The organism is Citrobacter sp. VF227, from assembly GCF_052950715.1.
Map to the genome: position 1 here is coordinate 113,581 of NZ_JBRFVF010000002.1, position 57,671 is coordinate 171,251.

Below are 57,671 nucleotides of genomic sequence, written 5' to 3' on the forward strand. Positions count from 1 at the left end.
TAACCAGCGCGGAGATAATACGCAGAATCCGGCTTTTATCTTCAAAGCGTCCGGTAAAGTAATCCGGTAACGTCAGTGCATTGTTATTGTATTCGGTGTGTACGCGTAAACGTCCGGCCACCAGTTTCCAGTTGATCCATGCGCCCAAAATAAGACCGATAGCGATCCAGCTTTCTGAAATCCCCGACAGGAAAATTGCGCCAGGCAGCCCCATCAGCAGCCAGCCGCTCATGTCAGATGCCCCAGCGGATAACGCGGTCACGAATGGACCCAGACTGCGCCCACCAAGAATGTAATCGTCAAAGTTTTTGGTCGAACGCCATGCAATAAACCCTATCAATATCATGCCGAAAATATAGACACAGAATGTCACTAACATCGGTGTGCTAATAGCCATCAAAACTCTCCAAAATTATGTATCAGCAATGCCGTGGCTTGCCGTTTTATTACCCTGCCGGAACGTGGCAAAGATATCTATGTTTACCAGGCGACCGTATCCTGCCGGAAGCGATGGTTATTCACAATCGATTTAACACACCATTTACATCAAATTTAATCCAGAGTAGATAGCATTTTTCTGTAGGTTGCACTCTCTCACATTTTTTTCGGTTGCACCTTTTAAAAGTGTTAACTACCGCAGAGAAAAAGATTCAGTAACTTTTTCAGTCCCTGGCATAACGATCATATTTATTAACATTTCATTCATTTCCAAGCTTGCAAACCAAGTCACATTTAACATGGTTGCACAAAGTTGCAACATGATGGATATTTCTCGGTAACTATCAGACCCGTATTTAAGTACAACAGGAGTAAATGGCATGGGAACCACCACGATGGGGGTTAAGCTGGATGACGCCACTCGCGAGCGTATTAAAACAGCAGCATCACGAATCGATCGCACACCACACTGGCTGATTAAGCAAGCCATCTTTAATTATCTCGAAAGACTGGAAAATGACGATGCGCTTCCTGAACTGCCAGCTCTGCTGGCGGGCGCTGCGAATGAGGGTGAGGAATCCACCACGCTGCAGAATGAAGCGTATCAGCCTTTCCTGGAGTTCGCCGAACAGATCCTGCCACAGTCTGTTTCACGCGCAGCAATTACCGCCGCGTACCGCCGTGCCGAAACCGACGCAGTGCCAATGCTGATGGAGCAGGCTCGCCTGCCGCAGCCCATCGCCGAGCAGGCGCATAAGCTGGCGTACAGCCTGGCCGATAAACTGCGCAACCAGAAGACCGCCAGCGGGCGCGCCGGGATGGTACAGGGTTTATTGCAGGAGTTCTCTCTTTCTTCGCAGGAAGGTGTCGCGCTAATGTGTCTGGCCGAAGCCTTGTTGCGTATTCCTGATAAGGCAACCCGCGATGCGTTAATCCGCGACAAAATCAGCAACGGTAACTGGCAGTCGCACATTGGACGCAGCCCGTCCCTGTTCGTCAACGCGGCGACCTGGGGGTTGTTGTTTACCGGTCGTTTGGTTTCTACGCATAACGAAGCCAGTCTCTCACGCTCACTGAATCGTATTATCGGCAAGAGCGGTGAACCGCTGGTGCGTAAAGGCGTCGATATGGCAATGCGCTTAATGGGTGAGCAGTTTGTCACCGGGGAGACCATCGCCGAAGCGCTGGCTAATGCGCGTAAACTGGAAGAAAAAGGCTTCCGCTACTCTTATGACATGCTGGGCGAAGCGGCGCTGACCGCCGCTGATGCTCAGGCTTATATGGTTTCATACCAACAGGCGATCCACGCCATTGGTAAAGCCTCGAACGGTCGTGGTATCTATGAAGGACCAGGTATTTCTATCAAACTGTCGGCGCTGCATCCACGTTATAGCCGCGCGCAGTATGACCGCGTCATGGACGAGCTCTATCCTCGACTGAAATCGCTTACTCTGCTGGCACGTCAGTACGATATCGGCATTAACATTGACGCTGAAGAAGCCGACCGACTGGAGATCTCCCTCGATCTGCTGGAAAAACTGTGCTTTGAACCTGAGCTGGCGGGCTGGAACGGGATTGGCTTTGTAATCCAGGCTTACCAGAAGCGCTGCCCGTATGTGATTGATTATCTCATTGATCTGGCTACACGCAGCCGCCGCCGACTGATGATCCGCCTGGTCAAAGGCGCGTACTGGGATAGCGAAATCAAACGCGCTCAGATGGACGGTCTTGAGGGGTATCCGGTCTACACCCGTAAGGTGTACACCGACGTCTCCTATCTGGCCTGTGCGAAAAAACTGCTGGCCGTCCCCAACCTGATCTACCCACAGTTTGCCACCCACAACGCCCATACGCTGGCGGCCATTTATCAGTTAGCGGGTCAAAACTACTACCCAGGGCAGTACGAGTTCCAGTGCCTGCACGGCATGGGTGAGCCGCTATATGAGCAGGTCACCGGCAAAGTCGCTGATGGCAAGTTGAACCGTCCATGCCGCATTTATGCGCCGGTCGGCACGCACGAAACGCTGCTGGCGTACCTGGTGCGTCGTCTGCTGGAAAACGGCGCCAACACCTCATTCGTCAACCGTATTGCAGACACCACCCTGCCGCTGGATGAACTGGTTGCCGATCCTGTTGAAGCCGTTGAAAAACTGGCACAGCAGGAAGGTCAGGCCGGGCTGCCGCATCCGAAGATTGCCCTACCGCGAGACCTGTACGGTAAAGGCCGGGAAAACTCAGGCGGACTGGATTTAGCTAACGAACATCGTCTGGCCTCGCTGTCTTCTGCCCTGCTCAACAGCGCGCTACAAAAATGGCACGCCAAACCAATGCTCGAACAACCGGTCGCTGACGGTGAAATGACGCCAGTCGTCAACCCGGCTGAACCGAAAGACATTGTCGGTTACGTGCGTGAAGCGACACACAGCGAAGTGGAACTGGCGTTGCAGAACGCGGTAAATAACGCGCCGATCTGGTTCGCCACGCCGCCCCAGGAGCGCGCCGCTATTTTGCATCGCGCCGCCGTGCTGATGGAAGGTCAGATGCAGCAGTTGATTGGCATCCTGGTGCGTGAAGCAGGTAAAACCTTCAGCAACGCCATTGCGGAAGTACGCGAAGCGGTCGACTTCCTGCACTATTATGCCGGCCAGGTCCGCGATGACTTTGATAATGAAACTCATCGTCCATTAGGCCCGGTGGTCTGTATCAGCCCATGGAACTTCCCGCTGGCTATTTTCACCGGACAGATTGCCGCCGCGCTGGCAGCGGGCAATAGCGTGCTGGCGAAACCGGCAGAACAAACCCCGCTGATTGCCGCTCAGGGCATCGCAATCTTGCTTGAAGCGGGAGTCCCTCCGGGCGTGGTGCAACTGTTGCCCGGTCAGGGTGAAACCGTTGGGGCGCAGCTCACTTCCGATGAGCGCGTTCGCGGCGTGATGTTTACCGGCTCCACAGAAGTCGCCACGCTGTTACAACGCAATATCGCAACCCGCCTTGATGCTCAGGGGCGCCCAATCCCACTTATCGCCGAAACGGGTGGGATGAACGCAATGATTGTCGACTCCTCCGCCCTGACGGAACAGGTCGTGGTCGACGTCCTGGCCTCTGCATTTGACAGTGCCGGACAGCGCTGCTCCGCGCTGCGCGTCCTGTGTCTGCAGGATGATGTGGCCGACCACACGCTGAAAATGCTGCGCGGCGCGATGGCGGAATGCCGCATGGGCAACCCGGGCCGCCTGACTACCGATATCGGGCCGGTTATCGATGAAGAAGCGAAAAGCAATATTGAGCGCCACATTCAGACTATGCGCGCCAAAGGACGTCCGGTATTCCAGGCCGTGCGTGAAAACAGCGACGATGCCCGTGAATGGCAAACCGGTACCTTTATCGCGCCAACGCTTATCGAGCTGGAAAGCTTCGACGAATTACAAAAGGAGGTGTTCGGCCCGGTACTGCATGTCGTGCGTTTCACCCGTAACAATCTGGGCAGCCTCATTGAGCAAATTAATGCCTCCGGCTACGGCCTGACGTTGGGTGTGCACACCCGTATCGATGAAACCATTGCCCAGGTCACGGGATCGGCACATGTGGGTAACTTGTACGTTAACCGCAATATGGTCGGTGCCGTCGTCGGCGTGCAGCCATTCGGCGGCGAAGGCTTGTCAGGAACCGGGCCAAAAGCAGGTGGACCGCTGTATCTGTATCGCCTGCTGGCTAACCGTCCGGAAAATGCGTTAGGCATCACGCTTGCGCGTCAGGATGCAGACTACCCGGTTGATGCGCAGCTAAAAACTGCACTCATTCAGCCGCTGGAAGCGCTCAGTGAATGGGCAACCGATCGTCCATCGCTGCGTGCGCTCTGCCAGCAGTTTGGCGAACTGGCGCAAGCCGGTACCCAACGTCTGCTGCCAGGCCCCACCGGCGAGCGCAATACCTGGACGCTGTTGCCGCGCGAACGCGTGCTATGTATTGCCGATGACGAACAAGATGCACTGGTACAGGTTGCCGCCGTGGCTTCCGTAGGTAGCTTAATCCTGTGGCCTGATGATGCATTCCATCGCGACCTGGCAAAACGCCTGCCAACTGAGGTTTCCGGGCGCATTCAGTTTGCCAAAGCAGACAACATCATCTCGCAGCCGTTTGATGCCGTTATTTTCCACGGTGATTCCGATCAGCTTCGCGCATTGTGCGAAGCGGTGGCGGCCCGCGAAGGGGCGATTGTCTCGGTCCAGGGCTTTGCCCGCGGCGAAAGCAATATTCTGCTGGAGAGGCTGTACATTGAGCGCTCCCTGAGCGTCAATACCGCCGCTGCCGGGGGGAACGCCAGCCTGATGACAATCGGTTAAGGTTGTGGTTAATTAAGGCTCCGGTAACGGGGCCTTTTTTGTAAAGTCAGAGGGAAACATGAAACGAATTTTACTGACATGTGCAGCGCTGCTGCTTAGCGGCCAGGTACTGGCGGATGACTGCGCCAGCGCGAACACGCAGATTGAAATGAACACCTGTGCGGCAGAACAGTTTAAGACGGCAGATGCCAAACTGAATGAAACCTATCAGAATGCGCTGAAGCGCGCCGCCCCAACTCAGCGCGATTTACTGAAAAAAGCGCAAAACGCATGGATAACCTTGCGCGATGCGGACTGTGCGTTAATCAGTTCCGGTACAGAAGGCGGCAGTGTCCAGGCGATGATATCCAGCCAGTGCCTGACGGATAAAACCAACGAGCGCGAAGCGTTTCTCGCCTCGCTCTTACAGTGCGAAGAAGGTGATTTAAGCTGTCCGTTACCGCCGGCCGGTTAACGCACGCGGATCCCTTCAATAATCATCCGCTGCACGCTCTCAACGGTTTGGTTAAAAAAGGCTTCATCACGCAGCGTTGCGCCCGTCACCGCCTCCACCTGTGGAGCAAAATCGGCGTAATGCTGGGTTGATGCCCAAATCATAAAAATCAGATGGTGCGGATCGACCGGCGCCAGCTTCCCGCTTTTAATCCACCCGGCGATCAGCGCGGACTTCTCATCAATCAGCGTTTTGAGATCGCCCGTTAATTCAGCCATCAACAACGGTGCGCCTGCCAGCATCTCCATACAAAACAGCCGTGACGCCTGAGGGTAATCCCGGGACACTTCCAGCTTAAGACGAATATATTCTTTGATGGCCACCAGCGGCGCAAAGTCTTCGCGAAACGCCTTCAACGGTGCCAGCCAGATGTCGAGGATTTGCCGTAAAACGGCAATATAAAGCACCTCTTTTGACGAGTAGTAATAAAGCAGATTGGTTTTTGACACCCCCGCCTGCTCAGCGACCTGTTCGAGGCGCGTGCCGTGGATCCCATATTGGGAGAAGATATTTAATGCCGCGGTTAATATGGCCTGGCGTTTTGCACTGACGGCCTGCGAGCGCTTACCTGTTTTTTTCTCTGCGCGTTGAACCATGCGCCCTCTCCTTCTTGTGAGGGCGTCAGCATACCAAATCACGCGGTGAATGGTTAAATTAAAGCGACTCCGGCGGTACCTCTTGTACCACCGTTTTTTTCTTTTTGAACTTTAGTTCACTGACCAGCACGCCAACAATAATGAAGGCCGCGCCGAGCAAAGCCAGGAGCGGTAAGCGTTCCCCCGCCAGACGACCAAAGATCCCTGCCCATACCGGCTCGCCGGTATAAATGACCGTCGCGCGCGTCGGCGAAACGCTGCGCTGCGCCCAGTTCATGGTAACCTGGATAATCGCACTGAAAATCCCCAGCCCCAACGCCACAACCAGCAATCCGGTAGACATCGACGGTACGGACTCTCCGGCAGGGGCCATCGCAATAAACGCCACGATAGAAGCAGTTGCCAGTTGTACCACCGTTACCCGCCGCACATCCACTTTCCCCGCCCACGCGCTAATCAGGATAATTTCCGCCGCAATCGCCACCGCGCCAGCGAGCGTTATCCACTCCCCTTCGCCTAAAGCCAACACATTGCCTCCCGGCCCGGCAAGGAAAATCAACCCGATAAAGGCCAGAACAATACCGATACACGGCATCAGTCCGGGCATACGTCCCAGACACAACCATTGTAAAAGCGGTACCAACGGCACGTACATCGCAGTAATAAACGCCGATTTACTGCTGGGAATAAACTGTAGTCCCCATGTTTGCAGACTATAGCCCAGCGCAATGGCGATACCGATTGCCACCCCTGCTTTGAATTCCAGCCACGTTAGCTGATGCAATGTGCGTAACGACAAAAGCGCGACCGCCAGCGCAGCGGTGGCAAAACGTACGCCAACAAAGAAAAAAGGTCCGCTCAGGGTAACGGCATATTGCACCGCCAGAAACGTGCCACCCCAGAACATGGTGATCACAATAAGGATCGCTTCCTGAGGTTTAACAGAGAAGGAATAACGAGAAAGTAATGACATGAGACACCCGATTAACTGAATATCGTTAGTCTGCGTTGCGTTTTGTTACAGTTCAACCTTGCAGATAAAAAAAACCGCCGGAAAAACCCGGCGGCGGTGGCTTCGTAACGTCTGACTCTGATCCTCAGCCGTCACGCTATATCTGACAGATAACCTGGCAATTACGATTTGTTGTTGCCGTGGCTATTTTTGCCCCCTTTTTTGCCTGCCTCTGAAGCGCGTTGCGGGTCATTCTTAAAGTTGCCCCCGCTGTGCTGGCCACCTTTTCGACCTGCTTCTGATGCTCTTTCGCGGTCTTCCGCAAAGTTACCGGAACCGCCCCGATGGTTTGCCATTACTGACCTCCGTCATTGTTTAGACATCATATTGCATAGGTACTGAGGAGTGATACCTCACGCAGCGTTATGGGCGATGCCCTGAAAATAACTGCGTGGGATCAAGCATAGTGAAGCATGGCCTGAACAATGGCTGGCTGTAATATTCTGCAACAGGATAAGTGGCGATATACAAATAATCACCACAAGAAATCAATAAGCCTTTCTTATCATTACTGAAATCAGCCCGTTTAAATATGTATCATTTTGCTACAAAACATGGTTGTGTAAAAATTGTTATAAATCAAAGAAGTGATTGTGAAATTTGCACTCCTGACAGTACGTCATATCTTTAAATGTAGGTAGCGAATCGCTACGGACACGGTTAACTCGAGGAGTAGTGTAAAATGGCAAAAGTTCTGGTGCTTTATTATTCCATGTACGGACACATTGAAACTATGGCCCATGCAGTCGCAGAAGGCGCAAATAAGGTAGATGGTGCGGAAGTGATTATTAAGCGCGTACCAGAGACCATGCAGCCTGAGATTTTCCTCAAGGCTGGCGGCAAAACCCAAAACGCACCAGTCGCAACCCCGCAAGAACTGGCTGATTACGACGCCATTATTTTTGGTACCCCGACACGCTTTGGCAATATGTCCGGCCAGATGCGCACCTTCCTCGACCAGACTGGCGGACTGTGGGCTTCTGGCGGCCTGTACGGCAAACTCGCCAGCGTATTCAGCTCAACGGGCACCGGTGGTGGCCAGGAACAAACCATCACCTCAACCTGGACTACGCTTGCCCACCATGGGATGGTGATTGTGCCCATCGGTTACGCGGCGCAAGAACTGTTTGATGTCTCTCAAGTTCGCGGCGGTACACCTTACGGCGCAACGACCATCGCCGGAGGCGACGGCTCTCGCCAGCCAAGTCAGGAAGAATTATCTATCGCCCGCTATCAGGGTGAATATGTCGCGGGTCTGGCAGTAAAACTCAACGGCTAATCTTCAACAGGAGGATTCGAATGCCAACTCAAGAAGCGAAAGCTCATCACGTCGGTGAATGGGCAAGTCTGCGCAATACATCGCCGGAAATAGCCGAAGCCATTTTTGAAGTCGCGAATTATGACGAGAAACTGGCGGAAAAAATTTGGGAAGAAGGTAGCGACGAAGTACTCATCAAAGCCTTTGAGAAAACAGACAAAGATTCGCTCTTTTGGGGTGAACAGACTATCGAACGCAAAAACGTCTAGCGCTCTGACTCCCCCGCGCTCGCGGGGGAGTTTTTCTTTTACTTCGCCGCCTCATTCAACACGCTGTCGAACTTATCTATCGGACAAAAACCATCCGCATCTATCGGGCAGCCTTTCAGCTCCAGCGTTACGCGCTGCGCCGGAGACTTCAGCGTCAGGGCCTCAGCATTACGCAACTGCTGCGAGCTCTGATACACGTATTCGATCTTCATCAGGTCACGATTCGCGTTACTGTCATGCCAGCGCTGGAAGACTATCTTCCCGCCAATCGGCGTACGCTCGTTCTGATCGTGAAGCTGGTATGGTTTGAAATCCAGCGCAGTGAGCAGCGATGCGATGTTTGAGTCATGGCCCACCAACACGGTAATTTTCGGCGCTTTCACGCGTTCCGTAACCAACGCATTATCAATATATTTCACCAGCGGTTTGGCGACGTTCTGCGCCACTTCAGGGGAGGTGAACAGGCTGTCCTGATAGCCGTTTTTCAGCTTCGACAATACCTTCCATTGTTGATCGGATTTAATCTCGCCCCAGGCGACCTGGTCCATCGGGAAACCTTCGTAATATTGCAACGTGAAGGCATCAACCAGCGAATTCCCCACCTTCAGCGGCCCCGAAACACCAGGCTCCTGCTGATATTTCGCGCTGAACGTATCTTTGGCATCGGTCAGGGAACACTGCTGCTTTTCTTTACAGGACGGTGAGTCCTTGTAGTCGGTCATTTGCTCAAGCAACTGATAGCTGTCGTTGAGCTGCATTTTGCTACGCTCTTTCTCCATTGCCTGAACGGCCTGCTGGCTGAAGGCGGCAGAATCATCGGTGATCACCGGGTTAAAGGTGGGATCCATGGTACCCATTTTTTCCTGATGATGAACCGGAACGTCACAACCAGGGAAAGCGCCGGTGACAAAGAACTGCGCCGTGGCGACCGTACGCTGCAGACTGTTAGCATAGGTATAGACTGTATCCGGTGCCGGACATTCGCCCGATTTCACCATCCCCTGCTCTGCCAGCCACTCCCGCATATAGTGGCCCATATAGATTTCCAGCACACCGCCTTTAGTAGTCAGTTGTCCGCCGGGGACATCCCATTCTGGCCATTGCTTGGGGGTGGACTGTTCAAGAACGCTGCCGTTATTGGCTAAAGGTGCGCGTAAGTTATGCCGACTCATCATCAATACTTGTTGAAGCTGATAGCCTTCCGGCGCGGTCTGAGCCTGCGCGGCGGTAGACAGTAATACAGCCCCTGCCACGGCTGCGGCGATTAACGATTTATTCATCCCTACGACCTCTTGTTGTTATCAATCACAACAGAGTGTGACAGAAATATGACATTTTTCCGGGAACGCTTTCGCAAAACGAATCATCTACCGCGTTGTTTTAACGCCGAACTCACTTTCAATTTTCCTGAAAAGCGAAGATAACCTGTTCTGGACGTTGAACGCCGTGCCAGCTTCGCCAGGCAACGAAATATGTCTTCCCATTTACGGGGAATGATAAAAAAATGCCGGGTTTCCCCGGCACGAATATCAGAACGTTTTCGCCCACCACAACCGAAGCTTCATGCCCCAGTAGCTGGTCCAACCGCTGGTTGTTGATACTACCCGTCCTTGTGACATCACCACCAATGTCGGTGTGACGCTAATATCCCAACTACGGGAGATGGCTCCGTTCGCATCATTGATCACCGGAAACTCCACGCCTTTATGCAACAGCCAGCGAGATACCTCGGCTTCACTTCCGGAGCGTAACGCAATGGTCATCACGTTTTCCCCTTCTGAACGCAGTCTGGCAACTTCCGGCGTTGTAAAGCGACATACACCGCACCAGCTCGCCCAGAAATAGAGCAACACCGGTTTGTCTTTACTGAGCGTCGCCAGGGTGACGGTTTCCCCCTCCAGCGTTTGCAAATGCGTGCTGTCAAAAGAGGCAGGGACCTGCGGCGCGCGCCAGACATCCATCAGTAGCATCGTCCCTGCCAACAGCGCCAGTAAAATCAGTCCTTCGCGCAGCCAGCGGCGCAGCTTACTGAGCATTGGCCGCCGCCAGCTTTTCTTTTACCACTTCCTCAAGAGTTTCCCACGGCACTACACCGGGAATAAGTTCATCGCCAATAATCGTTGCGGGAGTTCCCTGCACACCCACCAGCCGCGCCAATTGCAGGTTAGTGCTCAGCGTTTCCGCACTTTGGGCGTCCAACGTCACCGGATTGACACCCGCTCTTTCCTGCGCCTGTTTGATGCTGACGTCGGTATGGTAACCTTTCTTCTGCATCAGTTTTTCATGTAGCGCCGGAAACTGCTGCGGATGCTCACGCCAGGTAGTCAGCACGGTCCGCGCCGCAAGTTCCGAACTTTCCCCTTTAAACGGTAACGGTTTAATCACTACCGCCACGTCAGGGTATTTCTGCACTATTTTTTCCAGCATCGGATCCAGTTGCTTGCAGTATGGGCAGTTGTAATCAGTGAAGTTTATCAGGGTCAGTTTTGCCTGCTTTGCGCCAATCCGCGGGCTGTTGGGATCGTTGAACAGGGCTTCCTGAATTAATGCTTCAATTTGCTTTTCCTGTTCCGGAGTAAACGGTGCTGGCTCTTTCGCTACGCTGACGGCAGAAAACAGGGTTAACAGCAGAACAATCATCATCTTCATGGAGTGACTCCTTGGGCATTGGTCAGCGTTTGCAGTACCGCATCGCGGGTTAACAACGTGGGTAACGCCTGGCCTTCCGGCAGACCGGGGCCATAAATTTGGTTATACGGCACAGCAACCTGGCCGCGTTTTTTGAGAAATTCGGTGATGGCTTCAGAAGGGAGTGTCCAGTCGCCGCGCAACGCCACCACATCCGGTTGTTGTAAAGCGGCTTGTACGTCATCTGTATTCAAGACGTTGTATTTATTTACTTTACAGGTAATGCACCAGTCGGCAGTCACGTCAATGAACACGCGCTTATGTTGCGCCAGTGCATCCTCTATCGCCTGCTCGCTTAGCGGTTGCCAGTTCACGCTTTCTTTCGCGCCACTTTGCCCACCAAACCCTAAATGCGGGAGCAGCAGTGTCGCAAGCCAGATAGCCGAACCCAGCATCATCACACCGAGCAGACGCCGCAAAATATTCATCCAGCGCCCTGGACGCGGCAAACGCAGCGCCAGACCGGGACGCAGGGCCACGAGCAGCCACGGCAAGCTCATCCCCACCCCAAGTGCGATAAACAGCCCCCACAATGTTGGCAGCGAAGCGGTTAAAGCTACCGCCACCGCTGTTCCCAGAAACGGGGCGCTGCACGGCGTAGCAAGCAGCGTCGCAAATGCGCCTTGCCAGAAATGTCCCGACAGGCCGTTGCCGCCGTGAGTCGCCAGCGTCGTGGTCATCGCCGACGGCAGGCGGAATTCAAACCAACCAAACAGGCTGGCACTGAACGTCAGCATCACCAATACCATCACGCCAATGAACCACGGATTCTGAAACTGGATCCCCCAGCCGAGCGCCTGATTGGTTAAACGCAACACCGTCATCAATAGCGCCAGGGCCATAAAGGAAACCAGTATTCCGGCTACCGATGCCAGAAACTGACGGCGGATCTGGCGACGGCTTTTTTCCTCAACAAGCAAAATTGAGCCCAGCTTCATGCCCAGAACCGGTAACACACAGGGCATCAGGTTGAGAATCAAACCGCCCAATAACGCCATTAACACCACCTGCCACAACGGGAGTGAGGCGTTTTCAATAACCGGGGCTTCGCCAATCGTAAGACGACTTTCCTGGGCAACACCGTTATCCGCCAGAACCAGCGTGACTGACTTACCGCGTAAATCCGGCGCGCCTTCCCCCCAACCGTCATGAACAGGTACCGTAGCGCGTAGGGTCTCACCTTCGACGTGAATTTGCGGCATACCAAAATCCGCATCATCAACGGTATCCAGAAAAAGTTCAGGCTGAGTCCAGCCGCCCTGGCGATGAGCTTCGACGACTAACTCTCCCGCCCGCGCGCCGGCGCTCAGAGCATCGGTCAGGCCGCTGGCCAGCGGAACCTGCCCCATCGCCTGAGCATAGTCATGCGCAAAAGCCGGGTCCTGAGCTGTGGGCGTCACGGAAAAGGGAAAATCCGTCAGCAGGCATACGTTGCTACAGGTAGATAGCGTCAAAATACCGTTGAGCGTGGCAGGTGATCTGCCGCGCACAACCATTGGGAACGTCACCTGATCGTGATACCCCTGGGTAGTAATGTTTGCAACTTCAAAGCGTGCAGGGGTTGGCCAGAACCAGTCGACCACGGGCATTTCCCCTTGCCAGGCGACAGAAGGTGCGACCCCGCCCTCACCCGGCGAACGCCAGTAAGTTTTCCAGCCATCTTCCAGTTTAACATCCAGCAACAGACGGGTTTCGCCACCAGCGGACGTATCAGCGCGTAACCGTACGCTGGCGTGATCGTTATCGGGTGAACGCAGCCAGCCGGGTTCAGCCGCCCAGGATACGGGCAGCCATAGCAATAACAGACAGAACAGCGCCTGCCTGAAAACAGTCATCATAAATTTTCTCCGTGAATAATTATCTAACAGTCAGCAACAGCTGTTCTGTCATTCACGGAAGACACAAAATCGCAGATGTACCCTGAGAGTGGGGGGCGAGATGGCTCGCGGTGGGAAAAAAGGCAAACGAAATGCCCGCACTGGCGCCAGCAGCGACAAAAGCAGACACAGCACCAGAATAGCGCCTTCAAACAGTACAGGAGGTGCGGCAAGTAACGACTTCGCGCTCAGTTCACACGGGGTAACGGGTGAGGCCTCATCGGTCTGCGCGGGTGCGCTTACGACAATGCTGGCGGCAACAGTGTTCATCTGCAACGCATGCAGAACTGCCATGCGTTGTGCGGTGCAAACCATCACCACAACACATGCCAGACAGAGGAACCACCATCCCATCCGTTGACGTTTCGCCATTATACCCTCACTGATTGATGCGAGTTATCTTAACCACTCGCCAGGTTTTGGCAACCTTTGTGCTGTAAAGTTATGTCCTGCTGTCGGCTGGATATACCGCAATTTCAATCAGATTAAGATCGGGATCTCTGATGTAAACCGAGCGAATCACTCCTGTCGCGCCAGTGCGCGCCACCGGTCCCTCAACGATATCGATCCCATGCGTTTGAAACGTTGCCATCACTTCATCCAGCGTACGCGTGGTGATAAAACACAGATCCAGCGCCCCCGGTGTAGGCAGATAAGCTTTGGGTTCAAACTCTTTTCCCCGAATGTGGAGGTTAATCTTTTGATTACCAAAGACGAAGGCTTTGCGCCCTTGCGCGAAAGTTTCCAGCCTCATCCCTAATAGTTCGACATAAAAACGTACGCAAGCCTCTTCATTATTGGTGGTCAGTACCAGGTGATCCAGGCGGTCAATCATAACGATATCCATTTGGTTGCTCGTCTCTGACACTTACCCTATTCATTCCTGTGCGACAAGAAAATCTTTCAGATACTTTGGCATAATGTATGCGCAACGCCTTACCACTCACGTTTTACAAGCGAAATGATAATGACTCTATTTTCGCCTTTATTCATTACACTATAACATTGCTAAAAATAACCACATAAATATCACGGAAGTTATTATTCACTATTTGCGAAGAATACCCGTGAGTATTTCTATGACTGCACATAAATAATGACCACAACTTACGAATGCGTAAATGAAAGTAAGGGTCAGCGCATTTTCAGGTCATTATCGTATTATAGCCAGACGCAATGAATGGTGTATTCATTCGCCGAAATTTGTTTGTTAAATGTTATTTAGAGTATATGGAAATGAAAAAATATTTATTACCCCTGATTGCGTTACTTTTTACAATGAGCGCCCAGGCAGCATCATTTACCGACGGCAAAGAGTTCATCTCACTGGAAAAACCTGTCGCTTCCGCACCAGCTGCATTGAAGTTTTTCTCATTCTATTGCCCTTCCTGTTATCAGTACGATGAAGTTTTTGAAATCACCGATAACGTGAAAAAAGTCTTGCCTGCTGATGTAAAACTCACCGAATACCATGTCGACTTTTTAGGCCCGTTGGGGCAAGACATGACGCATGCCTGGTCCGTCGCCATGCTGTTGAATGTACAAGATAAAGTTAAACCGTTGCTTTTTGATGCCGTGCAGAAAAAACAAACCATTAAAACAGCGGACGATATTCGTAACGTATTTATCAGCGCGGGCGTCAGCGCCAGTGATTATGATGCCGCATGGAACAGTTTTGCCGTGAAATCACTAACCGCAAAACAGCAAGAAATGGCTAAAGCTGTAGATTTAACCGGTGTGCCCGCCATTTTTATCAACGGTAAATATATGATCAATCCGAAAGGACTGAAATCGGATGACCTGAACTCTTTTGTGAAGAGCTACGCAGATACGGTCCGCTATCTGATCACCAAATCCTGACCTTTCGCTAATCTCACTTTTCGCACCACACAACTGGCAAAAAGCGCTGTTGGTGGTGCGCAATCACATCATTTATACCAATATCCTTTCTTCCCGGTTGGCATTCGCCGTTATCAGGATTACCCTAAACTTAGCGGTGTTACCTGTTGTCGGGGTACACCTTCTTCAAGTGTTGATTTACACGAGAGAACGCTATGGAATTAAAGGATTATTACGCCATTATGGGCGTGAAACCGACAGACGATCTCAAGACAATCAAGACCGCCTATCGTCGACTCGCCCGTAAATATCATCCTGATGTCAGCAAAGAGACTGACGCTGAGGCCCGGTTTAAAGAGGTTGCTGAAGCCTGGGAAGTCCTGAGTGATGAACAGCGACGTGCCGAGTACGACCAGCTGTGGCAGCATCGCAACGACCCACAGTTCAACCGTCAATTCCAGCAAGGTGAGGGGCAAAGCTACAGCGCCGAAGATTTCGACGATATCTTCTCCTCCATTTTTGGTCAGCATGCACACCAGCCGCGCCAGCGTCATGCCAGCCGCGGACACGATATTGAAATTGAAGTTGCGGTGTTCCTGGAAGAAACGCTTACTGAGCATAGCCGCACGATCAGTTACAACCTGCCGGTCTACAACGCATTCGGCATGGTAGAACGTGAAATTCCCAAAACGCTGAATGTGAAAATTCCGGCTGGCGTCGGCAACGGTCAGCGTATCCGTCTTAAAGGCCAGGGCACCCCAGGTGAAAACGATGGGCCGAACGGTGACTTGTGGCTGGTAATTCATATTGCACCGCATCCGCTGTTCGACATCGTTAATCAGGATCTTGAAGTGGTGGTTCCTCTGGCACCATGGGAAGCCGCATTGGGCGCGAAAGTAACGGTTCCTACGCTAAAAGAGAGCATCCTGCTGACCATTCCAGCGGGTAGCCAGGCCGGGCAGCGGTTACGCATTAAGGGCAAGGGCCTGGTAAGTAAAAAACACACTGGCGATTTGTATGCAGTGATCAAAATCGTCATGCCGCCAAAACCAGACGACACCAGCGCCGCCCTGTGGCAGCAACTGGCGGATGCACAAAAGTCCTTTGATCCGCGCAAAGAGTGGGGGAAAGCATAATGGCTAACGTCACCGTCACCTTTACTATTACCGAATTTTGTCTGTACACCGGGGTATCAGAAGAGGAGCTGCATGAGATTGTCGGCTTAGGAGTGATAGAACCCCATGAAGACGAAACGTTCGACGATCATGCGCTAACCATAATGCGTCGCGCGGTGCGCCTGCGTCAGGAACTGGAGCTTGACTGGCCAGGAATAGCCGTTGCGTTGACGTTGCTGGAAGAGAACGTTCAACTGCGGCAGGAAAATCGCCTCCTGCGCCAGCGGTTGTCTCGTTTTATCAGTCATCCTTAAATTCTCAGGGCCGACATGGGGCTGGCCCTTTTATTGTCCGAAACCTGCTCTTAATGACATTAAGCAGTAGATAGCATACAGTCAGTGATAAGAATTTTCGCAAACACTAAGACGTTGAGTCATGCAGCTTAAGCCCCTCACAAAAGGTCGTTTTCACAATATCTGGCAGCAGGATGATGCCTTAATTGAGAAGATATTCCAGGAGCTACTCTCTGAAACGCAGATTATCCACGAAGATGAGTATCTCTATCACCAGGGACAGGTAGTCGATCGACTTATCATGGTGCAATCAGGGAGAATTTCCCTGCGTTACAGTGCGGAAAATGGTCGCCGTTTTCAGCTTGGCGCAATGGAATGCGATGAGCAACTGTTTGGTGAAATGGAGTTTTTTACCGGGTATCGCTGCCAGCTCGATATCGTGGCCGAAGAGCCGCTGACCGTGGCGGTGTGTAGCTGCGAACGTCTGGAAGAAGCGCTGAACCAACATCCCAGACTGGCGATATTTTTTGCCAGTGCGATGGCGATTGATTATCAGGATATGCTGGAAATCTTCCTGCACCGGATGCTCTACCCTATCGTTCATAACGTGGCGTATGACCTGTATCGCCAGCATCAGAACAAACAACCGATGGATGGTTTCCATAAAAAATATCAGGAAGCAGAACGATTCGGTACCACCGATCGGGTCTATCGGCGGGCGGTTAAAGCCCTGACGGATGCCGGGTTGGTAACGCGCACGAAACAAGGACTGGAAATTAAGGATCTGGATGGGCTACGAAAATTCCTCGGCAATGACATCATTGACTGACACACCATCCCCGCAAAGAGGGTAAGTGTGTCAGTTCAGCACAATCAGAATTTATAGCTGAGGTTGAAATAGTGACCGAGTCCGGTGGTGCGCCCTGCTCCACCGTGATTTTCCATCAATGCCATGTTACGGAAATACTTAAGGCCATAACCTACCGCATAATGCTCTGAATGCCAGTAGATGCCGTTATACCATTCAATCGCGTTATTGCTGTATAACGGTTGATTAGCAATCTTGTTAGCGGCGAACTGATAGTCAAAGTAACCCTGATAATTCAGGTAGCTGCCGTTGGCAAAGGTATAGAACGGCGTCGACCAGTTGGTCGAGAACATATAGCCATCCCACTTGCCTTCATTATCCGCACCGTAGTTTTCTCGCACATAATGCGCATAGATGTTCATTCCCACAAGGCCAAACCACGGAACCTTAACATCCGTGCCCAGACCGACATAATGCTCAAATAACTCCCGGTCGCCAATGTTATTTACCGTTGCGATATAGAATTCGTTAAACGGCCCAACGGATAAATCCTTATTAAAAAGAGCATCCAGGGAAAACCGTGGGGATATCTTGGCGAAGAAGTTATCGCCGCCGTGGCGGTCATCCTGCTTGCGGTCCAAAATATCGAAGAAATCGACATAACCATACAGATCGATAATTCCGGAACGTGCCCCAAACTCCAGTTCCAGATAAGTGTCATTACGAATACCATATGGCACTTTCGCATCCACACTTTGCATTAAGTTGATCTGCATCCAGTTAAAATCATTTTTTCGGATGTTGCCATCGGTATAATCAGCAGCAAGCGCTTGCGTACAGCTCATAGCAACGACTGCGCCCAGAACAGCTTTTTTAATCATTAATTTATTCTTCAGCATTTTCAATTCCTTTGAGCAAGGTTGAGTGCCACCCCACCAAATAAATGGTGTGGCGACTGACTATCTAATTAGAGAGGTAAGTGTTATTACTGCACTTTGTTACGTTTAAGTCTTAATGTACCTATCAACATGATAAAGATAATTAAATATAATACTGGTATTGCGTACATGATTTTCTGCAATCCCATTGTTTTTTCCATTAACGCACTGATCGCTGGACTAAACATGGCCCCGGCGCTACCGCTAATTAAAATATAAGAAACGTTCTGACTACTTGCGCGCTTCACAAATGAAACTCCATAGGCGATGAAGGAGTTATACAGCGCCGCACAAACAAATCCGTAACTATATGCCAGATAATCAAGTCCGGAGATATTTTCTTTCGATACAATAATGGTAGTAATTACGCAAGCGAGCAATATAATACTCAACAGGAAATAATGTATCCTTACACGAGAAACAATGACGGTTGATACTAACGCCCCAACCAACGCCGCTCCCCAGTATTGCGTAATAATATTGCCAGCTTCTTCAAAAGGAATGCCAAATTTGTTCTTCACAAATAATGGTGCCCAGGTCAGGAAGGTATACAACGCCAACATACCTAAGAACAGACCAATTCCTCCGCTGATAATCCCTGGGTTCCACTCAGATTTCACCGCGTCTGTCCGATCCTCCGCAGGTGCGGTTTCACAGGCAGTAAAACGAGTGAGCGCCACAACACCTAACGTAAGTAAGGCCACCATACCAACGCTCAGATAGCTGTAACTCCATGACATATTGTGCGTCAGGGCGAAGGTGGTGATCAGCGGGAAAACAACGCCTGCGACGTTAAAGGTGGCGTCTTGCACCACCAGCATCGTACTTTGAATGCGATCCTGCCACACCGAAACGACAATCGTTCCCGCCACGCACAGACCAATCCCACCGCAGAATCCCACCAGAGTCATGGCGACCATCACTGGCCATAAGCCAGGGCTTAAGTGCATTGCCAGAGCGCAAAGGAACACTATCGAATAGATAATAAACGTCATTCGCTTGACGCCAATTTTTTCTATCAGGAAAAAGGCAGCAATGGTCCCAGCTAACGCCCCACCGTTAAGCAGCGAAAATATCGAAGCAACGGTATTCACATCAGCACTGTAACGTACCGCAATCGGTTCAATCAGCATTCCAAACTGACTGGCAAACCCCGCCATAATAAAATTTGCCAGAAAACTAATCAGTGTAAGCGCTATTTTATTCTTCATATAATGACATCCCTGATTGGTTCAATTAAAAGCCTCTGCTAAGCCGTAACGGCTGTATTTAGCGCCAGCTCAATCATATTTTTAAAGGTTAATTGTCGTTCCTCTGCCGTGGTTTCTTCGCCTGTCAGGCAATGATCGGACACCGTTAAAATAGCCAGTGCTTCAATATTAAATTGGTGTGCTAAGGCGTATAAGCCGGCCACTTCCATATCCACACCCAGTACACCAAACTTTTCCAGTGCCGGAATGAGGTTTTCGTCAGGATCGTAATAGAGATCGCCACTAAAAATATTGCCGACTTTAATGTCAATCCCGGCCTTCTGCGCCAGCATCCACGCTTGTTGTAGTAATGGGAAGTGAGCGGATGTCGCCATCGTGTAGCCCGCGCTACGTTTTAAATTTGTGACAGAGTCCGTTCCGGCAGCAAGAGCCAGGATAATGTCGCGCATTTTTACATGCTGTTGTGTTGCCCCCAGGCTACCAACGCGAATAATTCTCTTCACATCAAAATCATGTACCAACTCATGGGCGTATAGCGTCATAGACGGAATACCCATGCCGTGTCCCATCACCGAAACAGGTTGCCCAAAATAAAGACCGGTATAGCCCAGCATATTGCGCACGTTGGTAACTTCGCGGTAATCCATAAGATAATTTTCGGCAATAAATTTAGCGCGCAGCGGATCGCCCGGCATAATCACGGTTGGCGCAAAATCACCCGCTTTAGCATTAATATGTGCAGTCATAACAATTCCTGAATTATGAGTATTGGAGATATGCAGGGATTGTAACCAGACGTTTGAAGAGGATTGAGGACAAAAGTCCTGCTCAGAGGATCGGCCTCTCATTTCTGAGAGTTAGATGCGGGGGGTTGCACAGGGAGCTTGTTTTCCCCTCCTGCGCATAAGCAGAGCATTTTATCCGATATGCCACTCACCTCATTTTTACGAAAAGTAAATGCGAAAAGTGATCTTCCTGGCCGGATAGATGAAAGCTACAACGCAAAACAAAATTCTGTACGTACAAAACGGGGAGTCCATAGATGTAGAAAGTGGGCTCAGAAATTTTCTTCTTTCTGCAGACTTCCCCGATGCAAGACTGATTCTAACTCGTAATCATCAATGCCGCTCAATGCGGTGGTTGCTGGAAATTTAGCTACCTTACCGTCACTGCCAATCTTTTTCTCAGAAGAACACATAATCAGAAAAAAGTGTCGTGGTATTGGGTACAACTTTTTCTCATCTTTGTGATTATCAACTTTCTATTTATTGCCGAATGATGATGCTAAATTTTTTTCATACAGTTCCTTCCAGACTTTTATATACGACTCAGTCATTTTCCCAAGAGTAAACTCAGAGCGGTTGACGCTATTTCGAAAAGTATTCTCAGCTTGATCGCTACGCAGTTTTTTCACATTTGATAAATAGCCTATAATCTTATTCTGTATCGCGGAAACCGTTGGTTCACAGCTATATTCAGATTTCATATAGCTATCCATACCTAACCCTGGTGTAGCGATAAGCGCGCAGTTTGATAGTAATGCTTCCAGCCCCACTATTCCGTAGCTTTCTTGTATACTTGGGAAAACGACAATATCAGTTTCAGCCAGCGCTTGTTTTTTATCTTCTCCCTGAACGAATGTCAGTCCTTTAAACCCCTCATTTACCAAATAATCAGGGATTTTTTCAGGGCCATAGACTCTTGCTTCCACGCGATTTCGATATGACGAAGGTAATGTGTTGATAGCATCGCGAAAAACATAAAAGTTTTTAACAATATCAGTAAAACGTCCAAAAAAGCTAATGACAATCTTCCCTTCAGGATGATGTATTTTCTTTGTCGGGTAGTGAGTGAAGTCAACGCCGATAGGAAAGATATTGGGTGTAATACTATCAGCGGATACAAAATCAATAACTGAACGATGAGCCCAATTACTATGCAATATGAGAGCACCACTTTGCCTGACGGCGATTCGTTGTTCCCAATAATTCTGCATACCTTTTTGCGTCCGGGTTAGATAATGCTGCATGCCTATATAGCTTGAATGCAGAGTGAACTGAACACGTTCCAATTCGAAATAGAACGGAAGCAATGGAGTATTCTCGTGTACAGAGATAACATCTGGATTGAATTCCTTCAAAATTGGAGCGATTTTCTGTGATGTACTCCATGCTACGTTTAATACAAGAGACTCAAACGATGAATCAAAAGGTAAAGCAGGCTCAACTATTACCTCATAGTCAGCCAATTGGGATGGTCGTGTTTTTTGGTTATTCAGATATAAAACTTTAAAAGGATAGTTGCGACGTTTTAACTCCGCCCAAAACTCTTGATTAAAGAAGCTAAGGCCACTGAAAAATATATCAGGAGCTTCAGTTGTAACAATTAAAACCCGAGGTTGCATAGTTGTTCCTGTTGTACAATCTGAGATGCATGTAGCAATATCAATAGGTTAATCATGAAATCAGTCAACTATAACAAGCTTGACTGATTTCCTTTGTGGTCAGAAACGGTATTTAAGGCTCAACATAGCCTGGGTGTCGCTGTAACCATTATCTCCCAGCTGTTGTGCCACATTGCCCCACAAATCCACGTTTTTGGACAGTTGTCCTTCGACCCCCACCTTCAATTCAGCAATGTTTTTAGTTCCATCAATATTGTTATAGTCGTTATTGACAGTTACACCAAAAGCTCGGGTGTTATGGATCCAGTTCGTTTCAACAAACGGCTGGAATTGGCGATCTTTCCCGTTATCAATCGTGTTGTGACCATTGATATAAGCCCGGACACCAACTCTGCTCTGAATATTACCATCGCCTTCAAATGAGATTCGCGAACCGTTGCGCTCTGTGTGCTCGTCAGCTCTGACATTCATCCACACAAGCTGAATTTTGGGCTGAAGAAAGTATTTATCACCATTACTGTATCTTTCTCCTAGCTTGTAAGTATAGCCCGCTTCAAGTGAGGCAGTGATCCCACGGGATTTGTATTTTTCCGTTGCGAGTTGCTCACCTTTAACCTCGTTATCAAACCAGTTATAAAGTGCCCATGTATCAATATAGCTACCTGTTTTATCCTTATTATTGGCATACCACGTACCGTAAAGACCCACACTGTACCCTTCAACGGAGCCGCTGGATGTATATTCAGAGTATTCAGATACTGTATTGCTATTTTGTCTCGCATATCCCGACATCAGGCCGAGATGCCAGCGATCCAGGCCATCGCTACTCCATTGAGCGATATCTCCCCCAATCTGAGTGACATAGCGATTCCCCTGATTTTTCAACTGCTGGCTGTTGTCACTGGCTCGGTTGTGTCCACCAGTTTGGCGTAACCACAAACTGGTTACTTTGTCCTCTCCTGTCAGGATATCTGTATATTGAGTCTCCCCTGAGCGGTCGTGTAGACGTAGCAAAAAGAGAGTATTTGTTGCCATATGATTAAACATATAACTGCCAGGTTCGGGCCTGTTAATAGGGGTAAGTGGTACTGGGTCAGTAGTTGGCGGTACTGGGTCAGTAATAGGTGGTACTGGGTCCGTAGTCGGCGGTATTATTGCAGGAAGTTGCGATCGCAAGTACCAATCTCCATTTTGGTCGTTCACACCATTTTTATGCAGATAGTACTCGTATGCACCACCGACAATACGGCCTTGCTGTACAAATTCACCTAATGAGGCCCCCTGGACTTCAATAACCTTGATGCCTTCAACTGTCTGAGCACCTTTCCCGCCAATATTATTAACCGATAGATAGGTTTGACCTGATGTCGAGCCATTAATAATCACTCTGTCTGACGGAGAGTCGTCGCTTCCAAGATGAGTATCAAGTTCAATTACACCTTGATCGCCAATGTAATCACCTCCAATTATGAACCGATCGCCTGCAACACCGTTGGCCAATGTCAATCGACCCTGGTTTTTAAATGTATTCAGATTTTGAAAGAGTGCATCGTTAGGGGTTCCATCACTGTTGGCCGCCAGTATAATTTGTCCACGATTGATTAACTCTGTTGTTCCACCACCAAAGTCACTTGTTGCCACAGGTGCAATGGTATCCCTGATGCCATCACGATCAGAATCTGACCACTCTCTAACATTCCAGACACCAGTCACTTCATTAATGAAGGTATCTTTTCCGCTAGTCAGTTGAATAACACCATTCAGACTTCCTGCATTCGTGATGTTTGTCTCCGCGCCCGTATAATGACGCGATACAAATTCACCATAATCATTATAACCATAATGTTCATAACCATCAGCGCTAATAGCAATGTCTGATAGAGCCCCCAATGTTGCACCTGCATCAATAATAATATTAGAGGTAGCGCCACCGATAATTTTCAGACCAGCCCCTTCAGCTCCCCCCTCAACGACGCTACCAGCCTGAAGTTTAACGTCAAAAATATTTTCTGGGTCGTGAATGACATATCCCCCGCTGCTATAATTATAAACGGGGCCTGTATCTTGTAGTCGTACTGCATCGCCAACCTGAGAACGAATAATACCGGAGGTTGTAACGCGGGATTCGAGAGCCTTAATATAAACAGCCGCAGTATCCTTGCTGGCGCTTTTATTGATAATCTGACTATCTACGTTCTGATGTACAACACCCAAACCTAAGAGCATACCAGAAGCCCCCGCCATATAAATACCCGAATGTTGTGTCTCTCGAATATTATTCTCGGCAAAGATCATAGAGCCAGAAGGCCCTACAATTGGTTCTTGTGGTGCAGAACCATCAATATCGGTGGATCTACCAGTATATATATTCCCTGAAACATTAATTTCAATTTGCTCTGCATTTACATATGGCTCTCCATGAGAGTCATATGACGCCAAAGGAAACCCTAAAGCCATAATGCCTGTAACATCTGACGTAATTGTTTTCCCATCTTCCAGATTAATAACTGTTTTGTAAGTAATGTTATCGGCATGGTAAGACTCAAAATGATAAGCAGGGGCAAGGTTATCACTTTTAAGAATATCATTGTTAATATTAATATTCCTCCAGTCATCGACTAATGAACAGGTTACTCCAGGAACAGGAGCCACTGGTGAGATATAGTCACATGCTCCTGCAGCATAGGCCGGACTAACAAAAAGAGTAATCAAACTGGCAAGCAGTTTTTTATTAAATATTACTGAGTTAATGTTGCGCATACGTGAAATGTTCATATGTTCAGTCATCTCCCGGAAGGAATTAAATGTTGTAAAAATGTAACTCTTAAAATTCACCATTTGATGAATAAAAGGTTTCTATATTTCGGATATATGAATTGCCTGCATCCTGTCTCATGGCGCTATTCTTAAAAAAATGCCAGGTTAGTTTTTATATCAATGAGTTATGTCTTCGGTTATTGTTTATAATAACGTTATTAAATATCCCTATTTTATTTTTGTTATTATCTTTTATTGTTATTGTCTTATATATAAGAAAACACCCATTTGTTCTGGGCGCTTTCTTATATAACGGTCTAACCTTATAAAAAAATTATATTTTTTGAAGCATCGGATGAGTGTAACTGGAGCGCCTGAAGCTAAATTTACATTACGTGAGAAGGATCACAGATCACGTTGGCGGTAACAGATGAACCCGTGGTTGGTATTGAGCTTGTCTCATCACAGTAATAATTATTGTCACCTTATAGTTCAGTATGTTGGATAATGAACATGTAATCACAGAAAGGTTGTTATAAAAATACAAATGATAATTTTCGAGCGAATTACTGGATAAGTTGACACCGAGTAAATGTTTCTTCCATATTATCTGAACTTAATAAAAACTCAGGAGGAGTTTAGATTGTTAATTTATGACGTGGTTAGACCATTGTAAAAGTTATTTTCTTATAAAACATTTTCATTAATATAACAGTAAAAATTATGATGAAATAAATAATCCTTATCCCCTCAGTTAGAAAAAATAACTTTCACTAACTTCATTTAAAATGTAATATTTATTGCGTAACGAAATTTCTATGCATTATTTAGGATTTAACACTTTTGTACTTCGCGGCTTAACAGCAAAATAGTTACACATTAGGCGCAATACGAGTTATGAGAACAATAGTTAGCCAGCTTCCCACTGGTTAACACGGTGCGATATGAATGAGTATTCGTCGCGAGATTCGAATATTGGATTTTATATCCATGATCTCTGTCGTAAACGCACTATCTCTAACTGTCACTTTTTATAGATAATGTAAACAGTGATGACATGAAAAGACCGAAGTAAAGACGATTACACAGGAACACAGATGCGTCGATTGCCGTCGTATATAACTGCTCCTCTGGCGTGGGGAAATGGAACCACACCACAAAGAATTTGCAATAGAGCATCTGCTATTAGTCAATGTTGCAACCTCTTCTAACGTAGTTAGAAGTATTTTGTTATAAATGTGTTAAATAACAATCATTATATTAAGTGGCTGGCCTGAGTGTGGGTAATCTATTAAGAATTATCTGGGTAATCAGTAGTTATAGCGTTGTTTTTTGGTTATCCGACAACTAGCAGAACCGTTGAGGCGCTGAACCAAAGAGTTTTAATGGGCGTTACGAGATGAATACTGGAACATAGATAGGCGTCTGCTACAGAAAAAAGTCGACAACTGTCACAAAGAATATACTCATTAAAGAGCATGTTCATCATTAAATAGCATAGGTTCTGTCTGAGTTTATCTGGAGTATACAAAAGGCCTCTGATTTAGCATTGCATTGATTTTAGGATAAAACCATTTTATAAAAGCCTACTGGTTCCTGGCTCAACATAGACTACATAACAAGAACTTTATACATCTCATCCTGGTGGATGAGATGATTCCTAGTTCAAATGGGTATTTTCTTATATACGCAGACTTAATCAAAATAAGATAATTACATATACAAAGTGAGGATATTAATGACATTACCGATAACTGGTGATAGGACGCATTATTTGTCAAATTTGAACATTAATTTCATCGTGTTTAGTGAAGATAATCTCCTGAAATTTGCGCTGAGTAATCTACTATCAGAAATCAGGAAGCTTCCAACTTATCAGAAGGTAAACTTTATTCTTACAGATGTCATAGACCTGAATGAGGTTTTCAGGAGCCTATTGAAAAATGAAAACAGTTCATTGATCATATTTGATTTTGATGCCGTTTTTTTTTCGGAAAAAATTAGGGTAATTGAGAAAATAGCAAAGCTTCATCGAACTGTAAAAACTGTGGCGATATGCAGTCACTGGGACTATAAGCATAATGCTTATTTTTATAATACCTTCTGCGATATTGTACTAAAAAGAAATGATCCAGTAGAGATCTACTCAAGCATTATAAATCACGAACTTAACATATTGTTAGCAAAAGAATCGAATGAAAGCTATAGAAGGAAAGAAAAGAATGCGCTTCATTACCTTTCACTTTCAAGTCGAGAGAGTGAAATCCTGAAGCTAATAATGAAAGGAAGAAGTAGCTCAGAAATTTCCGACTTACTATTTATCAGCGTAAAGACGGTATCGACGCATCGTTCTAATATTTATGCAAAATTTAACGTCAGGTCAATTAGTGAGTTATATAAGATACTTGTTGGTGAGAACCTGATTGAATAGGAGGCGTTGCAGTTAAAAATATATCGAATACAAATATTGATCATGTAGTTTCATTAAACACCTTAATAAACATACAGTTACCCATTTCAATAACGGATTTTGCTGGCTCTTTAATTAAGACATTGCATTAATGAGAGAGACGTAAAAGTGTAGTTATATATTGGCAAATAACATTGTTATATGCTTGATTCAGAAATAAGGAAAATTAAATATGAAAAGAATGACGCTAGCTCTCATTTGTACTGTTGCTATCTCGGCTTCAGCAGTGGCGGATAACACTATTCGTTTTCAGGGTGAAGTAGCCGATCAAACGTGCGTTGTTAGTATTAACGGCAATGCCTCTTCACCGCTGGTTCTTTTGCCTACGGTGCCTAAATCTGCCCTGGCTGCTTCCGGTCAGACCGCGGGCCAAACGCCTTTCGCTGTTTCTCTGAGTGGTTGTACAGCTACCACCTCTGCAACCGCGATCAAAACGGTATTTGTCGGAAATAACCTGACCAGTAATGGTCGTATGGGAAACTCCGGTAGCGCAACGAATGTTTCATTACAACTGGTTGATCCTGCAAACCCAACTACACCGTTAGCTCTGACAGGTCAAACTGGCTCTCCTGGCTTAAACCTTGCAGCTAACGCAACTTCAGCATCCTATGACTTTGCAGTTGAATACTATGCCGAAGGCGTTGCTACCGCTGGCTCAGTTCTGGGAAGCGTACAGTACGCTGTGTCTTACCAATAAGCACCAATCCCCTTCCAGTTTATGGAAGGGGTATTTATACACGAGAAATTATAATGCCAAGAAAAATCCTCAACGCGCTATTGTGGGCTGCATTAGTTTTAACAGTAACCACGCCAGTAATGGCTAGTGTGGTAATGCTCAACACCAGGGTCATTTATCCAGGGGATGCTCAATCTGAAACCTTACAATTTACTAATAATGATAACATTCCCTATATAATGCAAATCTGGTCAGATAAAAATAATCCAGCATCTACCCCAGATAATGCCGATGGCCCTTTTATGGCGGTGCCCGCTTTATTTCGTATTGAACCCAGAACAGGTCAATCGGTGCGCCTTTTTTTTACTGGAAAGAATCTACCTCAAGATCGCGAATCTGTTTTTTATCTTAACTTTGTGCAAATTCCACCGAAGAATATGGCCAAAGCACAAAACCAAATGGTCGTCGTTCTGAGAAACAGAAATAAAATATTTTACAGACCAAAAACGATCATTGGCAGTGTTGATGACGTGGTGAATCAGATTCATTTTTCCGTTAAAGAAGAACGTGGAAATGTACAGCTCACCGTGATTAATGATTCAGGTTATTATGCCTCTTTCATTAGTGCAGACGTTATTGCTGGTACACAGAAAATTGCTTTTCCTGCCAGTATGGTTGCTCCCAAAACTCAAATGCTTTGGGTCGCTAAAAATAGCCGGCTTTCTTCAAAACCGTTGAAAGTTAAATTTACTTTGGTGAATGACTACGGTGGTCATACGAGTGCTGAAGCTCCACTCAAAAACTAACTTTTCAACTCTGAGTGCAGAGTTTATTCAATTACTGGAGGAATGGATGCTGTACATTCCAGAAGCTAAAACTTTGCATAGCAATGTACCAAGTAGTCAGGTTTATTTCCGTCTTATTTCGGGGCGGAGAATTCCTATCAAATGCTTACTCATCGCTCTAATTTTATGTCCATCTTTTGCGTTTTCCGAAACTCAACTGGAGGCTGAAAACCAATATCAGTTTGATGATGCCATGCTGCTTGGTAACGCAAAAGACCAACAGATCATTGCGCGGTTTAACCATGCAAATAGCGTTGCCGCTGGTACGTATCAGGTCGATATTTTTATTAACGGTAATTTCTATTCCCGAGAATCGCTCGTTTTTGCGCCCAATGCTCAGGGAAAGGTATCTCCTTGCCTATCGCAAGAACTGTTAACCAAAGGTGGCGTCGACCCACAGAGTATTACGCCAGTAGATCATACGGCGCAATGTGCAACGCTGGAAAGTCAGATTAAAGATTCGTCAAACCATTTTGACTTTGCGAGGTTACGACTGGATTTATTTATTCCTCAGGCACTCATGGTGCGTACCCCTCGTGGCAAAGTTTCTGCAGGCGATTTGTCTGCGGGAGAAACAGTCGCGTTTGCGAATTATGATACGAACTACTATCGCACTGATACGTCTGGTCAGACGTCAGAATCTACTTATTTAGGCCTCAACGCCGGGTTAAACCTAGGGTTGTGGCAATTCCGCCACCAGGCAAACTATAACCGTTATTCTAGCGATTCAGGTCCAGGCAGCAACCACTGGACACCACTACGAACTTATGTTCAGAGACCTATCATGGCCTTGCGCAGTCAACTGACACTGGGCGACAGTTATACCTCTGGCAATCTGTTTAGCAGTATTGGATTTCGCGGACTCCAGTTGGAAACGGACGATCGTATGTTGCCGGAATCTCAACGAGGCTATGCACCAACAATTCGCGGTATTGCATCTACTGCAGCAAAAGTCACTGTGTCTCAATCAGGCAATAAAATTTATCAAACCACCGTGACGCCGGGAGCATTTGTCATTGATGACCTTTACCCCACCAGTTATGAAGGGGATTTAGTTGTTGAAATTCAGGAAGCCGATGGGCGTATTTCGTCATTTACCGTACCATTTTCTGCCGTGCCAAACTCCATGCGGCCTGGACGTTCCCATGTGAATTTCTCTGCCGGGCAGGTACGGGACATTGGCGACAGTGACGCAAATTTCACCGATCTGACGTGGCAAACTGGCTTAAGCAATGCCATAACGGCGAATAGTGGTGTACGAATTTCGCAGGGGTATCAGTCTTTGCTGGGCGGTTTTGTCTTCACTAATCAGTTAGGGGCGCTGGGTTTGAATGCCGTTTATTCGCGAGCGGATATTCTGGGTGAAAACCTTAATGGCTGGCGTCTGGGAGCCACCTATAGTCGTACATTTTCTCCGACGGCAACTACTGTCGCGTTGGCGGGCTATCGATACTCGACCGATGGCTACCGCGATCTCGGCGATGTACTAGGTTTGCGCGATGCGCACGATCGCAACGGCACATGGAATTCCAGCACCTATCAACAGAAAAATCAGTTCGTACTGACAATAAGTCAGGGGCTATCCAGCTACGGGCAACTCTACGTTTCTGGTTCAACCAGCGATTATCGTGACCGTCGTAGCCGCGACACGCAGTATCAGATGGGATACTCCAATAGCTGGGGTTCAGTCAGTTATAACCTCTCGTTGAGCAGGCAGCAAACCGGCAGCACTCGTTATGGCGTGCAGTCTTCACAAGGCTATAGCAATAATGCTTCTGGTTATTCTGGTCGTACGCAAAACACCCTGATGTTTTCAATCACGGTCCCGTTTGGTGAAGGTTCTCGTTCGCCTATTCTGACCACTGGCGTAAGCCACCAATCCGGAGACGATAGCAGCACCTTTTATCAAAGTTCACTCACTGGGACGCTGGGAGAAAATCAAGCACTTAGTTACACCGTGAATGGGGCTTATGACAACGCAGGAACCGGCACTACCGTAGGCGCAAACGTCACCCAACAATTGCCTTGGGTCACAGTTAACGGTAGCGCATCACATAGTCGTGATTACACCCAAGGGGGGGCAAGCTTACGTGGTGCTCTGGTTGCCCATTCTGGTGGCGTTACACTTGGTCCCTACCTTGGCGATACTTTTGGTGTTATCGAAGCTGAAGGTGTAGATGGCGCAGAGGTTCAAAACGGTATGGGGGCAAAAATTAACAACTTTGGATATGCCATTGTCCCTTCGTTGGTGCCTTATCGGTACAACGATATCGGCCTCGACGCCAAAGGTATAAAAAACCAGAGCGCGGAGTTGGCCGAAAACCAGCAACGCGTAGCACCTTATGCCGGAGCAGTCGTCAAGGTGCGCTTCAGAACATTGGTCGGATATCCCCTGTTAATCAAGATCCAGCGAAAAGCTGAAGGAAGTCTCCCGTTAGGGGCGGATGTTTATGACAGTAAAGACACTGTTATTGGTCTCGTCGGCCAGGGAAATCAGGTGTATGCCCGCGCACCAAAGAAAAAAGGAACGCTGCGTGTGAAATGGGGTGAATCGCCATCCGAACAATGTCTCTTAAAGTATGACTTACAGGACACCGATATATCGCAGTCCCTTTACAGACTCGACCTGCCATGCATCAGTATCTGATGGGAAATAAATCATGAATAATAGAATATCTGTGGCGTTTCTGATGCTGTTTGCGTTGCTGCTGGTTGAGCCTACATGGGCCGCCTGCTATCGAATCACTACGACTAATACTAACTCAAGCTCTAATTATTACACCGAGCCAGGAAAAGGCACGGCGGCGAACTGGGATGGAGCTACCGATTCATCGGGTTCTGCAGGGACATTACCCACGGTAATAAATATTAATAACAGTACTTTTCAACCAAATGGGACTTTGATCGCTTCCGGCGTTGTCAACGTCTTGCAATCCGGCGCTCAGTCCTACAACAGCGACCAAATTCTATTTCGTTGTACTGCCAGCGAAGACGGCAAGTTGTATGAATACTATGCCACTAACGGTGACTCAACATATGGTGGACAAGTCGAAGTCGGTGCAAGCAACGGGTTACCGGAAAGCTATCAAACCTATGCCAGCGGAATGGCACTACGTGCAACCAATATGGTGACCGGTGAATATTACAGCCGTTACTGGAAATCCAGACCGCTAACTAATCTCGATCGTGATTCTTTGGGCTGGATTTTGGTAAAAGCCAAAGACTTCAGTGACACCAGGATTGAGCTCTTTCGACTCGACAGAAGCGCGGGAGCGGTATTTACAGGTATTTACCCACATTCACAGCCAGCCACCTACATTGCATTCCAGGGAGGAGGCTTTTCATCCGGTCTGACCATCGGCAGCGACTCAAACTCACAATATAGTGGTTGGTATAATGCCTGGCCCGGCGCTGTAAATTTGTATAACCGTATATATATCCGTCGTTCAGCGACCTGTTCGGTGACAAACGTGACGCCAACTGTCGTTTTTCCGACAATTTCTGTTTCAGAACTTTCGTCGGGCGTAACACGGCAGAAACCTATAGCTATCCGTTTTAACTGTCAAACGGGAAGTCCAGCCAATACGGGTGTTGGTGCCTTTGTCAGCGGTGTTGCCGCAAATCAGACCGCGATGGGAATTCTGGTCAATCCAGCTAACGCCGCTGCCGCTGTTTCGGAAGGCTTTGGTACGGCAGGTTCCGGCGTCAGTTATCTCCTTTCCGATAATTACAACTCTTCTCCAAATATCGCTACCGGTGTGGGCATCCAGTTTACCCGAGCCAACGGCTCGCCGCTGAATCTCCTCAGCACGCTCAGCGGAGCGGTATTAGGTGGCAATGCGGTCGGATGGTATCCGGTGCTGGATGATGCTTCCGCAGGTTCAGTGGTGAATGGAGTTACAACCTACACAAAAACAATAAACGCCACGTTTAAGGCTTTACCGGGGAAAACCATTACGCCGGGTAAGTTTAATGCAACAGCACAGGTGATCATCCAGGTACAATAATGAAAAAGCTAAGAATATATCTTCTGCATCTCCTGTTACTCGGCAATGTCTGTCAGGCAGGGATGACCATCGAGTCCTCTCGAGTGGTGTTTTCAGCGTCCGATCGAGAACGCTCGTTACTGCTGGCTAACAATAATAGTTATCCGGTGATCGTACAAACGTGGGTGGATAATGGTGACTTGAAAAATACGCCGGAAACGGTAGACAACGTTCCAGTAATTCCTTTACCTGCCGTTTTTCGTCTGGAACCACAAGAGAAAAAAAATCTCCGACTACTGGCCACTCACATACCTCAGGCAACCGATCGCGAATCATTATACTGGCTGAATATGTATGAAATCTCGCCAGTAGAGACGAAACTACCAGCCAGTTTATCAGCGGTAAAAGTTGCGGTTCGTTTGCAGCTTAAACTGTTTTTCCGCCCGGAAAACTTGTCTCCTTCACCAGATAAAGTCGTTGAAGAACAAAAGATAGAGCCACAAAGAATGCCGGGTAGACTGGCAATAAAGATAAGTAATCCAACGCCATATTTTGCAACCTATCGCTCATTAAGTCTGGTAGGAGAAAAGAGCATGCAAACAATTGATCCGGGAATGCTATCACCCTTTAGCGCCAAAATAATCAATGCAGATATTGTTTCCTTAGGTGAGCCAAAGCGAGCTACATTTGAATTGATTGATGATGATGGCAATATCGTTAAAGGCAACCGCAGCTTTTAAGTGCGCTGCTGATAAGAGAACATGATGCACGTAATGCTACGTTTACAACCAATTTATTCTGTCACAAAACGGATAATTCACGGTTATGAAGTCCTGAGTGGTCCTTTACCTGCTCAGGATTGCGAGACATTTTTTTCGTCGCTGAGTGCCGCCTCACATCAAACCCTATTGGTACAGCAGTTAAATATAATCAAACAGCGAAATGATTATTCTCGTTATTATTTAAACTTACCCGTTGCCTTATTAAGCGATATGTTTGCTATAGAACAGCTTCTGCCAGAACTACATAACAACATAATTATTGAACTACAGGATCCGGAAAATATTAGTCGCCTTTCTCCCTCGGCGGCACGTGTGTTAAATCACAACCTAAACCTGATTCGTGCTAACGATATCCCCATCTGGCTGGATGACATTGCGCCAGCGTTATTTGATGACGTTTCTTCACTTCTTTTTAAATTTGATGGGATTAAAATCGATAAACATGCGTTCTGGACTCTCAGCGAAACGCCCGAACACTTACGGCAATTTATATACGATTGCCATACGCTAACTCAAAATGTAACAGTAGAAGGTATTGAAAATATCCAGCAACAGAGAGTCGCAACTCGTTGCGGAGCAAATTTTCTACAAGGATTCTTATGGCCTGAAATTCATATACAACATCCTTATTTATTTACGTATTGTTATCCGTAATCTTCACAAATCGAGATAGGCAATACCTCTAATTTGTTGAATCTGATGAACAAGATCGTCTTTTGAGGTTTTCCCCTGCGTTTATTTTCTGCTCAAATTTATTACCATGGTCAGAACCTTAAAGGAGATGACAGATATCGATGGGTTACTGCTCTCGCGCGCTTTAGCTAACTCAGGCGTATGAGGTCCGTAAATCGGGTGTAAAAGAATAGATAACCGAACGGAGGAGCCAACGTTCGCGGCACGACCACGGCTGTTATGACCGGGACAATCGAAGGATAGGTATCTGGCCGGAAAAATATTCAACCGACACATTGTGCGTATTCACCTGTCCCCCTTGCCGACATTACGTAGTTAATGTCATACATCTTTCTTTGATAAAGTTTCAATAAAAGAATTTCTCAAATATCTATGAAAGCTATCATTTTCCATATTTTTATGCCAGTACAAATATTGCTGTAAGAATATACTTTCAGTGCCGACATAAACGCGTGATAATCCCAGCTTATTTATTGAACGGACGGTTAAAAAAGAAAAGTAATCACTTCGATTCAAAAAGTCAGCAATCGTTCTGATTGATTGTATTTTGATGAAGGGTCTAAATGGCTCACGACCAAAAACATCATTATACTTTTCCTCTAGTTTTTCCGGTAAACTTAACAAGGCTATGTATTTAAACTCATTTAATTCATCAATTGACGATAGTTTTATTTTCTTCCCTGCAAGAGGATGATGCTTCCCTACCGCGAATGAGTATTCCAGGTCGCTTACCTTTATACGCGTTAAATTATCTTCCAATACATTCACATTGCCAAAATAAAAATCAAGTTTCGCTGAAAGTAAATCATGAATGGAATTATCATCCCTCAATAAGATAGAGAAAGAGACATCGAGATCGCCACCTGATTCTTGCACACAGGCATCAAGAAACCCAATATCCTCGTAAAAATGAGTATCCGCATTAACCGATAGCACATACTCTCTTTTTAATGGAATAATTGTATTGTTGTAGTATTCGCTGATGTTGTAGAAACTTTCAATTTTCAGCACAATACTTTCAAGACTTGGAAGAAGAACTTCACTTAGGGTTGTTAAAATCATCCCTTTTTTACTTCGTACCAACAAAGGATCGTTAAAGATTTCCCTTAGTCGTGATAATTTCTGACTGACTGCTGGTGGGGTAAGGTGAAGTTGAGCCGCTACCGCCTTTACATTCTTCAACTTTAAAAGGAGATATAACACAATCAGCAAGTCGCTATTATACCTCAGTGTTTTTGGAAAGCCGCTACGATACATATGACCCCACAAGTAAAGTATACTTTTAATTAACTCAACATTTCAACAATCGAACATTGTAATTTATTTTAGCCCTCAAAAGCAGTCTTTATTGAGGGGATGAACTCTCAAACTCAGCCAAAGCGCCCTGAATAGTAGATAATGATATCCGATTCTGATGTACAAACGACACTACAATCTCTCCTTAGAGCAAGAACCAGAGCAAAAAAACAGGAAAGATAGGCCACTACAATGTCAGTTTCTCACCCAAAGCGGTCGCTATATGTCATTCATCTGTGCTTCTCTCGAACATGACAAGTTGTTTCACGCGGGAACACTCTGGCTATAGAATATCTATCCTCAACGACCGGTAAGGGCAAGACATGGATATTGTAAAAATTAAAGAGCGTTTGAGCTTCCTTCAGGAGGCAGAAAAACTCAAAAGTGTGCTTCGTAGTGCGCATACCTCTACCGGTAGAACGGAGAGCACGGCCGAGCACTCGTGGCGCCTGAGCCTGATGGCCATGATCTTTGAGGATGAATTAGCAGGGGTAGATATGCTCAGAGTTCTCAAGATGTGTCTCGTTCACGATCTGGGAGAAGCAATCCATGGTGATATTCCCGCTGTCGAGCGGGATCTGCACCCGGATAAGGGAGAACAGGAGAAAGACGCGCTGTTGCATCTCACTCGTGCGCTTGGTGAAAAGCAACGGGAGGAAATTCTGTCACTCTGGCAGGAATACGAATGTGCCGCTTCACCGGAAGCCAGAGCCGTCAAGGCACTCGACAAACTCGAAACGATCCTCCAGCACAACCAGGGGATTAATCCGCCAGACTTCAATTATGCATTTAATCTTACTTATGGTCAGGAGTACACCAGCACGCATCCCTTGTTCATGCAGCTGCGCGAAATTCTCAATGAGGATACGCGCCAAAAAATTACCGGGCGCGCACAACAGTGATCTTCCTGAAGGCGGCTGCGCGAGATGCCATCATTGGCAGGCCAGTCGTTTTCACTTTATCCAATCCAACCTGGTTCGAAATATAAAGTCTTTTCTCATGAACAGTCCGAGGGGTATCTGCACAAAATTGCAGAATTCAACCGGGCGGTAGTAAAGCGCTCCTTAATCAAGGAGTAATGTACGCAACTTTAGTTCCAACAAGTGCATCAAATCTAGCCCAAAAAAGATATCTCACAGCCCCCATTAAAATGAACGCTGGAATGACATTCGCGCGCCGGGATGTGCAGTGGTAGCATGCGTACGTGCAATACTCTTTTGAACACTATTTTTTGTTCTTATATAAATAAAAGACAATAAGTACTGGGAGGCAATAGATTATTGCCGTATCGAAAATGAAACTTCTCACCAATAATAACCAATTCATATATCACCATTGAGGAAACATAAAGCATCCCCCAAAAAAACAAAAGACATAGAATGAGACACACCATCCAGACTATCTCATTTAACCATTCATCTTTCATTCTCAACTTCCATTCACATGACTTCTTAGACATCGCAGCATATTCACGAAAACAAAAAAAAAAACTAAAATAATCAGGATAATTTTGATTGCTAGGCTCATGGCATCCTTTTCAGGCGTCACTAATTAAATAAATCACTCCATTATGAAGCACTGGCCTTGATTAGGGTTAAAGTGTAATAAGAAAATCATTATTCTCTACTATTTAATAAATAAACCACAAAAAGCAACTATTCAATAACTTAGTTTCGAATATTGATTTATCTTCACGACAGTTATTAACGAAATTTCTTAGTCGTAATAACGTCCTAAAATCGATTTAGTTAATATCTGTATTTTTGTTAAAGGTATAGTTATTGCTATCACTGATTTTAGAAGCGTTAGCCATACGGGGATCATATTGTCAGATTCCGTTAGATGACTTATTGAATAATGGCATCCTATTGGGCATAAAGTCGCAACTACACTTAATACTATTGGTTATAATATGATTTCATTAATTATGATTTTTACACACAGTATATAACGTTGATTTACACGTGGCAGGTACCAGTACAAGTCACTACAGTCACATGATTTCATTTCGCTGATACACGGCTCCCTTTCTCAGACAGAGCTGGCAGTACTCTGTTGTATTTTATGTGGTCCAGCACCAGTTCGTTAAAGTTCCTGAGCCCAGCACGCTTCACAGCCAATATCCGATAGCGGCTAACAGCCTGCACCGTCAGATTCATCCTTTCAGCTACCTGCGATGTAGGATAGCCATGCAGAAGCAACGCCAGAACCTGCTGTTCAGTAATGGAAGCGCATTTTCGTTTCCATTCTTTAGCAGGACGAAAACGGTTTGTCTCACGAGCTCTCAGTGCCCGCAACATCTGCTGTTTTAACGCTGCTGGTTGTATTTTTTTACTGACGACCAGGTCCGCACCAGCATGTATACTGGGCGACACGTCTAAAACCGACCGGACCAATGATACAATAAAAAACGTTTTCCGGCAGGCAGGATTGACTCGTAGTGGTGTAGCCGCATCCCCGTCCGTGAACATCACACACATAGTGTCCCGCCCTGGCTGTAAACGCCTGAACTCATCATTCAGTTCATCCACCAGGGCGCTGAACGTGATATTGCTGTACAAACAAAATGTGTTTGGGACTATCTTTGTCATCGGCTTACCCTTGCGTCTGTATCCTTTGTCATGTTCTCCAGCACTATTGCGTGTTGTCATACCATTTCATCACGCGTTCTACTTTGGCAGTCAATCACTGTAGTCGTTGCAACATTGTGGCAGGAGTATATATATTTCACATTACTAGAACATTTTCAGAGTTAACGACTCTACCACTGTCAGGATCATGATTATTTTAAATAGTATTAAATTTGTAATGTAAGTACCAAAATCTCATGATTTTCTGTAATCAGTCAAGGTGTCAGATCTTTTTTAAAAATCCAATAATCAGTAGGTAAAAAAAGACAATGATAAAACGTGTAGCACGCTGATGCTGCCAATGTATATATTGACTTATTGATTAAATTGCAAAGTTATTTCGGGGAACTTAAATGCCATCAATTAAAAATGACATATAAATATGAAAAACAATTATTCTAACGACCTCCAACCCCGACTCTATATAATCGAAATAGACTTTTCCCTGGTGTCCGCGATGCCCGGATTGAATATAAAAAAAGTGTCGCAATGATTTTATCTTCAGTGATCATCACAGTGATAAACAACGAGACCAATATTAAAATATTATAAATTTTTCCTCGCCATCAATGGCTCGTATTATCATTAAGTTTTGTGTTGGAATTATATCCTTTAAATTATTTATGAATATATAAGATTCATCACATTTAAACTAGGCAAAATCTCATTTCGTATCACCAAAATATTTAAACGTTTCGTTTTGTGACTCGTGTTAAATAACCACCTTCTATAAATAGTTTGATTGCAGAATCAGTCTGGTGATAAATCAAGGCACTTTGCCTTTCAGAAACTTTACAAACGGGTTATCTGTCAGTTTTCAGGAAGGAAAAGTACATCGTGATTACATTGTTCATATGCCCATTTATCCAGACTGATCTGAGATAAACTCGCTGCCGTTTTCTGTCTTAAGACATACCAGCAGGCACTTATCCTGCATTCTCAGCGCTTTTATTGCGCTGACAACGTCCTCAGTCTTCAATGATATTTTGGCATGGAACGCCTGACATTTCTGATTAAAATTATTCTCTACAGTCAGTGCATGGAAACGGTTTCCGTTAACCAGACTATCCGACACAAAATCCATACTCCAGCACTGCTCAATGTGTGTCAGGGGTGGATATCGAGATGCTTTCCCCCACGCCGTCAAATATCTACTTCCAGTTAAGACAGAATGGTCAAAGATCATGGCGTTGACATGGGTAAGAGGCCGTCACAACGGTATCTGGCCTGTGAGGGACCTGCCAGCCTCATATTCACGGACGCAGGTCAAGCGCCAAAGGCAATACTGCAAAGGGTCTGTCTGCGCTGCTCCACTGAACGCGAGGATATACACATCATGAAATCACCGGTTAGTATTTGTATCGTGAAAAAATCACATATTAAACGAGATCATCTTTCTCACAGAACCGACCTCGGGCTAAGTACTGCCTGGCTTTGCCACCTTCGACTGGTAACCATCCTCAGTAATCACCAGCTATTTTCATGCCGCAATTAACCACTGAAACCGCTCTCAATATCTGAACGATTGGCTGCAGGGCAACATCTGTTGCAACAGCAGGATCATTTTCGATAACAATGAAGACAACACAGATTCAGCTGTACTGTTGTCGTCAAATGAACAAGCTCTCTGGGAAGTCGGAATGCTAAGTCTGATGAATTCTCATGCCCTCCAGTGCAATCCGGACGGCAATGGCATACTGGGTATTCATAATGGAAACGGATAAAAAACAAAAAACCCAAGTCGCATAACGACTTGGGTTTCGAATTTGGCGGAAGCGTAGAGATTCGAACTCTAGAACCCTTTCGGGTCGCCGGTTTTCAAGACCGGTGCCTTCAACCACTCGGCCACGCTTCCAATGAGGCGCACTATAAACATCCCGAACGGACCTGTAAAGCACCAATGTGTTCGTTTGCCTGAAAAACAGCCAAAATGCTGTCAATTGACTTAAATAACAACAAATTGACCGTTTATTCAGCACAAATACGGGCTCCAGCGCTTAAAGTTTTTTGATGTACATATCTTTGGTGTAGTAGTTTCCGCGGTTATCCGGTGCGAATCCCCCCACCCACGGCTTCACCAGATGCGTGCGAACATAGTGGTAAACCGGAATCGCTGGCATATCTGCCCCTAAAAGGTCTTCAGCCTGCTGGTAATATTTGCCTCGCTCCTGGAGCGAAGTTGCTTTCGCTGCATTACGCATCGCTTCATCAAAGGCGGGATTGCTGTAGCCGGTGGTGTTTTCGCTATCTCCGGTACGGAAGATGTTGAGGAAACTTGAAGCATCATCATAGTCAGCGATCCACGCGTAACGTACGACGTCAAAATTACCGGTATGCATGGTGTCCAGCATGGTTTTCCATTCCTGATTTTGCAGCTTCGCCTCTACGCCGAGGTTTTTCTTCCACATTGATGATGCGGCAATAGCAATACGCTGATGGGTTTCAAACGTGTTATAGAGCAGATTTAAACTAAGCGGATGCTCGGGGCCAAAACCGGCTTCAGCCAGCAGCTTCTTCGCTTCAGTGATACGTTTTTCAAGCGGCCACGACGCATATTCCGGCGCATGCAGTTGTACTCCCCCTATTTCCGGCTGGCTGATAAGCCACGCCGCGCGTTGCCCCTGCCCCATTACCTTTTGTGCAATGATGTCTTTATCTAACGTCATATTCAGCGCACGACGCACGCGCGGGTCATTAAACGGCGCTCGGGTCGTATTGAACTGATAGTAATAGGTTGAAAGCTGAGGTGAGACATGAAGTTCATCACCCATCGTCTTTTTCAGCTGCGCGAATTGATTGACCGGTACGCTATACACGATGTCAATTTCACCGGCCTTATAGCGGTTAACGTCAGCAGACTCTGAACTGATAGGCAAATAGGTAACCTTATTAATGACCGTGTGCTGATCGTCCCAGTAATGTGGGTTACGCTCGGCAACAATGCGCTCATTGACCACCCACTGCGACAATTTGTACGGTCCGCTACTGACAAAATGTTCTGGTCGGGTCCACTTATCGCCAAAGCGGCCTATCAGCACTTTATCCAGTGGAACCAGAGACGGGTGCGCCAGCATCGCCAGAAACGCCGCCGTCGGCTGCGTAAGAGTAATTTCCAGCGTGCTATCATCGAGGGCTTTGACTCCTAGCATGGCAGGATCTTTTTTCCCTTGAGCAATATCGACGGCGTTCGCAACATGCATATTGCCCAGATACGAAGAATAAGGGGAAGCCGTTTGTACAGAGACCAGACGCTGCCAGCTCCAGACAACATCCTGCGCGGTAATAGCTGACCCATCTGACCAGGTTATGCCCGGACGCAAATGAAAGGTCCACACGGTGTTGTCTTTGTTCTCCCAGGACGCGGCAAGACGGGGTTCAATAGAGCCATCCGGCTTAACTGCCACCAGCCCGTCGAACATATCACTGATTAAATTAAACTCAACGTTGCTTTCGACTTTATGCGGATCCAGCGACGCTGGCTCACTGCCGTTGTTCCTGACCAGCTCCTGTTTTTCTGCAAGTAGTGTACCTGCAGGCACATTTGCCGCCCTCGTCACGCCGTTGATAGACATCAAACAGACAGCCAACAGCGTAAACGTCAATATCTTCGATTTGTGTTGAATCATTCCCTTTACCTTATCGCTCTGTTTTTGTAGACACCTCAGTCACTGTCAGAGAGATTCGGGAATAACGCAATATTTTTCAGTTACCTGGCAGAGGTGGATCTGACATTTTTTCACATACAGTGCTAACATCTGATTAGGGAGCTTTTGTTGAAATAATATGCTTAAGCCTGGCGGGTTAAAATGCGTAAAGATGGGTAAAACCGCTGTGTCATTCCCCTTGATTTCATTATCCTTCATCATTAATTACATCTGTCATAAGAGAGTGACTCATGGATCGTATTATTAGTTCTTCACGCGATCGTACATCGCTACTCAGCACACATAAGGTGCTGCGCAATACCTATTTCCTGCTCAGCCTTACGCTGGCGTTTTCAGCGCTCACGGCGACCGCCAGTACCGTACTGATGTTGCCTTCTCCGGGACTTATCTTGACGCTGGTGGGTATGTATGGTCTGATGTTCCTGACCTATAAAACGGCGGATAAACCGGTCGGTATTCTGTCCGCTTTCGCTTTCACCGGTTTCCTGGGCTACATTCTGGGACCGATACTGAACACTTACCTGTCTGCAGGCATGGGTGATGTTATCGCCATGGCTTTGGGCGGTACGGCGCTGGTCTTCTTCAGCTGCTCGGCCTATGTGCTGACCACGCGTAAAGATATGTCCTTCCTCGGCGGTATGCTGATGGCAGGTATCGTGGTGGTGCTGATTGGTATGGTTGCGAATATCTTCCTGCAGCTGCCGGCGTTACATTTGGCGATCAGCGCGGTGTTTATCCTGATTTCTTCAGGCGCAATCCTGTTTGAAACCAGCAATATCATCCGTGGCGGTGAAACCAACTACATCCGTGCCACCGTTAGCCTGTACGTTTCGCTGTACAACATCTTCGTCAGCCTGCTGAGCATTCTGGGCTTCGCCAGCCGCGATTAAGGTGTCAACACGCATTATCCAGCCCCGCTTATGCGGGGCTTTCTTTTTTGGTAAACTGCCGCCAGTTTGACTAACGCAGTGACAAATTATGTTGATCTTTGAAGGTAAAGAAATCAGTACCGATAGCGAAGGCTATCTAAAAGATACTACCGAATGGAGCGAGCCGCTGGCGGCTGCCATTGCCGAAAACGAAGGTATTACGCTGTCCGCGGAACACTGGGAAGTTGTGCGTTTTGTTCGCGAGTTTTATCTGGAGTTTAATACCTCCCCCGCTATACGCATGCTGGTAAAAGCGATGGCCAACAAGTTTGGCGAAGAGAAAGGCAACAGCCGTTATCTCTACTGCCTGTTTCCGAAAGGTCCGGCTAAGCAGGCGACTAAAATTGCCGGCCTGCCGAAACCGGTGAAATGCATTTAATAGCGGATACTAAATCCTTTTAGCTCGTCGCCAGGGCGGTGCGGTTCGCTGAGGATCCGGTCAACTCTGGCGCTACGCGGTCCTCCGGCTTTCAACCACTTCATCAGTTGTTCCACCTGCTCACTTTCGCCACAGGCAACAACCTCTACGCTGCCATCATCCATATTCTTTGCGTAGCCGGTCAGTCCGAGGCGTTGCGCTTCATGCTGGGTGGTGTAGCGAAATCCTACCCCCTGAACCCGGCCATAAACCCAGGCGATGATGCAGACTTTCGACATGGCGGTTCTCCTTATCAACATAAATGAAGAAACAGTTCCCGATGCCTCAACGCACCTGCTTCGGCAGGCATCCATAATGCTGGCGAAATCTTGCGGTAAACCGTGAACCTGACAGATAACCACAGCGTAACGCAATTTCACCAATCGGCAGCGTGGTCGATTGCAGCTGAGAGAGTGCGCAGGACATACGCACTTCCTCTACGATTTGCCGATAACTCTGCGACTCCATCTGCAATCGTCTGCGTAGCGTTGAGGTACCGATGGAAAGATGACCGGCAATTTCCTGAGCTGTCCATAGCTTAGCAGGGGATAACATAATAAGTTGTCGCACCTGTTCGGTTAGATTAAATCGACGCTCGATAAGCAGTGGTCCCGCCACACCATCGTGCAGTAACGCCAGCAATAATCCCATCGCCTGATGCTCCTGCAATTTTGCCGGTAAATTCTGGCGTACTGCATCCAGCAAGCTTTCCCACATAAATGCCAAACCGCTGCTCATGGGCGTGCAGAGCGATGTCAACTTTGCCGGTGGGAAATCCTCGACCCAGTTATTTTTAAACGCGGTAATGATATTTGTCGACAGCAACAGCAAATCCGAGCGAAATGCCCCCTGCTCCGGCTGATTAATAATCTCCAGAGGCGTATTGGCTGGGATGATAATCAGCTCGCCCGGCCCCGCAACCAGGCGGTTTTCGTCCTGAATAATGACCTTACTTCCCTGCGTAATGTGGCAAATAGCAGCAGAAAACAGTTTTACCCGGTGCAGGCGGTGCAAATGGCCGGAACGCACCTCTGCGGTGGTAAGGTTGTTATGGCGAAAATGTACATCCTGCACCCGTTCATCCTCTTTTATCTTGCGTACGTCGCGGTTAATTCAGCTTTGGCAATCACATGGCTGTTCAGCATAAAACCGACCAGCGCGCCGCTGGCATTACTGTCAATTGGCAACGCGTCGGTATTTAACGCCCACACGGTAAACTGATAGCGGTGAGGTTTATCGCCCGGCGGCGGGCAGGCGCCCCCAAATCCAGCATAACCGAAATCATTACGTCCCTGAACAGCTCCTGCGGGTATCTTATTCGTGCTGGCCCCGCCAGGAAGCGAATGCACCTGTGCCGGAATATTCACGATGGTCCAGTGCCACCAGCCGCTTCCCGTTGGCGCATCGGGATCAAACAGCGTAATGGCAAAACTTTTGGCATCAGTTGGCGGATTTTGCCAGCTCAGCTGCGGGGAGATATTGTCACCACTGCAGCCAAACCCCTTAAACACCTGTTTTTGCGTTAATTGCAGGTTAGCGGGTATGTCGGTGCTGGTGAGGCGAAACGCCGAGGCTGCAGAGGCATCAAAACTCAGCGCGACAATGGCGGCGGTAGCCAGAGAGAAGATAGCTTTCATTGTATTTCCTTTTTCTCATTAAGAAATAGCAATGTAAACGGTGGGCATAAAAGAAACTGTGCCTCTGCGATAGCGTTTTGTGCCGAAACGCTCAGCGCCATGCGCTGATGATTGACCTCATCATCTGTGCTACTCTACGCGCCATTTTATTTTAATGGTTTCAGGCTGGTATTTTACTCCAGCCCGCGTCACTGTTTGTGAGAGGTTGCTCCGCATGACTGAATCTACAACTCTACATTATCCTCGTTTAGTGTTAGCCAAAGGGCGCGAAAAGTCCTTAGTTCGCCGCCATCCGTGGGTATTTTCCGGTGCTGTCGCCCGTATGGAAGGCAAAGCCAACCTTGGTGAAACTGTTGATATTGTTGATCACCAGGGTAAATGGTTAGCGCGCGGCGCGTTCTCACCTGCGTCACAGATCCGCGCGCGCGTCTGGACCTTTGACAAGTCTGAATCCATCGATATTGATTTCTTCACTCGTCGTCTGCAGAAAGCACAGACATGGCGTGACTGGCTGGCAAGCAAAGATGGCCTGGACAGCTACCGTCTGATCGCTGGCGAATCTGATGGCTTGCCAGGCATCACTATTGACCGCTTTGGTAACTTTCTGGTATTGCAGTTGCTCAGCGCTGGTGCTGAATATCAACGTGCGGCGCTGATCAGCGCCTTGCAAATTGTTTTCCCGGACTGCGCAATTTATGACCGTAGCGATGTCGCTGTGCGCAAAAAAGAAGGTATGGAGCTGACCCAAGGGCCTGTAACAGGCGAATTGCCGCCTGCTCTGCTGCCGATTGAAGAGCACGGCATGAAGCTACTGGTTGATATTCAGCACGGTCACAAAACTGGCTATTACCTCGATCAACGCGACAGTCGCCTGGCCACGCGTCGTTACGTGGAAAACAAACGTGTCCTGAACTGTTTCTCTTATACCGGCGGCTTTGCTGTCTCAGCATTAATGGGTGGATGCCGTCAGGTAGTCAGCGTCGACACCTCCCAAGAGGCGCTTGATATTGCCCGCCAGAACGTGGAACTGAACAAACTGGATCTGAACAAAGCCGAGTTCGTGCGTGATGACGTGTTCAAACTGCTGCGCGCCTATCGCGATCGCGGTGAGAAATTTGATGTCATCGTCATGGATCCGCCTAAATTTGTCGAAAACAAAAGCCAGTTGATGGGTGCCTGCCGCGGTTATAAAGACATTAATATGCTGGCGATTCAATTACTCAATCCGGGCGGCGTACTTCTGACTTTCTCCTGTTCCGGGCTGATGACCACCGATTTATTTCAGAAAATCATCGCTGATGCCGCAATAGATGCTGGTCGTGATGTACAATTTATAGAGCAGTTCCGTCAGGCCGCCGATCACCCGGTGATCGCTACCTACCCGGAAGGGCTGTATCTGAAAGGGTTTGCCTGTCGCATCATGTAACTTGAAAAGTGGAATATTACCCTTACATAGAGGGTATCTATTTCCCGGGAGGTGACTATGATTGCCAGCAAATTCGGTATCGGCCAGCAGGTCCGCCATTCCCTGTTAGGTTACCTCGGAGTGGTCGTGGATATCGACCCGGAATATTCGCTTGATGAGCCGTCAGCCGATGAGTTGGCGGTTAACGACGAACTTCGCGCCGCTCCCTGGTATCACGTGGTGATGGAAGACGATAATGGCCTGCCCGTACATACGTATCTGGCCGAAGCACAGCTGAGTAGCGAGCTACAGGAAGAACATCCGGAGCAACCGTCAATGGATGAACTGGCGCGAACAATCCGTAAACAGCTTCAGGCTCCACGCCTGCGTAACTGATCGCGTTTACCCGGCCTACAACGATATCTGTCGTAGGCCGGATTCGTATCCAATCATCCGCACGAATTTACTTCGCCAACCCCAAACGCGGGATCTCAATCGCCGGACAGCGATCCATTACCACCATCAGCCCTGCGTCACGCGCCAACACGGCCGCCTGCTCGTTAATCACGCCAAGCTGCATCCACAGTGTCTTCGCACCGATGGCGATAGCTTCCTGAGCAACGCCCCACGCCGCTTCTGAATTACGAAAGACATCAACCATATCCACTTTCTCAGGCACATCCGCCAGCGTCGCATAGCCCTGTTGTCCCAGCAGCGTTTTCCCGGCAACCTTCGGCGAAACAGGGATAACGTGATAGCCCTGGTCAAGTAAATATTTCATGACCCGATAGCTTGGGCGATCGGGTTTATCACTTGCTCCCACCAGTGCAATCGTGCGGGTCGTTGTCAAAATGCCAGCAATATCGGTCTCTTTCATCGTTTTCCTCCAGGCTGTTTAGCAAAGTGTACGACAAACCTGAGCACGCAACCATTTATCCCATACTGGCGTATGAGAGCTAAACTCAAAAATATGTCTATATGTTAGTAAACATGATTATCGAAAAATTTAGATACATCTTATACAGATAATTTCTGGTCAGGAGAAACCTATGAAAACCGGCATTGTGACAGCCTTAATAGCCCTGTGTTTGCCGGTAACCGTTTTTGCTACCTCTTTACGTCTGTCAAATGATATTGACCTGCTGGTGCTCGACGGAAAAAAAGTCTCCAGCTCATTACTACGTGGTGCCGACAGTATTGAGCTGGAAAATGGTCGGCACCAGCTCGTGTTTCGCGTAGAAAAATCCATTCGTCTGTCCAGCCACGAAGAACGTCTCTATATCTCATCCCCGCTGGTCATAAGCTTTGATACCCAACTCGTCAGTCAGGTTAATTTTCACCTCCCGCGTCTGAACAATGAGCTGGATGCCGCTCGTTTCGATGAGGTTCCCCGCGTGGAACTGCTGGATGGGGACTCTATGCCTATCCCCGTCAAGCTGGATATTCTGTCCATCACCTCCACGGCGAAAACCGTGGATTATGAAATGGAAACAGAACGCTATAACAAAGCGGCTAAACATGCTTCGTTGCCACAATTCGCCACAATGATGGCCGATGACAGCTCTCTGCTATCCGGGGTTTCTGAACTGGATCGCGTGCCGCCTCAGTCGCAAACGCTGACCGAACAGCGCTTAAAATATTGGTTCCAACAGGCTGACGCGCAAACGCGAAGTAACTTTTTGCAATGGGCCCAAAAACAACCTCCTTCATGACATTTATCTTCGCATCGCATTTTTTTGGTCTTTCTCTTGCAGCGTCAAGCGCTTCCAGTACTCTGTAACCAGGTTAACTTGGGAGCTGTACTATGGAATTAACGACTCGCACATTGCCAGCGCGTAAGCATATTGCGTTGGTTGCACACGATCACTGTAAAAAGATGTTGATGAGCTGGGTGGAACGCCACCAACCCTTGCTGGAAAAGCATGTTCTGTATGCCACCGGGACGACAGGAAACTTAATCCAACGCGCGACCGGAATGGACGTCAACGCCATGCTGAGCGGCCCAATGGGCGGTGACCAGCAGGTGGGCGCGCTCATTTCAGAAGGGAAAATTGATGTGCTGATCTTCTTCTGGGATCCGCTCAACGCCGTACCACACGATCCGGATGTCAAAGCCCTGCTGCGTCTGGCGACGGTATGGAATATCCCGGTCGCCACCAACGTGTCGACGGCCGATTTTATTATTCAGTCGCCAAACTTCAACGATGCTGCGGACATCTTGATCCCAGATTACGCCCGCTATCTTGCAGAACGCCTCAAATGATCCCAAGCAGGTGGCTACCGCCGCCTGCGTTTCAGGGTTTTCGGATAACCGGAACATCCAGTTGCTTAAGCTCATCAACAAAGCATGAGGGTGTTTCTTTATTAAATAGCAGCCATACCCGATGCCGCGCACGTGTTAGCGCCACATACAGCAGGCGTCTCTCTTCTGCATCCGGAAAATCTTCCACCGCCGGGAGCAACGCCTCTTCCATAATCGACTCGCGGGCCGGAGCTGGAAAACCATCATTACCGTCGTGAAGCCCCACAATAATGACGTAATCCGCCTGCTGTCCTTTGCTGGCATGGATAGTCATAAAGTCCAGCTGTAGCTTAGGCCAGCGGGTGGCCGCTTTCTCCAGACTCGCTGGTTTCAGATGATGGTATCGCGCCAACACCAAAATCCGCTCTTCAGTCTTCACAAACCCTGACAACTTATCCAGCAGCAGATCCAGCTGATTATCATCGAGCAACGTGACGGCTTTTTTATCACCGGTCATCAGACTGTTGAGCGGTTTCGTAAGTTGGTGAGGGTTTCGCTGGATAAACTGGTTTGCAACTTCACCAATACGATTGTTAAAACGGTAAGTCGTGTCCAGATTGCAACGATCGCCCTCGCCGAAGTTTTGCTGAAAAGCGGTAGTCAACGAAAGTTGCGCCCCGCTAAAGCGATAAATGGCCTGCCAGTCATCCCCCACGGCGAACAGCGTAGTCTGTGAGTTCTGCTTACGCAGGGCGGCTAACAGAGCGGCACGCTGAGGTGAAATATCCTGAAATTCATCGACCAGAATGTGCTTCCACGGGCTGATAAACCGCCCCTTCTCCAGAATAACGACAGCCTGATGAATCAACCCGGAAAAATCGACGGCATTCTCATCCTTCAGCACACTCTTCCAGGCCTTGAGCAGGGGCGACATCAGCTTAATGCGTTTACTGAACAGATCGCGGATCTCTTCTGGTGCAGTGGCAATCATCTCCGCCTGCGCTCCGCCATGCATACGCATCAGGCTAACCCAACGATCCAGCCGGGAAGCCAGACGGCGCTGTAATTTTTCGTCATCCCAGAAGTTGCCTTCGGGTACAGACCACTGCATCTCTTCTTCTAACCATTGCCGCCAGCCTTTGGCCTGAGCTTTTTTCTTGCTGCACTGCTGACGCCAGGTCGTTATAAAGAGTTTACTGCGAGCGGCGGCATCATTTTCCAGCTTGCTAACCGTCGGAACTTTTTTGCTGCCCTGCGAAATAATGTGCAGCGCCAGCGAATGAAACGTGCGCGCGGTGACGTCTTGCGTATGCAGGCGTTCACGGATCCGATCGTCCATCTCCTGGGCCGCTTTTCGTCCAAACGCCAGCAGCAGGATCTGTTCAGCCGCTGCCTCTCCTCGCGCAAGCAACCAGCCCGCACGAGCGACCAATACGGATGTTTTGCCGCTTCCCGCCCCTGCAAGGACCAATAAGGATTGCTCACCGTTGACCACAGCACGCGCCTGGGCCGGATTCAGCGGTGAGGATTCAATTTGCTGGAAAAACTCGGCATGCTCTTCCAGCATTGCTTCGGTATAGGCCTGATTGTGCTTTAGGCGACAGGCTTCAATGTCCTTCAACCATGCCTGGCATTGGTGCAACGCCTCACGGCAATTATCAAATTCTTCCAGTCGGTTGATTGGAAGTGGTAGCGCGGCAAAGGCACGACGGATCTGCTGCTGCAGCCCTGTCGTTTGTTCGCGCGTCAGCCATTTGTTATCACTGGTACGTGCCGCGATCGCATCCAGCTGTTGCTGTAAAACTCCCGCAGCGACGGCGCTCATTTCCTGACTCCACTGCTGCCAGAGTGCGTTCAAGTGGTGATGGAAACGCTGCGTCTCCGCCCACTCTGTACCGTGAAGTCGCACCACCTTATCATCCGGGAGCACAAACTCCAGCTCGCCCCATACCAGGCCGCGTTTACAATGAATAGCCAGTAACTGATTGAAGGGAATAAGATACTCGTGACGATCGCCGGAAACTTTAATCCCGGCATTGAGAATAACAGCCCGATCGTAAGGGTGTTGTGCCAGACGTTTTCCAAGAGAAGTTGCTTTCAGTTCCATAAGACTCAGGCGGATCCACACGAAGAGGTTTACTTATCAGTGTAACCGCCAGAGAAAACGTGCTCCAGCCCAAAAAAACGTTACAATTGCCGAAATCACAGAAAACCAGAGTTAACCGAGGGTTTATGCGTACTGTTCTGAATATTTTAAATTTTGTGCTCGGGGGCTTCGCCACCACCTTAGCCTGGTTACTGGCTACGCTGGTCAGTATTGTGCTTATTTTTACTCTACCCTTGACCCGTTCATGTTGGGAGATAACCCGACTCTCGCTGTTTCCTTATGGCAACGAAGCAATTCATGTCGATGAACTGAACCCGGCAGGTAAAAACGTTTTGTTGAATACCGGCGGCACAGTGCTCAATATTTTCTGGCTGATTTTCTTCGGCTGGTGGCTGTGCCTGATGCACATTGTCTCCGGTATTGCCCAGTGCATTACCATCATCGGTATTCCGGTTGGCATCGCGAATTTTAAAATCGCCGCAATTGCACTCTGGCCAGTTGGTCGCCGGGTGGTATCAGTAGAAGTTGCTCGTGCAGCACGTGAAGCCAATGCGCGTCGTCGCTTTGAATAATCAGGACCGATGGCCTTTATGTTAAGTCCTCTGCTCAAACGCTATACCTGGAACAGCACCTGGCTGTACTACGTGCGGATTTTTATCGCGCTCTGCGGCACAACGGCACTGCCCTGGTGGCTGGGCGACGTTAAACTAACCATCCCGCTCACGCTGGGTATGGTTGCTGCAGCACTGACCGACCTGGACGATCGTCTTGCAGGCCGGCTACGCAATTTGATTATTACGTTGGTCTGCTTTTTTATTGCCTCGGCTTCTGTCGAACTGCTCTTCCCATGGCCATGGCTGTTTGCCATTGGGTTAACGCTCTCCACCAGCGGCTTTATATTACTGGGTGGATTAGGTCAACGCTATGCAACCATCGCTTTTGGCGCGTTGCTGATCGCCATTTACACGATGCTTGGCACTTCGCTTTACGATCAGTGGTATCAGCAACCGATCCTGCTGCTCGCTGGCGCTATTTGGTACAACCTGTTAACACTGACCGGGCATCTTCTGTTCCCCATCCGTCCCTTGCAGGATAATCTGGCACGTAGCTACGAACAGTTAGCGCACTATCTGGAACTGAAATCGCGTCTGTTTGATCCCGATATAGAAGATGAAAGCCAGGCACCGTTGTATGATTTAGCTCTCGCGAATGGGCAACTGATGGCGACGTTAAACCAGACGAAGGTGTCGTTACTGACTCGCCTGCGCGGCGACCGCGGGCAACGGGGAACTCGGCGTACGCTACATTACTATTTTGTGGCGCAGGATATCCATGAACGCGCCAGCTCCTCGCATATTCAGTACCAAACGCTGCGCGATCATTTCCGCCACAGCGATGTGATGTTCCGCTTCCAGCGTCTGATGTCGATGCAGGGGCAAGCCTGTTCACAGCTGTCCCGTTGTATTTTATTGCGCACACCTTATCAGCACGACCCACACTTTGAGCGCGTTTTCACCCATATAGATGCTGCGCTTGAGCGCATGCGTGCCAGTGGTGAGCCAGCCGATCTGCTCAACACGTTGGGATTTTTGCTGTCGAATCTGCGAGCCATCGATGCCCAGTTGGCTACTATTGAGTCCGAACAGGCTCAGGTACTCTCACGCAATGAGTCTGAAAATCAGCTTGCTGATGACAGTCCGCATGGGTTCAGTGATATCTGGTTACGTCTGAGTCGTAATTTCACGCCCGAGTCCGCCCTGTTTCGCCATGCTATCCGTATGTCGCTGGTGCTCTGCGTCGGCTATGCCATTATCCAGATAACAGGTATGAACCACGGGTACTGGATCCTGTTGACCAGCCTGTTTGTCTGTCAGCCAAACTACAACGCAACGCGACATCGCCTGGCGCTGAGGATTATCGGTACACTCGTCGGGATCGCTATTGGTTTACCGATCCTGTGGTTTGTGCCTTCTCTCGAAGGGCAATTGATACTTTTAGTGATCACCGGCGTACTGTTTTTTGCTTTTCGCAACGTCCAGTATGCGCATGCCACAATGTTTATCACGCTGCTGGTGCTACTGTGCTTTAACCTGCTTGGTGAAGGTTTTGAGGTCGCACTGCCGCGTGTCATTGATACGCTGATTGGTTGCGCTATCGCCTGGGCTGCTGTCAGTTTTATCTGGCCAGACTGGCGTTTTCGTAATCTGCCGCGGGTGATTGAACGGGCGACTGATGCAAACTGTCGTTATCTTGATGCAATACTCGAACAATATCATCAGGGTCGCGATAATCGCCTTACATACCGTATCGCCCGGAGGGACGCGCACAATCGTGACGCGGAACTGGCCTCCGTGGTGTCGAACATGTCGAGCGAACCGGACGTCACGGCCCAAACGCGCGAAACGGCGTTCCGCTTGCTGTGTCTGAACCATACGTTTACCAGCTATATTTCCGCATTGGGCGCGCATCGCGAACAGCTAACCAATCCGGAGGTCCTGGCATTGCTAGACGATGCCGTCTGCTATGTTGATGATGCGCTTCACCATCAACCCGCTGACGAGCAGCGCGTATACCAGGCACTGGAGGGACTGAAGCAGCGAATTCAGCGTCTTGAGCCGCGTTCGGACAGTAAAGAGCCACTGGTCATACAGCAAGTTGGACTATTGATTGCCTTACTCCCGGAGATCCGGCGATTACAGCAGCAAATTGCCGTGCTGCCCTCTAATACCCCAGTTTCGACGTAAGAGAACTCACCCACTCTACCAGCTCCCGGCGACGCGTCGCCGGGAGCGCAGCTTCATGCACTCCCCCGACAGCTCCTTCAAGGGCGTAGAGTATTTTTACCGTCAAGGCGGGGTTATTTTGCCGAAGTTTCAGCCAGCACATTTGTGCTCCCAGCGAACGCAATGTCCCCTCATCTTTAATTCCTGCTTCATTTAGCAGAGTCTCCAGATGAAACGTCATATTGGGTAGCTCCCGCAGACGATGTTGTGCAAAGCGGCTCTGTTTTTCCTTAACAGCTGCATCCAGCGAATAGCGTGATAGCATCACCAACTGCGGCTGGTTTTGCCACAGGGCATCGTTCACCTGGTAATAATTGAGTACAACCGGACGTCCGCGCTTGATAAATGTCAGCCAGACAGGAGAGTTTTTTACACAGTACTGAGCGCTCTGCTCACATGCCCGAAGATATAGTTCACCGCTGGCAACCATGGCAAAGACCGTATCCCCAACAGTCAGACTGTAGCTGCCAAACAATGAGCGATAGTGAATCGCCCCCAAAGAAGCCAGATATTCTTGAGATTTATAGATCCTTGCATAAGAAAGTTCTTTCATAAAAATCCTTTTAAATCATAACGTAACCAAATGATTTTCAGTAGCAGATCCGTTAATGACGAAAATAGGCAACTTATTCGAATGGGGCAAGATGAATTTAATTTTTCCCGTGACGGCGACTAAAAATTGCGAACCTGTTTCCGAAAATAAGGTTGATCTTTATTGATGGCAGGGTTACTGTATATCCATACAGTAACTCACAGGGCTGGATTGATTATGTACACTTCAGGTTATGCAAATCGTTCTTCGTCGTTCTCTTCTGCATCAAGCAGCATTGCGCGCGTGTCGTCAGAGAACGCTACCACTGGGCTTATCAGTGAAGTGGTCTATCGCGAAGACCAGCCCATGATGACACAGCTCCTGCTGCTTCCACTCCTGCAACAGTTAGGGCAGCAATCCCGCTGGCAGCTGTGGCTGACACCTCAGCAAAAATTAAGTCGGGAGTGGGTACAGTCGGCCGGGCTTCCATTGACGAAAGTCATGCAAATTAGTCAGCTCTCTCCCTGCAATACGCTGGAATCTATGGTTCGAGCACTGCGCACGGGCAACTACAGCGTCGTTATCGGCTGGCTGACGGAGGAGTTAACCGAAGATGAACATGCCGAACTGGTAAAAGCGGCAGATGAAGGTAATGCGATGGGGTTTATTATGCGTCCTGTTCGCGCTCAGACACTTGCGGGGAGACAGCATTCCGGGCTAAAAATTCACTCGAATTTGTATCATTAAGTAAAATTAGGATTTATCCTGGAATTTTTTTTCATGTCTCAATTTGGTTTTGAGCCTTAACGGGTTTTTCGTGAGAACGCTTGTCTGAAGCGGTTTTCAGGATATCCTCAGTACATTTATTCATCCAAAAATGTTAAATATTGTGTATACAAGCCTTTTTTTTTCATATGCCTGACGGACTTCACACTTGTAAGTTTTCAACTACGTTGTAGACTTTACATCGCCAGGGGTGCTCGGCATAAGCCGCAGATATCGGTAGAGTAACTATTGAACTGGTCCCCGGGTGAAGGATTTAACCGTGTTATCTCTCTTCGGAGATATTCATGGCGAATTTTGGATGATAACGAGGCGCAAAAAATGAAAAAGACAGCTATCGCAATTGCAGTGGCACTGGCTGGTTTCGCTACCGTGGCGCAGGCCGCTCCGAAAGATAACACCTGGTACGCTGGTGCTAAAATGGGCTGGTCTCAGTACCATGACATTGGTAACAACCAGATCAACAACGCCGGTCCTACCCACGAAAGCCAACTGGGTGCTGGTGCGTTCGGTGGTTATCAGGTTAACCCGTACGTTGGTTTTGAAATGGGTTACGACTGGTTAGGTCGTATGCCGTACAAAGGCTACACCGACGCTACTCATCAAAACGGCGCTTTCAAAGCTCAGGGCGTTCAGCTGACCGCTAAACTGGGTTACCCAATCACTGACGATCTGGACGTTTATACCCGTCTGGGTGGTATGGTTTGGCGTGCAGACGCTAAAAACAACGAAGGTTTCAAAGACCACGACACTGGTGTATCCCCAGTATTCGCTGGTGGCGTAGAGTATGCAATTACTCCTGAAATCGCTACCCGTCTGGAATACCAGTGGACCAACAACATCGGTGACGCGAACACCGTTGGTGGTCGTCCGGATAACGGCCTGCTGAGCGTTGGCGTTTCTTACCGTTTCGGTCAGGAAACTGTAGCTCCAGTAGTTGCACCGGCTCCGGCTCCAGCTCCAGAAGTACAGACCAAACACTTCACTCTGAAGTCTGACGTTCTGTTCAACTTCAACAAAGCAACTCTGAAACCAGAAGGCCAGCAGGCTCTGGACCAGATGTACAGCCAGCTGAGCAACCTGGATCCGAAAGACGGTTCCGTAGTGGTTCTGGGCTTCACTGACCGCATCGGTTCTGACGCTTACAACCAGGGTCTGTCCGAGAAACGTGCTCAGTCCGTTGTTGATTACCTGATCTCTAAAGGTATTCCTTCTGACAAAATCTCTGCACGTGGTATGGGCGAATCCAACCCGGTTACTGGCAACACCTGTGACAACGTGAAAGCTCGCGCTGCACTGATCGACTGCCTGGCTCCGGATCGTCGTGTTGAGATCGAAGTTAAAGGTATCAAAGACGTTGTAACTCAGCCTCAGGCTTAAGTTATCGTCTAGTAAAAAACCCCGCTTTGCGGGGTTTTTTTCAGCTGTTTTTCGTTAAAAACGCACCAGAACGTTACGCCGAACCACACCCTACCGCTATTCTTTTCCCAGCAACGCCTGTAAATCCTGCTTCAATGTCGACATTTTGTTCGCGTACTTCTCTTTATGCTCTGCATCTTCAATGAGTTGCACAATAGTTTCAGAAAGCGTTTTACCACGCCGCTGCGCAAGCCCAGCTAAGCGCTGCCAGACCATAAATTCCAGATCGATTGATTTTTTGCGCGTATGCTGATGCTCAGCATTAAAATGCCGTTTACGCCTTGCTCGTATGGTTTGTTTCATACGATTTAGCAGCGCCGGGTTCATGTGTTTTTCAATCCAGGTATTGACCCGAACCGGTTCATTTTCGAGGGTTAGCAATAAATCAACGGCTTCTTTGGCAGCGCTGGCCTCTACGTAACGGGTGATTAACTCCCCCTCACGATGCTTCTTCACCAGATACTTCCATTTCCAGCCGCTTTCAAGGTTTTCAAGTTGTTGATATTTCATTGCGATCTCAATGTTACCGTGTAACTCTTATCAGAATATCAGCTTTTTCGGCATCTGAAGAAAAGAATATCCAGCCTGTGAACTGCCGCGCGTCATCACATTCGTTTCCCGGCGCTTTCCACGTGTGCAGTGATGATGGTTACGGTATAATCGCGTTTTTTACAACAGACTAAAAAACATCAACTTTGACCATTACGAAACTTGCATGGCGTGATCTGGTTCCTGATACCGACAGTTATCAGGAAGTATTTGCACAGCCGCACGTCACTGACGACACCGACACCTTACTTAGCGATACTCAACCGCGTTTACAATTTGCGTTAGAGCAGCTTCTTCAGCACTGGACGACGTCCTCGTTCATGCTGGTAAAAGCGCCGGAAGAGCTTGAGTATCTCAACCTTATTGCAGCAGCAGCACGTACGCTGCACACGGATGCCGGAAGCCTGACCGGAGGTCATTATGATATCTCCGGTCACACTATTCGCTATCGTACAGCTGAGAAAGCAGAAGACAATTTTGCAACGTTAACTCAGGTAGTCAGCGCTGACTGGGTTGAAGCCGAACAGCTATTTGGCTGCCTGCGTCAGTTCAATGGCGAAGTGACCCTGCAGCCAGGACTTGTACATCAGGCTAACGGTGGCGTGCTGGTTATTTCATTGCGCACGCTGTTGGCCCAGCCGCTGCTGTGGATGCGCCTGAAAGCCATTGTCAGCCACGAGCGTTTTGACTGGGTAGCTTTTGATGAGTCGCGCCCACTTCCTGTCTCCGTTCCACCTATGCCGCTCAAACTGAAAGTGGTATTAGTGGGTGAACGTGAATCACTGGCAGACTTCCAGGAAATGGAGCCAGAACTGGCTGAGCAGGCTATTTATAGCGAGTTTGAAGATAATCTACAGATAGTGGATGCCGAAACCATGACGCAGTGGTGTCAGTGGGTAACGCATACCGCTACGCGTAACCATTTACCTTATCCCGCTCCTGATGCCTGGCAGGTACTGATTCGTGAAGCCGTGCGCTACACCGGCGAACAGGATACATTGCCGCTTAATCCATTATGGATAATCCGGCAGTTCAAAGAAGTGGCTCCGTTATGCGAGAGCGACACCTGCAACGCTGAGCAGTTTGGCCTGATGCTAGCTCAGCGAGAATGGCGGGAAGGTTTCCTGGCTGAACGTATGCAAGATGAGATCCTTCAGGAACAGATCCTTATTGAGACGGAAGGCGAGCGTATTGGCCAAATTAACGCCCTGTCGGTGATTGATTTCCCTGGACATCCGCGCGCGTTTGGTGAGCCTTCACGTATCAGCTGTGTGGTGCATATTGGCGATGGCGAATTTACGGATATTGAGCGCAAAGCCGAGCTCGGCGGAAATATTCATGCCAAGGGCATGATGATTATGCAGGCGTTCCTGATGTCGGAACTCCAGCTTGAACAGCAAATCCCCTTCTCCGCCTCACTGACCTTTGAGCAATCGTACAGCGAAGTCGACGGCGACAGCGCATCCATGGCCGAATTGTGCGCAT

The 57,671-nt window shown here is 48.1% G+C and carries 52 protein-coding genes, 1 tRNA gene and 1 pseudogene (2 of these 54 only partly in view); 28 read left to right on the top strand and 26 right to left on the bottom strand.

All coding sequences use genetic code 11. The annotated features are described in order from the left end of the window. Positions 1–397, bottom strand: partial view of a sodium/proline symporter PutP gene (gene putP / locus ACU8YC_RS08050; RefSeq protein WP_446895191.1) — the 5' portion only. 1,112 nt of this gene lie to the left of the window's left edge; the window shows 397 of its 1,509 coding nt (coding positions 1–397); its start codon is at positions 395–397; its stop codon lies beyond the left edge, outside the window. Positions 398–818: 421 nt separating this feature from the next. On the opposite strand from putP, the gene putA reads away from it, so the two are divergent. Next, positions 819–4,781 carry a trifunctional transcriptional regulator/proline dehydrogenase/L-glutamate gamma-semialdehyde dehydrogenase gene (gene putA / locus ACU8YC_RS08055; RefSeq protein WP_446895192.1) on the top strand — a complete coding sequence of 1,321 codons (3,963 nt, stop codon included), beginning with the start codon at positions 819–821 and terminating at the stop codon, positions 4,779–4,781. 58 nt (positions 4,782–4,839) lie between these two features. After that, positions 4,840–5,235, top strand: a complete 396-nt coding sequence (locus ACU8YC_RS08060; RefSeq protein WP_187252689.1) for a lysozyme inhibitor LprI family protein — start codon at positions 4,840–4,842, stop codon at positions 5,233–5,235. On the opposite strand, the gene rutR is transcribed toward ACU8YC_RS08060, so the two are convergent. The 3 genes from rutR to ACU8YC_RS08075 form a co-directional block, all read right to left on the bottom strand. Continuing rightward, positions 5,232–5,870: an HTH-type transcriptional regulator RutR gene (gene rutR, locus ACU8YC_RS08065; protein ID WP_151217983.1), complete on the bottom strand. Its 639-nt coding sequence runs from the start codon at positions 5,868–5,870 to the stop codon at positions 5,232–5,234. The genes ACU8YC_RS08060 and rutR overlap by 4 nt on opposite strands. Positions 5,871–5,928: 58 nt before the next feature. Further along, positions 5,929–6,843 carry a DMT family transporter gene (locus ACU8YC_RS08070; RefSeq protein ID WP_187259687.1) on the bottom strand — a complete coding sequence of 305 codons (915 nt, stop codon included), beginning with the start codon at positions 6,841–6,843 and terminating at the stop codon, positions 5,929–5,931. A gap of 161 nt (positions 6,844–7,004) precedes the next feature. Further along, the gene (locus ACU8YC_RS08075; protein ID WP_003036022.1) at positions 7,005–7,178 is read right to left on the bottom strand and encodes a con-10 family general stress protein; all 174 of its coding nucleotides are present in this window, start codon (positions 7,176–7,178) and stop codon (positions 7,005–7,007) included. A gap of 386 nt (positions 7,179–7,564) precedes the next feature. On the opposite strand from ACU8YC_RS08075, the gene wrbA reads away from it, so the two are divergent. Together wrbA and ACU8YC_RS08085 are read left to right on the top strand one after the other, a co-directional pair. Beyond that, entirely contained in the window at positions 7,565–8,161 is a 597-nt protein-coding gene (gene wrbA / locus ACU8YC_RS08080; RefSeq protein WP_003832057.1) for an NAD(P)H:quinone oxidoreductase, read from the top strand. 20 nt (positions 8,162–8,181) lie between these two features. Continuing rightward, the gene (locus ACU8YC_RS08085; RefSeq protein ID WP_061067654.1) at positions 8,182–8,409 is read left to right on the top strand and encodes a YccJ family protein; all 228 of its coding nucleotides are present in this window, start codon (positions 8,182–8,184) and stop codon (positions 8,407–8,409) included. Positions 8,410–8,447: 38 nt separating this feature from the next. On the opposite strand, the gene agp is transcribed toward ACU8YC_RS08085, so the two are convergent. From agp to ACU8YC_RS08115, 6 genes are all read right to left on the bottom strand, one after another. Next, positions 8,448–9,689, bottom strand: a complete 1,242-nt coding sequence (gene agp, locus ACU8YC_RS08090; protein ID WP_151217982.1) for a bifunctional glucose-1-phosphatase/inositol phosphatase — start codon at positions 9,687–9,689, stop codon at positions 8,448–8,450. 249 nt (positions 9,690–9,938) lie between these two features. Then, positions 9,939–10,445 carry a protein disulfide oxidoreductase gene (locus ACU8YC_RS08095; RefSeq protein ID WP_278238789.1) on the bottom strand — a complete coding sequence of 169 codons (507 nt, stop codon included), beginning with the start codon at positions 10,443–10,445 and terminating at the stop codon, positions 9,939–9,941. Beyond that, on the bottom strand, positions 10,435–11,058 hold the full coding sequence (locus ACU8YC_RS08100) for a DsbA family protein (RefSeq protein ID WP_446895193.1): 624 nt from the start codon (positions 11,056–11,058) through the stop codon (positions 10,435–10,437). The genes ACU8YC_RS08095 and ACU8YC_RS08100 overlap by 11 nt, the downstream gene beginning before the upstream one ends. Continuing rightward, positions 11,055–12,935, bottom strand: coding sequence for a protein-disulfide reductase DsbD family protein (locus tag ACU8YC_RS08105; protein ID WP_210904913.1), 1,881 nt, complete (start codon positions 12,933–12,935; stop codon positions 11,055–11,057). The genes ACU8YC_RS08100 and ACU8YC_RS08105 overlap by 4 nt, the downstream gene beginning before the upstream one ends. A gap of 48 nt (positions 12,936–12,983) precedes the next feature. Next, the gene (locus ACU8YC_RS08110; RefSeq protein ID WP_446895194.1) at positions 12,984–13,346 is read right to left on the bottom strand and encodes a copper resistance protein; all 363 of its coding nucleotides are present in this window, start codon (positions 13,344–13,346) and stop codon (positions 12,984–12,986) included. Positions 13,347–13,416: 70 nt separating this feature from the next. Then, on the bottom strand, positions 13,417–13,821 hold the full coding sequence (locus ACU8YC_RS08115; protein ID WP_446895195.1) for a VOC family protein: 405 nt from the start codon (positions 13,819–13,821) through the stop codon (positions 13,417–13,419). A 389-nt stretch (positions 13,822–14,210) separates the two neighbouring features. Between ACU8YC_RS08115 and dsbA the strand changes: the two genes are divergently transcribed. The 4 genes from dsbA (at position 14,211) to ACU8YC_RS08135 (ending at position 17,050) form a co-directional block, all read left to right on the top strand. After that, positions 14,211–14,834, top strand: a complete 624-nt coding sequence (dsbA, locus tag ACU8YC_RS08120) for a thiol:disulfide interchange protein DsbA (RefSeq protein WP_151217977.1) — start codon at positions 14,211–14,213, stop codon at positions 14,832–14,834. A gap of 194 nt (positions 14,835–15,028) precedes the next feature. Then, positions 15,029–15,949: a curved DNA-binding protein gene (gene cbpA / locus ACU8YC_RS08125; protein WP_446895196.1), complete on the top strand. Its 921-nt coding sequence runs from the start codon at positions 15,029–15,031 to the stop codon at positions 15,947–15,949. After that, positions 15,949–16,242, top strand: coding sequence for a chaperone modulator CbpM (gene cbpM, locus ACU8YC_RS08130; RefSeq protein ID WP_151217975.1), 294 nt, complete (start codon positions 15,949–15,951; stop codon positions 16,240–16,242). Before cbpA ends, cbpM begins: the two co-directional genes overlap by 1 nt. A 121-nt stretch (positions 16,243–16,363) precedes the next feature. Then, positions 16,364–17,050: a Crp/Fnr family transcriptional regulator gene (locus ACU8YC_RS08135; RefSeq protein WP_151217974.1), complete on the top strand. Its 687-nt coding sequence runs from the start codon at positions 16,364–16,366 to the stop codon at positions 17,048–17,050. Positions 17,051–17,094: 44 nt separating this feature from the next. Here the strand turns inward: ACU8YC_RS08135 and ACU8YC_RS08140 are convergent, their stop codons facing one another. The 5 genes from ACU8YC_RS08140 to ACU8YC_RS08160 form a co-directional block, all read right to left on the bottom strand. Continuing rightward, positions 17,095–17,928: an outer membrane protein OmpK gene (locus tag ACU8YC_RS08140; RefSeq protein ID WP_446895197.1), complete on the bottom strand. Its 834-nt coding sequence runs from the start codon at positions 17,926–17,928 to the stop codon at positions 17,095–17,097. A gap of 86 nt (positions 17,929–18,014) precedes the next feature. Then, positions 18,015–19,178: an MFS transporter TsgA gene (tsgA, locus tag ACU8YC_RS08145; protein ID WP_151225181.1), complete on the bottom strand. Its 1,164-nt coding sequence runs from the start codon at positions 19,176–19,178 to the stop codon at positions 18,015–18,017. Positions 19,179–19,216: 38 nt separating this feature from the next. Further along, entirely contained in the window at positions 19,217–19,924 is a 708-nt protein-coding gene (gene deoD, locus ACU8YC_RS08150; RefSeq protein ID WP_151217971.1) for a purine-nucleoside phosphorylase, read from the bottom strand. 515 nt (positions 19,925–20,439) lie between these two features. Then, positions 20,440–21,582, bottom strand: coding sequence for a glycosyltransferase family 4 protein (locus ACU8YC_RS08155; protein ID WP_151217970.1), 1,143 nt, complete (start codon positions 21,580–21,582; stop codon positions 20,440–20,442). A 99-nt stretch (positions 21,583–21,681) separates the two neighbouring features. Next, entirely contained in the window at positions 21,682–24,369 is a 2,688-nt protein-coding gene (locus ACU8YC_RS08160; RefSeq protein ID WP_446895198.1) for an autotransporter outer membrane beta-barrel domain-containing protein, read from the bottom strand. A 1,708-nt stretch (positions 24,370–26,077) separates the two neighbouring features. On the opposite strand from ACU8YC_RS08160, the gene ACU8YC_RS08165 reads away from it, so the two are divergent. The 7 genes from ACU8YC_RS08165 (at position 26,078) to ACU8YC_RS08195 (ending at position 33,752) form a co-directional block, all read left to right on the top strand. Continuing rightward, positions 26,078–26,770 (top strand): response regulator transcription factor, encoded by a 693-nt coding sequence (locus ACU8YC_RS08165; RefSeq protein WP_151217968.1) that lies wholly within the window; start codon positions 26,078–26,080, stop codon positions 26,768–26,770. 211 nt (positions 26,771–26,981) lie between these two features. Beyond that, positions 26,982–27,506 carry a fimbrial protein gene (locus tag ACU8YC_RS08170; RefSeq protein ID WP_446895199.1) on the top strand — a complete coding sequence of 175 codons (525 nt, stop codon included), beginning with the start codon at positions 26,982–26,984 and terminating at the stop codon, positions 27,504–27,506. Positions 27,507–27,559: 53 nt separating this feature from the next. Next, the gene (locus ACU8YC_RS08175) at positions 27,560–28,291 is read left to right on the top strand and encodes a fimbrial biogenesis chaperone (RefSeq protein ID WP_247604983.1); all 732 of its coding nucleotides are present in this window, start codon (positions 27,560–27,562) and stop codon (positions 28,289–28,291) included. A 46-nt stretch (positions 28,292–28,337) separates the two neighbouring features. Continuing rightward, positions 28,338–30,977 carry a fimbria/pilus outer membrane usher protein gene (locus tag ACU8YC_RS08180; RefSeq protein WP_210904911.1) on the top strand — a complete coding sequence of 880 codons (2,640 nt, stop codon included), beginning with the start codon at positions 28,338–28,340 and terminating at the stop codon, positions 30,975–30,977. Positions 30,978–30,990: 13 nt separating this feature from the next. After that, positions 30,991–32,337: a fimbrial protein gene (locus tag ACU8YC_RS08185; RefSeq protein WP_210904910.1), complete on the top strand. Its 1,347-nt coding sequence runs from the start codon at positions 30,991–30,993 to the stop codon at positions 32,335–32,337. Then, positions 32,337–33,056, top strand: a complete 720-nt coding sequence (locus ACU8YC_RS08190; RefSeq protein ID WP_187259697.1) for a fimbrial biogenesis chaperone — start codon at positions 32,337–32,339, stop codon at positions 33,054–33,056. The genes ACU8YC_RS08185 and ACU8YC_RS08190 overlap by 1 nt, the downstream gene beginning before the upstream one ends. A gap of 33 nt (positions 33,057–33,089) precedes the next feature. Further along, entirely contained in the window at positions 33,090–33,752 is a 663-nt protein-coding gene (locus ACU8YC_RS08195; protein WP_210904909.1) for an EAL domain-containing protein, read from the top strand. A gap of 360 nt (positions 33,753–34,112) precedes the next feature. Here the strand turns inward: ACU8YC_RS08195 and ACU8YC_RS08200 are convergent, their stop codons facing one another. Then, the gene (locus ACU8YC_RS08200; RefSeq protein WP_151217963.1) at positions 34,113–35,048 is read right to left on the bottom strand and encodes a LysR family transcriptional regulator; all 936 of its coding nucleotides are present in this window, start codon (positions 35,046–35,048) and stop codon (positions 34,113–34,115) included. A gap of 362 nt (positions 35,049–35,410) precedes the next feature. Here ACU8YC_RS08200 and ACU8YC_RS08205 point away from each other — a divergent pair, with 362 nt between their 5' ends. Then, positions 35,411–35,989 carry an HD domain-containing protein gene (locus ACU8YC_RS08205; protein ID WP_151217962.1) on the top strand — a complete coding sequence of 193 codons (579 nt, stop codon included), beginning with the start codon at positions 35,411–35,413 and terminating at the stop codon, positions 35,987–35,989. Between the two features lie 1,101 nt (positions 35,990–37,090). Here the strand turns inward: ACU8YC_RS08205 and ACU8YC_RS08210 are convergent. Beyond that, positions 37,091–37,678 carry a hypothetical protein gene (locus ACU8YC_RS08210; RefSeq protein ID WP_446895200.1) on the bottom strand — a complete coding sequence of 196 codons (588 nt, stop codon included), beginning with the start codon at positions 37,676–37,678 and terminating at the stop codon, positions 37,091–37,093. 1,521 nt (positions 37,679–39,199) lie between these two features. Here ACU8YC_RS08210 and ACU8YC_RS08215 point away from each other — a divergent pair. Continuing rightward, positions 39,200–39,441: pseudogene (locus tag ACU8YC_RS08215) on the top strand (hypothetical protein). Between the two features lie 43 nt (positions 39,442–39,484). Here the strand turns inward: ACU8YC_RS08215 and ACU8YC_RS08220 are convergent. Both ACU8YC_RS08220 and ACU8YC_RS08225 read right to left on the bottom strand, forming a co-directional pair. Continuing rightward, a tRNA-Ser gene (locus ACU8YC_RS08220) sits at positions 39,485–39,572 on the bottom strand. A 142-nt stretch (positions 39,573–39,714) separates the two neighbouring features. Then, positions 39,715–41,343 (bottom strand): ABC transporter substrate-binding protein, encoded by a 1,629-nt coding sequence (locus ACU8YC_RS08225; RefSeq protein WP_446895201.1) that lies wholly within the window; start codon positions 41,341–41,343, stop codon positions 39,715–39,717. A gap of 269 nt (positions 41,344–41,612) precedes the next feature. On the opposite strand from ACU8YC_RS08225, the gene yccA reads away from it, so the two are divergent. Next, positions 41,613–42,272, top strand: coding sequence for an FtsH protease modulator YccA (gene yccA, locus ACU8YC_RS08230; RefSeq protein ID WP_016152501.1), 660 nt, complete (start codon positions 41,613–41,615; stop codon positions 42,270–42,272). A gap of 88 nt (positions 42,273–42,360) precedes the next feature. Next, a complete protein-coding gene (gene tusE, locus ACU8YC_RS08235; RefSeq protein ID WP_446895202.1) occupies positions 42,361–42,690 on the top strand; it encodes a sulfurtransferase TusE in 330 nt (109 codons plus the stop codon). Here the strand turns inward: tusE and yccX are convergent. From yccX to ACU8YC_RS08250, 3 genes are read right to left on the bottom strand one after another with little or no spacing between them, the layout of a single operon-like run. Continuing rightward, a complete protein-coding gene (yccX, locus tag ACU8YC_RS08240) occupies positions 42,687–42,968 on the bottom strand; it encodes an acylphosphatase (protein ID WP_151217958.1) in 282 nt (93 codons plus the stop codon). The two genes, tusE and yccX, sit on opposite strands and share 4 nt — an antisense overlap. Before the next feature lie 46 nt (positions 42,969–43,014). Continuing rightward, positions 43,015–43,803: a helix-turn-helix domain-containing protein gene (locus ACU8YC_RS08245; RefSeq protein ID WP_151217957.1), complete on the bottom strand. Its 789-nt coding sequence runs from the start codon at positions 43,801–43,803 to the stop codon at positions 43,015–43,017. 14 nt (positions 43,804–43,817) lie between these two features. Beyond that, positions 43,818–44,366 carry a YbhB/YbcL family Raf kinase inhibitor-like protein gene (locus ACU8YC_RS08250; protein WP_187252698.1) on the bottom strand — a complete coding sequence of 183 codons (549 nt, stop codon included), beginning with the start codon at positions 44,364–44,366 and terminating at the stop codon, positions 43,818–43,820. Between the two features lie 214 nt (positions 44,367–44,580). Here ACU8YC_RS08250 and rlmI point away from each other — a divergent pair, with 214 nt between their 5' ends. Next, positions 44,581–45,792, top strand: a complete 1,212-nt coding sequence (gene rlmI, locus ACU8YC_RS08255; RefSeq protein ID WP_286545175.1) for a 23S rRNA (cytosine(1962)-C(5))-methyltransferase RlmI — start codon at positions 44,581–44,583, stop codon at positions 45,790–45,792. Between the two features lie 57 nt (positions 45,793–45,849). Further along, complete coding sequence (gene hspQ, locus ACU8YC_RS08260; RefSeq protein ID WP_043015794.1) at positions 45,850–46,167, top strand: heat shock protein HspQ; 318 nt, start codon at positions 45,850–45,852, stop codon at positions 46,165–46,167. Between the two features lie 67 nt (positions 46,168–46,234). On the opposite strand, the gene ACU8YC_RS08265 is transcribed toward hspQ, so the two are convergent. Beyond that, a complete protein-coding gene (locus tag ACU8YC_RS08265; protein WP_151217954.1) occupies positions 46,235–46,648 on the bottom strand; it encodes a CoA-binding protein in 414 nt (137 codons plus the stop codon). Positions 46,649–46,820: 172 nt separating this feature from the next. Here ACU8YC_RS08265 and csgI point away from each other — a divergent pair, with 172 nt between their 5' ends. Next, positions 46,821–47,483 (top strand): curli synthesis inhibitor, encoded by a 663-nt coding sequence (gene csgI, locus ACU8YC_RS08270; protein ID WP_151217953.1) that lies wholly within the window; start codon positions 46,821–46,823, stop codon positions 47,481–47,483. 92 nt (positions 47,484–47,575) lie between these two features. Continuing rightward, positions 47,576–48,034, top strand: a complete 459-nt coding sequence (gene mgsA / locus ACU8YC_RS08275; protein WP_114682373.1) for a methylglyoxal synthase — start codon at positions 47,576–47,578, stop codon at positions 48,032–48,034. 31 nt (positions 48,035–48,065) lie between these two features. Here mgsA and helD read toward each other — a convergent pair whose 3' ends face one another. Beyond that, positions 48,066–50,120, bottom strand: a complete 2,055-nt coding sequence (gene helD / locus ACU8YC_RS08280; RefSeq protein WP_446895203.1) for a DNA helicase IV — start codon at positions 50,118–50,120, stop codon at positions 48,066–48,068. 125 nt (positions 50,121–50,245) lie between these two features. On the opposite strand from helD, the gene ACU8YC_RS08285 reads away from it, so the two are divergent. Both ACU8YC_RS08285 and yccS read left to right on the top strand, forming a co-directional pair. Then, entirely contained in the window at positions 50,246–50,692 is a 447-nt protein-coding gene (locus tag ACU8YC_RS08285; RefSeq protein ID WP_016152485.1) for a YccF domain-containing protein, read from the top strand. 18 nt (positions 50,693–50,710) lie between these two features. Continuing rightward, complete coding sequence (yccS, locus tag ACU8YC_RS08290; RefSeq protein ID WP_151217952.1) at positions 50,711–52,864, top strand: YccS family putative transporter; 2,154 nt, start codon at positions 50,711–50,713, stop codon at positions 52,862–52,864. On the opposite strand, the gene ACU8YC_RS08295 is transcribed toward yccS, so the two are convergent. Continuing rightward, entirely contained in the window at positions 52,842–53,456 is a 615-nt protein-coding gene (locus ACU8YC_RS08295; protein ID WP_151225160.1) for a TfoX/Sxy family DNA transformation protein, read from the bottom strand. The genes yccS and ACU8YC_RS08295 overlap by 23 nt on opposite strands. 216 nt (positions 53,457–53,672) lie before the next feature. Between ACU8YC_RS08295 and sulA the strand changes: the two genes are divergently transcribed. Both sulA and ompA read left to right on the top strand, forming a co-directional pair. Continuing rightward, on the top strand, positions 53,673–54,182 hold the full coding sequence (sulA, locus tag ACU8YC_RS08300; protein WP_151217950.1) for an SOS-induced cell division inhibitor SulA: 510 nt from the start codon (positions 53,673–53,675) through the stop codon (positions 54,180–54,182). Between the two features lie 357 nt (positions 54,183–54,539). Next, positions 54,540–55,598, top strand: coding sequence for a porin OmpA (gene ompA, locus ACU8YC_RS08305; RefSeq protein ID WP_151217949.1), 1,059 nt, complete (start codon positions 54,540–54,542; stop codon positions 55,596–55,598). 96 nt (positions 55,599–55,694) lie between these two features. On the opposite strand, the gene matP is transcribed toward ompA, so the two are convergent. Further along, positions 55,695–56,147, bottom strand: coding sequence for a macrodomain Ter protein MatP (gene matP, locus ACU8YC_RS08310; protein WP_151217948.1), 453 nt, complete (start codon positions 56,145–56,147; stop codon positions 55,695–55,697). A gap of 185 nt (positions 56,148–56,332) precedes the next feature. Between matP and ACU8YC_RS08315 the strand changes: the two genes are divergently transcribed. Then, on the top strand, positions 56,333–57,671 hold the 5' portion of the coding sequence (locus ACU8YC_RS08315; RefSeq protein WP_446895204.1) for an AAA family ATPase. 422 nt of this gene lie beyond the right edge of the window; 1,339 of the gene's 1,761 nt are visible here — the first part of the coding sequence; it begins with the start codon at positions 56,333–56,335; its stop codon lies off the right edge, out of view.

What these genes read in the sequence shown, in the direction of transcription:
- rutR (WP_151217983.1), bottom strand. Translation starts at nt 5,870, where the DNA reads ATGGTTCAACGCGCAGAGAAAAAAACAGGTAAGCGCTCGCAGGCCGTC.
- ACU8YC_RS08095 (WP_278238789.1), bottom strand. Translation starts at nt 10,445, where the DNA reads ATGCTCAGTAAGCTGCGCCGCTGGCTGCGCGAAGGACTGATTTTACTG.
- rlmI (WP_286545175.1), top strand. Translation starts at nt 44,581, where the DNA reads ATGACTGAATCTACAACTCTACATTATCCTCGTTTAGTGTTAGCCAAA.
- mgsA (WP_114682373.1), top strand. Translation starts at nt 47,576, where the DNA reads ATGGAATTAACGACTCGCACATTGCCAGCGCGTAAGCATATTGCGTTG.
- ACU8YC_RS08295 (WP_151225160.1), bottom strand. Translation starts at nt 53,456, where the DNA reads ATGAAAGAACTTTCTTATGCAAGGATCTATAAATCTCAAGAATATCTG.
- ACU8YC_RS08265 (WP_151217954.1), bottom strand. Translation starts at nt 46,648, where the DNA reads ATGAAAGAGACCGATATTGCTGGCATTTTGACAACGACCCGCACGATT.
- csgI (WP_151217953.1), top strand. Translation starts at nt 46,821, where the DNA reads ATGAAAACCGGCATTGTGACAGCCTTAATAGCCCTGTGTTTGCCGGTA.
- ACU8YC_RS08140 (WP_446895197.1), bottom strand. Translation starts at nt 17,928, where the DNA reads ATGCTGAAGAATAAATTAATGATTAAAAAAGCTGTTCTGGGCGCAGTC.
- ACU8YC_RS08160 (WP_446895198.1), bottom strand. Translation starts at nt 24,369, where the DNA reads ATGACTGAACATATGAACATTTCACGTATGCGCAACATTAACTCAGTA.
- ACU8YC_RS08285 (WP_016152485.1), top strand. Translation starts at nt 50,246, where the DNA reads ATGCGTACTGTTCTGAATATTTTAAATTTTGTGCTCGGGGGCTTCGCC.
- ACU8YC_RS08105 (WP_210904913.1), bottom strand. Translation starts at nt 12,935, where the DNA reads ATGATGACTGTTTTCAGGCAGGCGCTGTTCTGTCTGTTATTGCTATGG.
- agp (WP_151217982.1), bottom strand. Translation starts at nt 9,689, where the DNA reads ATGAATAAATCGTTAATCGCCGCAGCCGTGGCAGGGGCTGTATTACTG.
- ACU8YC_RS08250 (WP_187252698.1), bottom strand. Translation starts at nt 44,366, where the DNA reads ATGAAAGCTATCTTCTCTCTGGCTACCGCCGCCATTGTCGCGCTGAGT.
- dsbA (WP_151217977.1), top strand. Translation starts at nt 14,211, where the DNA reads ATGAAAAAATATTTATTACCCCTGATTGCGTTACTTTTTACAATGAGC.
- matP (WP_151217948.1), bottom strand. Translation starts at nt 56,147, where the DNA reads ATGAAATATCAACAACTTGAAAACCTTGAAAGCGGCTGGAAATGGAAG.
- ACU8YC_RS08165 (WP_151217968.1), top strand. Translation starts at nt 26,078, where the DNA reads ATGACATTACCGATAACTGGTGATAGGACGCATTATTTGTCAAATTTG.
- hspQ (WP_043015794.1), top strand. Translation starts at nt 45,850, where the DNA reads ATGATTGCCAGCAAATTCGGTATCGGCCAGCAGGTCCGCCATTCCCTG.
- ACU8YC_RS08155 (WP_151217970.1), bottom strand. Translation starts at nt 21,582, where the DNA reads ATGCAACCTCGGGTTTTAATTGTTACAACTGAAGCTCCTGATATATTT.
- ompA (WP_151217949.1), top strand. Translation starts at nt 54,540, where the DNA reads ATGAAAAAGACAGCTATCGCAATTGCAGTGGCACTGGCTGGTTTCGCT.
- ACU8YC_RS08170 (WP_446895199.1), top strand. Translation starts at nt 26,982, where the DNA reads ATGAAAAGAATGACGCTAGCTCTCATTTGTACTGTTGCTATCTCGGCT.
- tsgA (WP_151225181.1), bottom strand. Translation starts at nt 19,178, where the DNA reads ATGAAGAATAAAATAGCGCTTACACTGATTAGTTTTCTGGCAAATTTT.
- ACU8YC_RS08195 (WP_210904909.1), top strand. Translation starts at nt 33,090, where the DNA reads ATGCTACGTTTACAACCAATTTATTCTGTCACAAAACGGATAATTCAC.
- ACU8YC_RS08190 (WP_187259697.1), top strand. Translation starts at nt 32,337, where the DNA reads ATGAAAAAGCTAAGAATATATCTTCTGCATCTCCTGTTACTCGGCAAT.
- ACU8YC_RS08110 (WP_446895194.1), bottom strand. Translation starts at nt 13,346, where the DNA reads ATGGCGAAACGTCAACGGATGGGATGGTGGTTCCTCTGTCTGGCATGT.
- ACU8YC_RS08070 (WP_187259687.1), bottom strand. Translation starts at nt 6,843, where the DNA reads ATGTCATTACTTTCTCGTTATTCCTTCTCTGTTAAACCTCAGGAAGCG.
- sulA (WP_151217950.1), top strand. Translation starts at nt 53,673, where the DNA reads ATGTACACTTCAGGTTATGCAAATCGTTCTTCGTCGTTCTCTTCTGCA.
- ACU8YC_RS08180 (WP_210904911.1), top strand. Translation starts at nt 28,338, where the DNA reads ATGCTGTACATTCCAGAAGCTAAAACTTTGCATAGCAATGTACCAAGT.
- wrbA (WP_003832057.1), top strand. Translation starts at nt 7,565, where the DNA reads ATGGCAAAAGTTCTGGTGCTTTATTATTCCATGTACGGACACATTGAA.
- putA (WP_446895192.1), top strand. Translation starts at nt 819, where the DNA reads ATGGGAACCACCACGATGGGGGTTAAGCTGGATGACGCCACTCGCGAG.
- cbpM (WP_151217975.1), top strand. Translation starts at nt 15,949, where the DNA reads ATGGCTAACGTCACCGTCACCTTTACTATTACCGAATTTTGTCTGTAC.
- ACU8YC_RS08210 (WP_446895200.1), bottom strand. Translation starts at nt 37,678, where the DNA reads ATGACAAAGATAGTCCCAAACACATTTTGTTTGTACAGCAATATCACG.
- ACU8YC_RS08175 (WP_247604983.1), top strand. Translation starts at nt 27,560, where the DNA reads ATGCCAAGAAAAATCCTCAACGCGCTATTGTGGGCTGCATTAGTTTTA.
- ACU8YC_RS08225 (WP_446895201.1), bottom strand. Translation starts at nt 41,343, where the DNA reads ATGATTCAACACAAATCGAAGATATTGACGTTTACGCTGTTGGCTGTC.
- yccX (WP_151217958.1), bottom strand. Translation starts at nt 42,968, where the DNA reads ATGTCGAAAGTCTGCATCATCGCCTGGGTTTATGGCCGGGTTCAGGGG.
- ACU8YC_RS08185 (WP_210904910.1), top strand. Translation starts at nt 30,991, where the DNA reads ATGAATAATAGAATATCTGTGGCGTTTCTGATGCTGTTTGCGTTGCTG.
- ACU8YC_RS08085 (WP_061067654.1), top strand. Translation starts at nt 8,182, where the DNA reads ATGCCAACTCAAGAAGCGAAAGCTCATCACGTCGGTGAATGGGCAAGT.
- helD (WP_446895203.1), bottom strand. Translation starts at nt 50,120, where the DNA reads ATGGAACTGAAAGCAACTTCTCTTGGAAAACGTCTGGCACAACACCCT.
- deoD (WP_151217971.1), bottom strand. Translation starts at nt 19,924, where the DNA reads ATGACTGCACATATTAATGCTAAAGCGGGTGATTTTGCGCCAACCGTG.
- ACU8YC_RS08135 (WP_151217974.1), top strand. Translation starts at nt 16,364, where the DNA reads ATGCAGCTTAAGCCCCTCACAAAAGGTCGTTTTCACAATATCTGGCAG.
- ACU8YC_RS08060 (WP_187252689.1), top strand. Translation starts at nt 4,840, where the DNA reads ATGAAACGAATTTTACTGACATGTGCAGCGCTGCTGCTTAGCGGCCAG.
- ACU8YC_RS08200 (WP_151217963.1), bottom strand. Translation starts at nt 35,048, where the DNA reads ATGTATCGTAGCGGCTTTCCAAAAACACTGAGGTATAATAGCGACTTG.
- ACU8YC_RS08205 (WP_151217962.1), top strand. Translation starts at nt 35,411, where the DNA reads ATGGATATTGTAAAAATTAAAGAGCGTTTGAGCTTCCTTCAGGAGGCA.
- yccS (WP_151217952.1), top strand. Translation starts at nt 50,711, where the DNA reads ATGTTAAGTCCTCTGCTCAAACGCTATACCTGGAACAGCACCTGGCTG.
- ACU8YC_RS08075 (WP_003036022.1), bottom strand. Translation starts at nt 7,178, where the DNA reads ATGGCAAACCATCGGGGCGGTTCCGGTAACTTTGCGGAAGACCGCGAA.
- tusE (WP_446895202.1), top strand. Translation starts at nt 42,361, where the DNA reads ATGTTGATCTTTGAAGGTAAAGAAATCAGTACCGATAGCGAAGGCTAT.
- ACU8YC_RS08100 (WP_446895193.1), bottom strand. Translation starts at nt 11,058, where the DNA reads ATGAAGATGATGATTGTTCTGCTGTTAACCCTGTTTTCTGCCGTCAGC.
- ACU8YC_RS08115 (WP_446895195.1), bottom strand. Translation starts at nt 13,821, where the DNA reads ATGGATATCGTTATGATTGACCGCCTGGATCACCTGGTACTGACCACC.
- cbpA (WP_446895196.1), top strand. Translation starts at nt 15,029, where the DNA reads ATGGAATTAAAGGATTATTACGCCATTATGGGCGTGAAACCGACAGAC.
- yccA (WP_016152501.1), top strand. Translation starts at nt 41,613, where the DNA reads ATGGATCGTATTATTAGTTCTTCACGCGATCGTACATCGCTACTCAGC.